This is a genomic window from Bartonella elizabethae F9251 = ATCC 49927 (genome assembly GCF_000518165.1).
Taxonomy (GTDB): Bacteria; Pseudomonadota; Alphaproteobacteria; order Rhizobiales; family Rhizobiaceae; genus Bartonella; species Bartonella elizabethae.
In genome coordinates this window covers 115,344-173,014 of record NZ_JADB01000002.1, presented here as the reverse complement: position 1 = coordinate 173,014, position 57,671 = coordinate 115,344, and the positions used below count along the sequence as shown (strand labels likewise).

Below are 57,671 nucleotides of genomic sequence, written 5' to 3'. Positions count from 1 at the left end.
TTCTTTATATTTTGTTGAATGCTATTGATTTTTAATCATGCAATGAAAACAAAAATCTTCTTCTCTTTTTAAGAAAATGATGAAAAATTCTTAAATTTTACCAATCCTAAAAAGAGGATACCATCAGAAAAAATTTCCACGAAGGATAAACAATCTAGGTTGATGCCATCTTTATCCATATTTATCTCTACGCTAACAATTTTTTCCTCTTCACACCTTAAAAAGACGAAGATTCCTCCTCAATCTAATTTATAGACAATACAGATTCTTATTGAATTCATTCCACCCGATAATGACTTATGTGATTCACGTATACAAGGCTCAACGAATAAGAGACCACCCCTAACTATACATCCACATACTTTCAAAATACTTGGTCAAAGGCTACACACCTTACTATCACTATCCCTAAAATGACTGTCTTCTATAGCGCAACAAATAAGCTATCAATTACAAAAAAATGTGCTGCAAATTATAGATACACTCAGCGTAAAAGAAAAAGATTTAAAAAATAAGAAAGGATTTATTCTAAGACTTTTGACTATTGTAGATTGCTTTAACTGCGTTTGAACATAAAATCGATATTTTATAAATTCTATGCTTGCCTCATGCTTTTGTCTATCGCGTTCTTTAATGAGCGCACGTCCTTCATGTAAAACAGAATAGCATTCTGTTGCAAATTCACCGGCTTGTTTTAAAGAGACGTCTCTCAAATATTCTCCCAAACTCATTTCGCGACAACATCCCTGAAATTGTATAACGATAAATCCATTTGGGCACCTCCATCTTTACGCTCATGGGATAACAAGCCAGCACCCTTCACACATTTTATCAGCTCGTGGGTATTGCGACAGCCCTTAGTTCTCGAGATGCTTGATAAGAAGCATTTTGAAGCATTTCTTAACCGTTTTTACCACGCAGACTTCTCCACTTGTAATATACAAAAAATGGTTTTGATTGCTTTAATATCAGAGAGATTTGCAATGAGAATAGCTTACGGCATTCAAAGTTTTAATTCAAGATGAATAAAGATAAATTAACTTTATAAATCAATATGTTGCATACAATACACTCTTTAGTCAACTGCATGGAATGGGCTTGAGAATGAGGTTTAAGTATTTTTCTAAAATCACTATAAATCAGCAAAATAATATGCTCTCTTTCATGAAGATTTTGTCTCTTTAGAGACTGTCATAAACAAAAAATAAATTATTTTAGATCGTTCTCTTAACACCGCAATAAAATACTTCTCCTTTGAGTATATTTCTACTCTAAGCTCCCTTCCCAACCTTATAAATGAGAGAGAAAAAATAAAGAACTTTTTTTTAAAACATTAATCTTTAGTAGTCTTTTTCATAAAAGAGACCAATACTCGAATTTTGTTCATTTCCTATAGCACCTTTAGCTTTGAGATGACGCGAAATATCCAAATTAATTGTCCCTTTCGTCATTCCATCAGATCCTGCTTCAAAGCCTAAATAAATGTTATTGTGTATGTAGCGTCCAACACGTAAGCCTGTATTTCCCTTTTCATTAACGATAACATCAAGATCATCAAGCCCAATTTTAGTTCGTAAAGTGTTCAACAAAGATGTATTAGAACCCCCTGCAAGATCAGCTGCTGCTGCCGCAAGTTGAGCAATCTGAAATGGTGATAATTCATTAAGAGAGCGATTAAAAATCAAACGCGCCAAAATCTCATCCTGTGGCAAATTCGGTTGTGAAGAAAAATTAATATCAAGATTATCAATCGTTCCACTTACAGTTACAGTGACGCGAATGTCACCACTGGTATTGTTGGTTACAAAATAAACTGTAGGATTAAGATTACCGCTAAAACTCGCTTGTCCTTGATCAAAATTAAGACGTTGTGAAAGAATATCAAAACGTCCACGAATCATTCTAAACTCACCCACTGGATGCACATCATTTAATGAACCTGCTAAATTAATGCGCCCTCCCAGTTCGGCATCTAACCCTTTTCCCCGTACAAAAAATTGATTGCGTGCTGTAATACGCATATTTGATAACACAACAGATGATGATTCTTCTGTGGTACTAGGACTTTTATTCGTGCTCTTAACATCAGCACGTTCAAGTGTTGTTTGAATTGGCTTTGTTAAATTCTTGTTTTTGACATCAAGAAACTTAGCATTTTGAAAATGATCAGGAACAATAATTTCAGCCTTTTCAACAATGATATCTCCACCAATAACAAGATCACTGAGAAAATGACCTGTCATTGTCATCTCACCTGACAATGTTGCAAGAATCATAGAACCATCATTATAATTGGCATTATCAAGATGAAAGATCAAATCTGTCTCTAGATCATTAGAAATACGACCTGAAGCAGAAATCCCCCCTCCTTCAGATGAAGAAGCTGAAGCTTTCTCTATAAGAATATGATCGCCATTTAATTTGCCTTCAAGCGTTATATTATTCAATCCTACATGGGTTTTTGAATCTAAAAAGCTACCATCGGCTATAGAAATATTTCCAACAAATTGTGGCTTTGATAACGCACCATTAAGAACTGTATCAACTCTTGCTGTACCCGTTATATATGCACCACGCTTAGCTAATAAGAGATTAACAAAATCAAGAGGCATTATTCCTTTAACCTTTAATTTTGCCTCTGAACCATTAAGAGAAACAGGCCCATGAATGGAAAGATCTAATCCTTTATCTCCAGTTGCTATCATATTTTCAATATGCAATGTCGATTTTTTATAAGAACCACGAGTATTTATATTGATTAACATCGGTCCTTTATGCGTCATAGTGGTTAAACTTTGACTAGAAAGCTCAAAATGAGCCGATGGATCCTTCATTGTCCCACCAATATCAATTTTTCCTATCACCGTCCCATCAAGCGCTTGTCCTGCAATAAAGCTATTCGCCAAACGTGCAGATAAATTTTGCAAATTAATATGGAGATCAAGTTTGTCTTTCTCTAAAGATACCAGCCCTTGAGCTTGTGCTTGTACTCCTTCTCCTGTTAAACTTGCATTCAAAGTAAGGTTTTGATCTAAGGTTTTTCCCGTAGCAGAAAGCGAAAAAGGCATAATTTTTTTATCTTGAAGAGCAACGGTTGTCAGTCCTTCACCTTTTATATCGTAGGTTATATCAGGTTTTTTAAAATGACCACGAATCATAACCTTTCCTGTTACACTGCCTGATGCTCCAAGATCGGATTTCCACAGATTGGCTAAAGTAGCAGGAAGAGAATCCACGGTAAGTTGCAAATTCAGGGTATCTTGAATATTCCCCGCAAGGGTCATTTTACCGCCATTTATTGCAATTCCTAATTCATTGATTGTTATCCCATCTTGATCAAAAACAATGATTGACGGTTTCGGCAATGTTGCATGAAAATGGTGTTGTTTTAAATCTACGGTTTCAATTTGTACTTCTCGTTTTATGCCTTTTGGAAGTTCTACACCCATTACTCGACCTGAAAGCTGAGCATTAAGAGCATCATGAAACATAGCTTGGACAGTAAAAACCGTTTGTTCATTATTTCTATTGGCCTGAGCTTTTAAACGATTAACCATTATCAAAGGAGTTTGGATATGTTCTGCATTGATAACACCTTCAAACTGAGTTGTGCCAAAAGGATCAAATATGTCGGCATCTATTGCCAGTTTTTTTATTTTATTCTTGGCAAAATTCAAATGGTTAACATGCGCCTTCACATGGGCTTTTTGTCTGCCATGTTGTTCATCAAAAATAAAATCTCCTTTTACTTCTCCACTACCATCCTGCAAAAATAACGCTGAAAGCACTGAAATATCATCGGCATCAATATGCAGCGCTCCTTTCAAAAAACCTCCAAATTGTTGAGAAAGATCACCCGTTATTTTTGCACTTCCCCCTTTAATATCAATATTCTCAAGTTTTCGAATCTTATGAGAATCCTTAAAAGAAGCAGATAAATGCAGAGGTTTATGAGCAAAAACTCCTTCACCTTTTACAACCCCTGTTAAAGAAGTAACCGGTGCTGTATTATCTACAAGTGCCTTTATGTTAAGTGTTGTGTTTTGAAGCTTCTTCCCCATAACGAACGCTTCAGCAACATGAGCATTTGTATTGAGCTTTATATGACTATTACGCCCTCTTGCTGTCCCTTGAATTGTAAGTGCACCGCTTATCTTCGGATCTAATTTGGCGAGATCAGATATTTGAGCAGATAAGTCCATTTTAGCGTCTTCATCCGAAAAATAACCATTAGCTTTTATGTTTGTATATTGATTTTTCAAATTCAAATGACGTAAAATGAAGCCCATCGTATTGTGAGCAATACCACCTGAAAGAGTGATATTTCCTTTGAATAAACGATTAAAAGGCTGCACACCTATTTTCATATTGTCAGCCATTCCTGATAATTTTAAATCAAAAATGCCACTCAATAAGCCAATCGTTCCTTTGGCTTTAATATCTGCACTGCCAGAGAGGGGGTGTTTACTGAATACTTCTAAAGGACCTAGTGTTTGGGCTTTTAACCCAAGATCACCTTTAAAAATAAAATTCTCCATTGTCCCTTTTAACCAAGAAGAAAAACCCTGAGACGTAACACTAAGATCATGAATCAAAATTGGTTTATTCGCAACAATATCCGTATCTAAATACATATGAACTGCTTGGCTTAAGTCTTCTATGCCCCCTCCCTTAATCTTTTTAACCCCTTGAAGCGTTCCATTAACCTGAACACCAACATGACGAGAAGCCGCATTATCAAGATTTTCGCTTACTCCCCCCATATCAAAAACCGCATCGCGAATATAAATATTTTTATTGCTAAAATGATGGACAACCAGCCGCCCATTCCAAGATGGTTGTCCTTCGCGACCATAGTCAATGTTCAAAGCAAGAGTATTCGCAGGTTTTGGCCTCTCTGATATGGGCAAATGAACAAACTCCTTTTCGTTATCAAGAGCCATTTTGCCATCAATAAAAAGCTGCCGCAAAAATCCATCGGCGGTTATTTCACCATTGGCGACAACATTCATTGCGTTGCTCTGAAGAACCATCTGATCAAGGTGGGTCACCCCCTCTCTTGTCCTTCTTGCCTCTGCTTTTAATATCATATCAGATGCGAAGAGATGACGATATTGAGAAGGTATTAAAGGATCCAATCTACCCTCTATTTTCGTAGAAAAACTGTGTCCTTCTGAAACACTTGCAAAAATAATATGACCATCTAAAATAGAGTGATGATCGGATTCTAAAGAAAGTTTGATAACCAAATCATCAAAAGTACCCTCACCTTTAATCGCGAGATTCAATGCTGGGCGTTTTTCCATGTTAAAAACATTCGCCAAAATACCATTTTGCGGTTCATCAGCAGAGATATCAATGTGAGCTGTACGATTGTTCTCTGATATCTTGGTAACAACAGAAAAAGACCCCAGTGCATCTAAACGATGCGCCACCATATCAATATTAAAATGACCATTCGCCAAAGTGAAATTGCCTGCCAAGGACATATCAGCAGAAAAACCAAAAAGATTCTGCTCAAACGTCACATGTTGAGCTGTAAGTCTATTGATCGAAAGAGCAAGCGGCAATTTTGGTAAAGAAAACTTACCTGTCTCAAGGGAAGAAATAAGAGAAGAATTGCCTTGTGGTTTGCGTAAAAACGTAATCTGTTCTGCCGAAAGCTGATTAATATCCATCCGCCCTCTTAGCAAGGCTAGACGATTCCAATCCATTTTGGCATTGGTAATTTTAAGCCAAATCCCCTTTTTATCACTGACAGTAATCGCATCAATTGATGTTTGAGAAGATAGCGCTCCTTGCATATTGTGTAAGCGAACTTGACGATTAGGCGCTGAAAGCTTGCTTTCAATTAAAGAAACAAACCATGAACGATCATCTGCTGTCTCTTCGCTAGAAGGAAGACGGTCTTCTCTTTGTGCAAGAACAAAACCACCGACCAAAAAAAACACAAATCCAAAGAAGAAAGCTGATAAACGTACACTTTTTTTCATTAAAATGCTTGTCCTATACCCACATAAAAACCAATGCGAGGATCACCCTGTTCTCTTTTTAAAGGAAAGGCTAAATCAACACGTAAAGGACCAAGACCTGTCATATAGCGACCTCCAATACCAGCTCCCCATTTAATTTTTTGAGAAAAATCAAATTTCGCCTTTTCCCCTACGAGACCTCCATCAAGAAAACTGACAAATCCTATTTTATCATTTAAAGAAACACGCAATTCTGCCGATCCCTCAATAAGCGCCCGTCCGCCAACAATCGCATCATTTTCTGTTTTAATACCAATATTACGATAAGCATAACCACGAACAGAGCCACCACCACCGGCAAAAAAGAGCGTATCCGCAGGGACTTGTGCTGTATTATTGCCAAGAATTGTACCAAGCTTTGCCCGCGCAGCAAAAACAAAACGATCCCCTTCATCCAACGCCCAATAAGAACGGCCTTCTGCCGTTACTTTTGCAACAAAATTGCTAAAACGCATCTCATAAAAAGGCTCAATGAGAACTTCACCATATAAACCTTTTGTTGCATTAAACTTATTATTACGACTATCATAAATCAAACCGCTCGGGAAACCAATTGTTGTAAAATTACGGCTTCCAAAATAGATATCACGTGAGTAACCATTTGAAACTTCTATAGCAGCCTGTCCCGATAGGTTACTATTGAAAATATGCGTAATCCCTAATTTCCCTTTGATGGCTTTTGTTGTGTAATTTTCCAGAACATCTTGCTGTATTTTTAATTCTGACCTGAGATCTGTATCAGGTGTGAGTACACCGGGTTTTATAAACGTACCACCGAAAAGATAATCAAAATTTTTAAAATTATATGATTGCTTTTTGTTGCTGCCAACACCACTTATTTTTGTTTCAATTTTAAGGACTTCTGCATGACCAAAAAGATTGTTATGCATCCAATAAGCTTCAAAACCAGCACCATCTAATGTTGAATAACTACCCCCTACACCAAAACGACGCGGTTTACGTTCTTGTACAATAAGCATAAGCGGTAAACTGCCATCTGGGTTAATGGTATCAGCCTCACGGATATTGATAGCACGAAAAACACCAAGGCGTGCAAGACGTTCATTTGCCTTAGCTAACGCATCGGAATCGTATTTTTGGCCTGGTTTCAATCCGGTCATCCATGCAATATAAGCTGAATCGACACGTGGTTTCTTACTTATATTACGGACACTTAAAGGACCATAATGAGCCTTTTGTCCAGGATCAACAACAATCCTTCCTTCAATACGCAACGCAGCATGATCAGCCACAATCTCACTTTTTATAATTTTAGCTTTTGCATAACCTTGTTGACGCCATCCTTCTACCGCCCATTTTTCTGCTTTCAAAATGGTTTCAGATTTGGCAATAGCTCCAACTTTATAGCCCAATTCTTCAATTGTAGGCATTTTATGCGCTTTACGCTTTTCAGGAGGCGCTACTTTATCAATACTCGCAATACTGAAAACATATTGTGGACCAGCATTAATCGTAATGACGATATTGGATTGTGTTGGAAGTTGCGTTACCGGACTTAAATCAGCGGCTTCTAAACCATTAATTTTAATACTAATAACACCACCATAGCGCCCATCAGCATAAAGAGCAGAAAGAATAGCACGATAATCTGAACGCGCTTTGGCTAACAAACCAGAAGAACTCGCAGATGCTTTCTCTTTATCTGCAAAAAGAGAAGAGACAGATTTAACTATTTTTATGCCCTCCGATGGTGCCCCTGGTGGTGTAACAATATCAACTTTGTAAAATCTCTCTGTACTTTTAACAGAGTGTGAAGAAGAATTCGTTTTCTTTTGACCAAAAAGAGGGAGGCCGAAAAAATCAAACGCAGCAAGGGGCTGTGGAAAAGCAAAAGCGAAACACAAGCCTATAAATACACAGCGCACAGTTCCTGATTTTAACAAAATTCTTGCTTGGTATACCATAAATCAGATACCTTTAATACACTTTGCATCTACTACACTTTAAATAATATAAAATAAAAAAGGTAAATATGACTACTTTGCATGCTTTATACGTTTTATCACATCAAATAACACTCTGCGATACATAACGTCACCCTCCCCTCATATCTTAACAACATTCTGCTCTGTTGTATCACACAAACAGCCTTATTCCTTTTCCTTAACATATTCATTTAGCTTATTATAAGTGTTTTATTGCGCTCCATACTATCATGGTTAAATTTGTACAAATAACTTACCATGAGAACGCTATAAAAACCCTCGTATCCATATAGATCTCTCCATTCAAAAAACCATAGAGATGCTTCTTGATTTTTATGCGTAGATATGATTGTCTCTCCCAAGTCTGAAGGGGGAAGATAAATGATCGCACGTATTACAACTGTTGCTTTTCGCGGTCTAGAAGCGGTCCCTGTCGATGTACAGGTTATGATTTCATCCGGTAAAATGGGTATGGCTATTGTTGGATTAGCCGATAAAGCCGTTGCAGAAAGCCGTGAACGCGTACAAGCAGCCCTCCATGCTTGTGGGCTTTCTATGCCAACCAAACGAATTACGATTAATCTTGCACCAGCTGATTTGCCTAAAGAGGGATCACATTATGATTTGCCAATTGCCGTAGGCTTAATGCTTGCTATGGGAATCCTTCCTCCCGAAGTAGCGCAAGACTATGTCATTTTAGGTGAATTGTCACTGGATGGTTCGCTGACCGCTGTCAATGGTGTTTTACCAGCAGCCATGACAGCGGTATCACTCGATAAAGGACTGATTTGTCCCTTTCAATGTGGACCTGAAGCAGCATGGGCAAATGCAGAAATAAATATTCTTGCCCCAGAAACTCTTCTCACAATAGTCAATCATTTTAAAGGGACCCAAATTCAAAAACGTCCACAACCGCGCCAATATACAATCGAAACTGAACTTCCAGACCTTTGCGAAATCAAAGGACAGAAAACAGCCAAACGTGCCTTAGAAGTTTGTGCGGCTGGACGCCATAATCTTTTGTTTGTTGGTCCTCCTGGTGCTGGAAAATCTATGTTGGCGCAACGCTTACCTTCTATTTTACCCCCTCTTGATAGTCGTGAGCTTTTAGATGTCTGTCTGATTGCATCTATTACAGGAGAAACGATTCATAATACCATTTCACTTCATTGCCCCTTTCGTTCCCCTCATCATTCTGCTTCCATGGCTGCAATGATTGGTGGAGGGCTTAAAGGACGTCCAGGAGAAATCTCTCTTGCCCATAATGGCGTTCTTTTTCTTGATGAATTGCCTGAATTTTCTCCGCAAGTTCTTGATTCCCTTCGTCAACCTTTAGAAAGTGGAGAAGCAGTTATTGCTAGAGCTAATCACCATATCAGCTATCCTGCTCGCTTCCAACTCATTGCCGCAATGAATCCTTGCCGATGTGGTATGGCAGGTGAAAAAGGCCATGTTTGTGCTAAAGGAATACGCTGTCAAATCGATTATCAATCCCGTATTTCTGGTCCGCTTCTCGATCGAATTGATTTACGAATTGATGTTCCTGCTTTGACAGCAATGGATCTTATGCAACCAGAGCAATCAGAAAAAAGCTGCGATGTTGCCAAACGCGTTGCACGGTGTCGTGCCATTCAAGCCAAACGTTTTGCAACGCTAGGGCTTGACCATATCCGAACCAATGGCGATTGCCCTGCCAAAATTATAGAACATATTGCCATTCCTGATAAAAATGCCGCCACACTCTTACGAGATGTGAGTGAAAAAATGCATCTTTCTGCACGTGCTTATCATCGCATTCTCAAAGTTGCGCGGACGATTGCTGATCTTGATGGATCCGATAATCTTTCACGCCATCATCTCGCAGAAGCCATCTCCTATCGACTCGGCACGGAAAGATTAACAGCTCTTAACTAAAAAACTGTTCATCAGTAAAAACTTATTGGAAAGTAACGCAAATAAAGCTCTGCAAGTTTACCATCATCTTCTAAAGATTTTAGGGCATAATTGAGGATATCAATCAATTTTTCGTTCTTTTTTGCAACAGCAAGCTGCATTCCTTGACCCAATAACTGTGGTGCCATATATGCCCCCCCAACAAAATGACAACAATCAATAGATTTTTGATGTTTGAACCATAACGATAAAGAAAGTCCATCATCAAAAATAAGGTCAATTTTATGGTCTTGTAAGGCTTTATAGAGCTCTTCCCTCTCTTTAAATCCTTGCCATTTTGCTTTAGGAAAATAATCATGAAAAAGCTTTTCGTGAATACTTTTAGACAAAACACCACTGGTTAAATGAATCAATTGATCGCTTATTGGTTCATCAAGATTTAACTGTCGAGAAGCAACAAATCGCGCTGGAAAGCGCAAATATGACTTTGTAAAAACAAGATCTTGTTGGGTTTGACTTGTTTCTTTTAAACCCGCAATAATAACTTCTGCACCACCATTTTTGACATGCTCGACCAGCTCTTGCCAAGGAACCACTTCTATTTCACAAAATTTCTCTAATTTTAATTTTGAGCAAATAGCACGCAATAAATCGATATTATAACCTGCAAGATGCCCCGTTTGATCAAGAAAATTAAAAGGAGGAAAATCAAAAGTTGTTACAAAACGCAAACGAGTGATATCCTTGGTATCAGGTTGTACAAAATGTTCATGCGAATCAAAAAAAGAAGGCAACTTTCCAGCTATTTCAGCTTCTGCGTAAGAGAAAAATAGAAATCCCACTGCTACAAATAAAATACGAATAAAAAGAGTATATAAATTATGAAGTAAAAAGTAGCGTAAATACCATTGAAGCTGTTTTACATGTATAGGTTTTCTTATTTTCAAAATCTCTTCCCCATTTTTCAAAGATAAGGTGCCACTCTGCTTCATTATTATCTAACGCGCTTCACCAAAATATCTTCCATTTCATCAATAAAATTCTTGCTCTTTTTTAAACTGTTAAAAATTTCAATAATTTTTATATATTTTTTGAAATACATTGAAAATGCTTAAACTTTTAATCTCAAATAAAGCTATAAAAAGAAATTAACCTTGTAGCATTCTCAAGGTATTTGACGTTATACTCTTCAAACTCAGCTTCTCTCGATAAATTCTTACGCTTTTAAATTCTTTTGTCTTCCTATTCATGCGATTCACTTAACGAAAGGCTAGACTGATAAATCCTGTGCTGAATATTCACTACGCACTGTAAAAATACTTAAATATATCAAAGAAGCGCTTACTTATTTTATATTATTCCCCTAAATGACAGTGTTTTATTGTATAATAGTGTCATATTATTTCATCATTCTCTCCATTATATAGCGACAGATATTGAATCTAGCGCTGATATACGGTAAATGTTTAATGTGGTTATTCCATAAATAACTGATCAGAACATTGGGCTTTAAAAAAGCGAATAAAATATTGTAAATTGAACACAGAAATGGACTAACTTATGAGTGATGAAATAACCTCACCGACACAAGGCGATGACTATGGTGCCGCCTCTATCAAAGTTCTCAAAGGTCTTGATGCTGTACGCAAACGTCCAGGTATGTATATCGGTGATACTGATGATGGATCAGGGTTACATCATATGGTCTATGAAGTTGTAGACAATGCTATCGACGAAGCTTTAGCCGGTCATGCAACTCTTGTAAACGTCACACTCCATGCGGATGGTTCTTGTTCGGTTCGTGATAATGGACGTGGAATTCCAACAGATATCCATCCAACAGAAGGTATTTCTGCTGCTGAAGTTATCATGACACAACTTCATGCCGGTGGAAAATTTGATCAAAACTCTTATAAAGTTTCAGGTGGATTACACGGTGTTGGTGTTTCTGTGGTGAATGCACTCTCTGTTTGGCTTAAATTGAAAATCAGACGGAATGGTAAAATTCATGAAATATCATTTACCCATGGGGTGGCTGATGCTCCCTTAAAAGTTGTTGGCGATTGTGATCAAGAAAGTGGAACAGAAATTAGATTTTTACCAAGCTCTGAAACCTTTACTATGGTTGAGTTTGATTTTGAAACTTTAGAGCGTCGTTTACGGGAATTGGCCTTTCTTAATTCTGGAGTTCATATTCTTCTTGTTGATGAGCGTCATGCTGACATTCAATCCGTTGAATTGCATTATGAAGGCGGATTAACCGAATTTGTCAAATATATTGATCAATCAAAAAAAGCACTCCTAGACACTCCTATTTACATTGCCAGTGAAAAAGATGGTATGGGCGTTGATGTTGCCCTATGGTGGAATGATTCCTATCATGAAAAGGTCTTGTGTTTTACTAATAATATTCCTCAGCGGGATGGTGGAACGCATTTAATCGGTTTTAGAAGTGCTCTTACACGCCAAATTAATGGTTATGCTGAATCTTCAGGGATTGCCAAAAAAGAAAAAGTGAATTTAACCGGTGATGATTGCCGTGAAGGATTAACAGCTATTCTTTCTGTCAAAGTTCCTGATCCTAAATTTTCTTCACAAACAAAGGACAAATTGGTTTCTTCTGAAGTGCGCCCCGTTGTTGAAAATTTGGTCAATGAAGGTCTTTCAATATGGCTAGAAGAACACCCTAATGAAGCAAAGCTTCTCATTAGTAAAGTGGTGGAAGCTGCAACAGCACGTGAAGCAGCACGTAAAGCACGTGAACTCACAAGGCGAAAAGGAGCGCTTGATATCACTTCTCTGCCAGGAAAACTTGCCGATTGCCAAGAGCGTGATCCTGCAAAATCAGAAATCTTTATTGTTGAGGGAGATTCCGCAGGCGGTTCAGCAAAAAGTGGACGCTCACGTCAAAATCAGGCAATTTTACCTCTCCGTGGTAAAATCCTCAATGTTGAACGAGCCCGCTTCGACCGTATGCTCTCATCTGATATGATCGGAACCCTTATTACAGCTCTTGGAACATCTATTGGTAAAGATGAATTTTCACCCGATAAATTACGGTATCATAAGATTATTATCATGACAGATGCGGATGTTGATGGAGCCCATATCCGCACTCTACTGCTCACTTTCTTTTTTAGACAAATGCCCGAGTTAATTGAACGGGGACATCTTTATATTGCGCAACCACCACTTTATAAAGTATCGCGGGGAAAATCTTCTCAATATATTAAAAATGAAGCAGCCTTTGAAGAATTCTTAATCGATACGGGACTAGAAGAAACAACTCTCGAGCTTGCAACAGGAGAAGTTCGTGCAGGGGCTGATTTATATCAACTCGCTAAAGATGCCCGTATATTCCGTCAACTTTTAAATGGCCTTCATACCCGTTATGACCGCAATGTTGTTGAGCAAGCAGCCATTGTTGGGGCTTTTAACTCTGAAGCCTTTGCGACAGAAGAAAAAGCACAAAAAATAGCAGATGCCGTCGCGCAGCGCCTTAATCTAATTGCTGATGATATGGAAAAAGGTTGGAGTGGACAATATACAGAAAATGGAAGTTTATGTTTTGAGCGTGTTTTGCGTGGTGTTAAAGATGTTATCACGCTTGATGCAGGGCTTATAAACTCAACAGATGCACGTCAAATTGATCGCATTTCCCAAAATTTTAGCGACCTATATCATCCGCCTCTTCTTTTACGCCGCAAAGATAAAACAGAGCGTATTTTTGGACCTATGAGCCTCTTAGAGAGCATTTTTACAAACGGTAAAAAGGGTATTACTCTTCAACGCTATAAAGGTCTTGGGGAAATGAATGCTGAACAGCTTTGGGAAACAACCCTTGATCCCAATGCGCGTTCTCTTTTACAAGTAAAAATTAATGATGCAACTGATGCAGATTCACTCTTTTCTCGTCTCATGGGTGATGAAGTTGAACCGAGACGTATTTTTATTCAAGACAATGCCTTAAGCGTTGCTAATCTTGATATCTAAAGGTACTCTTCTGTTTTTGGCTGTATAAACGTCGCAGTTTTGTACGTTGTTTTTTCGTATTTGAACATTATCTCTCTCTTTCATTTACGATAAAAGAAAAATAAGGAAGGTCATAGATATGGCAACTGAAACAGAACGTGTAGGCGCCAAAGGAGGTATGGAGCACTCCTTTGGGTTTACAAGAGTTGATGAAACACAAAAACAATCCATGGTGGATGGTGTGTTTCATTCTGTTGCTGAAAATTATGACAAGATGAATGATATCTTATCCTTAGGGCTACACCGTGTGTGGAAAAATTCTATGGTTGCATGGCTTTCTCCACCAGCACTTTCTCATTGGAGAGTTCTTGATGTTGCTGGTGGTACAGGCGATATTGCTTTTCGCATCCTTAATGCTTCGCGCCAAAAAGCCCATGCTACGGTTCTTGATATTAATGGCTCTATGCTCAACGTTGGCAAACAACGTGCACAAAAAAATGGTCTTGCCCCTCTGATTGATTTTGTTGAAGCTAATGCAGAACATCTCCCTTTTGAAGATCAAAGCTTTGACGCTTACACAATTGCTTTTGGAATTCGCAATGTTCCTCATATTGATCAAGCTCTTAGAGAAGCTTTTCGTGTTTTAAAACCCGGTGGACGTTTTTTATGTCTAGAATTTTCAAATGTCGAGATGCCTTGGCTCGATAAAATTTATGATCTTTGGTCTTTCCATGCTATCCCTAAGCTGGGGCAATGTATTGCAAATGATGGCGATGCTTATCGTTATTTGGTTGAATCTATTCGAAAATTTCCTAAACAAGATGATTTTGCCCATATGATCAAGCAAGCGGGATTTTCACGCGTATCATACCGCAATCTCACAGGTGCGATTGCAGCACTGCATTCAGGTTGGAAACTTTAAAAATGGTGCAAATTTCTCCTTACTTTCAATTGATGCGTGCAGGATGGGTTTTAGCGCGTGAAGGTGTTTTAAGTGCTCTTCCTCATGATGATCTTCAAGGATTTCCAGCATTATGTCATCGTATAGCGCGTGCATTAGCACGACGCAAAACGAAAAAGAAACAGCGATCTGAAAATATTTCGTATGCTATCAATAAGCTTGGACCCTCTTACATAAAACTTGGTCAATTTCTTGCCACAAGACCCGATATTGTCGGACGAAATGTTGCAGACGATTTGTCACAACTCCAAGATCGTGTTGAAACATTTTCTTGCACCGCCGCTATTTCTCAAATCGAAAGTTCGCTTGGTCGTTCTATTGATGATTTATTCGTCAATTTTTATCCCCCCATTGCCGCTGCTTCTATCGCTCAGGTTCATCCTGCTGAATATTGTGATGAAACCGGTCATAAGAAAAAATGTGCCGTAAAAGTTATTCGTCCTAATATCCGAGCACGTTTTTCTAAAGATCTTAGAGGTTTTTACCTCATTGCACATTTACAAGAGCGTTATATCCCTGCCTCTCGAAGGCTGCGTCCTGTTCGTGTGGTGGATACTTTAGCACAAACAACACGCCTTGAAATGGATCTGCGCTTAGAAGCAGCCGCCATATCTGAAATGGCTGAAAATATTCAACAGGATACGGGGTTCCGAGTACCAAAAATTGATTGGGAACGGACAGGGCGTAATGTTCTTACCATGGAATGGATTGATGGTATAAGAATATCCGAAATTTCCAAGCTCAAAGAAGCAGGTTTTGATCTACAGGCGCTTGCCATTACGCTTATTCAATCTTTTCTACGCCATACATTGCGTGATGGTTTTTTTCATGCCGATATGCATCCTGGTAATTTATTTGTAGACTCAGATGGGTGTATTGTTGCTGTTGATCTAGGGATTACAGGAAGGCTTGGCAAAAAAGAAAAATATTTCCTTGCTGAAATTCTTTATGGCTTTATTACCCGCGATTACCATCGGGTAGCTCGTGCTCACTTTGAAGCAGGCTATGTCCCTTCACACCATAATATTGAAAGCTTTGCGCAAGCCAATCGCGCGATTGGTGAACCAATTCACGGGCAATCAGCACAAAGCATTTCCATGGCTAAGTTGCTCACACTGTTGTTTGAAGTCACTGAATTGTTTGACATGCAAACGCGACCCGAACTTCTCTTACTGCAAAAAACAATGGTTGTCGTAGAAGGTGTTGCCCGCACTTTAGACCCCAGTTTTAACATGTGGAAAGCTTCTGAACCCGTTGTTAGAGAATGGATTAGTAAAAATTTAGGACCCATAGGCGTTGCAAAAGACTTTAGTGAAGGAGCACAAGCTCTCCTTTCGCTGGCACGCAAAACACCACAATTGATACAAAATTTCCAACGTATGGAAGAAGATTTCAATCAAATGAGGAAAACAGGTTTTAGTCTTTCTCCTACTACCCTCAAAAAACTTGCTGCTGAACAAAGTCGTAGAAACCGTTATGCTCGTTATAGCTTATTTATTATTGCGCTTTGTTGTATTTTTTTCACTTTTTACTTTTTTCATCTTTTCTAATCTCCTTAATATGCTAAAAATATCAACAATGAAATCACTGCAATCATTTTTGTTTCTTGGAGATATTTTATGGCCAGTATTACTATTCGTAACCTCTCTCCTGAAATTAAAGAAGCTTTGCGCATACGCGCCGCGCAAAATGGCATTTCTATGGAAGAAGAAGCACGCCGTCTTCTAAGTAATCCTACCGCTCTCACCACGCCACTCTCTCATGCAAGTGCCGTTGAAGTGCAATCATTGCAATCAAAATCACTCCTTCTTATTATTGGTGGAAGTATTGCAGCCTATAAAGCGCTTGATCTCATTCGTCGTTTAAAAGAACGTGGAGCACACTTAAATGTCATAATGACAAAAGCAGCGCAAAAATTTATTACGCCTTTAGCCGCTGAAGCTTTAAACGGTGGTAGGGCATATACTGATTTATTTTCACGCGAAGAAGAACATGATATCGGACACATCCAACTAGCACGTGATGCTGACCTTATTATTTTAGCCCCTGCTACAGCCAATCGCATTGCAAAAATAGCCCATGGTATAGGAGATGATCTTGCCGATTGCGTCTTGTTAGCAGCACGCTGTCCACTCTTAATTGCCCCCGCTATGAATCCAGCCATGTGGGCACATCCAGCCACTGTTCGCAATGTTGCACAATTGCGCGCAGACGGCGTCCATATTATCGGACCAGAAATGGGAAAAATGGCTGAACGTGACGAGACAGGCCATGGGCGCATGAGTGAACCCTTAACCATCGTTGCTGCCATAGAGGCTCTTTTGAATGTGCGTGAAAAACCTCTCTCTGGCCGCCATTTTATCGTTACCTCTGGTCCTACCCATGAACCCATTGATCCAGTGCGTTATCTTGCTAATCGGTCTTCGGGTAAACAAGGCCATGCCATTGCAACCGCTCTTGCGCATTTGGGGGCAAAAGTAACTCTTATTTGTGGACCTGTTAATCTTGCAGATCCGCAAGAAGTAAAAACTATTCATGTTGAAACAGCACAACAAATGTTACAAGCTGTTCAAGAATCATTGCCTGCGGATGGTGCCATCTTTGTTGCCGCAGTTTGTGACTGGCGCAGTCAAACGCAATCTTTACACAAAATTAAAAAGAATGCTCATAAAACACCACCATCCCTCCATATGGTTGAAAATCCCGATATTTTAGCAACAATTGGACACGCTCCAAACCGCCCCTCCTTGGTTATTGGTTTTGCTGCTGAAACTTGTGATATCATTGCCAATGCGCAAAAAAAATGTGTTGAAAAAGGCGCTGATTTCATCCTTGCTAATGATATTTCTCTTCAACCGGATGGTACAAGTGTCATGGGCGCTGATACAAATAAAGTTTATCTCGTAAGTAAAGAAAAAGTTGAACAATGGCTCCCTATGCGTAAACAACACGTAGCGCAAAAATTAGCAAACATGATCGTATCATTTTTTGCCCTCCAAATGCCTACACCTCATGAGAAAAAAGCACCTGATTTTAATAATATATAAAGGTGAAAATCCTCTTTTTTACAAAGCAATATCAATGTATTTCTTTAGTGTTATTGAAAATAGAGCTTGTAATTCAAGAAAGAAAAAATTACACGACACCTTCTTTAAATATATTTCTTGTTTTTTTTGCATCTTTCCTTAGTTTATTAATCTATGATTTTTACTGCTGCCTATCGTGCTTTACAACGTTTGCTGACTTCGCAATATAGCATTATGATCCTAAAAGCGTTGGGGATTACTTTTTTTGTGCTCGCCATTTTATGGTTATGTGTGCACCAATTTTTTGTGTCTTACTTTTGGCCTTGGGTTTCTCAGTTTCTTCCTGGACTTCCGAGTTGGGCAGGATGGTTGGGGTTCAGCATGCTTATCATCTTCAATCTTGGTTTAGCTCTTTTGTTGGCTTTTTTGATTGCCCCCATCACCGCTATGATTGGTAGTTTTTTCATTGACTCTGCTGCCGAAATTATTGAAAAGGAAGATTATCCAAATGAGCCTCTTGGACAAGCGATGCCATTTGGACGTTCTCTTATCCTCTCCTTTAAATTTGTTATTTTAAGCCTTCTTGGTAATGGAATTGCTTTTATTTTATTCTTCATACCAGGTGTTAATTTCATTGCTTTTTATATTATTAATGGTTACTTGCTTGGGCACGAATATTTCTTGTTTGCTGCTTACCGTTTTCGAACAGAGCAAGATGCGCGTGCTTTTTTACATACTCATTATACAATGGTTTTTGGCGCTGGATTGTTGATCGCAGTTTTTGTTTCAATTCCCATTCTTAATTTAGCTACACCACTTTTTGCAGCTGCCTTTATGACACATTTACACAAAATGCTTTCCCAAAAAACCATGGCATGCATCACTCAAAAATAATATTTTTTAAACTTCACAAAACTTATTAGCCAAAGAAAACATATTATAAAATTCTATGCTTGACCTTTTTTTCAGTCAATATATTGATTTATACTGATAATTTATCGTTCTATGACATGAATAGAAAACCTAAATATCATAAAACTCTCTCATTTTAACCCTATCCATCTTGAATCCAATTGCAATGGTTTGTTGAGATGTCATAAATGGAAACGGTGTGTGGATAAAAGCACTTTAAAAAAGCATAAAATACCTCTCATACTCCCTCTCAATGCAAAAATTATTGTCACATTGGAAACGAGCAAAGAATATGAAGTGGTTTGTACCTTCTATTTCAGTAAAAATGGGAAGCATCATGAATTTATACCTTTCATGGAAGGAGAGTATACGCTTCATAGGCACTCTCATGAAAGAATTTTTAAAATATGTGAAATGCGTGCGCTTTAAGAAAACCGTTTGAAAAAAATCTTGCTCTGGTATTAGCGTTTCGCTAACATAACGTTATCACATCCACTCTTTTTAATGGATGCGTATCGCCTTGTTAAGGTTTTTTATATTATGAGGTTTCTTTGCTTTAGGACCGTTGGTGTTCGTGATTAGTTGGAGAGTGATTTTTATTAAAAGAAAATAAGCGGTTTGTTAACCAGCGCAAGAGATGAGTTTTAACACCAAAGTCAAAGAATAAAAACATATAAGTTCTTAAAAATTCTTAGAGATTTGTGATCGGGAACACTCTTCGTGCATATGATTTTTATGACATTGGAAATGGTAAAAATAAAAAACAATGAGGTTAGAGCTATACGTGCATGAATAAAAGTATTAAATGGATTCATTATTGTTCAGCCGGAAAAGCAAATGTAACTGCTTAAGTTCTATATTCTTTCAAATCATGCAAAAGATGTGTAATATTTAAAGGAAGGCTATAAAGATGAACTGGATTACAAATTATGTTCGTCCTAAAATTAACTCTATATTGGGACGCCGTGAAATTCCAGAAAATCTATGGATTAAAGATCCTACCAGTGGTGAAATGATTTTCCATAAAGATCTGGAAGCCAATCAGTTTGTGGCTCCCAATTCTGGCTATCATATGCGTATCAGCGCCAAGAATCGTCTCATGCATTTTTTTGATGATGGTGTCTATACAGCTCTTGAAAATCCAAAAGTTGTAACAGATCCTTTAAAGTTTCGTGATGAAAAACGCTATATTGACCGGTTAAAAGATTATCGTTCTAAACTTGGTGTTGATGACAATATTTTAAGTGCACGTGGTACGATTGAAGGCTTACCCATTATTGCAACCGTTCAAGATTTCGCTTTTATGGGTGGATCTCTTGGTATGGCTTCAGGAGAAGCTATTATCAAAGCTTTTGAGACGGCTATTGCTGAAAGGCGCCCGTTGGTTCTTTTTGCTGCTTCTGGTGGTGCACGCATGCAAGAAGGAACACTCTCATTGATGCAAATGCCCCGTACAACAGTAGCAATTGAAATGCTAAAAGAAGCAAAACTTCCCTATATTGTTGTTCTGACCAACCCAACCACTGGTGGTGTTACCGCTTCTTACGCCATGCTCGGCGATATTCACATTGCTGAACCCGGCGCTATGATTGGATTTGCTGGTCCACGTGTGATTCAACAAACTATACGCGAAACTCTACCAGAAGGTTTTCAAAGTAGTGAATATCTGCTTGAACATGGTATGATTGATATGGTTGTATCGCGTTTAGAAATGAAAACAACCATTGCACGTCTTTTACGCTTAATGATGAAACATCCTGCTATTGTTAACCCTTCCAACCCATCCCCTACAAATCCTGACATGTCGCTTTCTACAACAAAAGCAGCTTAAATTTATGCAAAAAAGTCAAGTACAAAGGGTGGTAGATGATTTACTCCAGAATTATCCGAAAAAATTTGATCTTTCTTTAGGGCGTATTGTCCGCCTTTTAGAACGTCTTGGCAGTCCACATTTAAAACTTGGCCCTGTTATTCACATTGCTGGAACAAATGGTAAAGGATCTGCCTCAGCAATTTGTCGTGCTCTTTTAGAAAGTGCAGGCTATTGCGTTCATATGTACAGCTCACCTCATCTCGTCAACTGGAATGAACGCTGCCGGTTAGGACAAAAAGGAGGTGGTCAATTTGTTCCAGAGACCCTATTGGCTGAAACAATCCGTGAAATCATAAAAGTAAATCGTCAAGAGCCAATTACTATTTTTGAAATTTTTACAGCCGCTGCCTTTATGCTGTTTCATATCCATCCAGCTGATGTTGTCATTTTAGAAGTTGGGTTGGGAGGACGTTTTGATGCTACCAATGTCATTAACAAACCAGCCGTATCGCTTATTATGCCCATTGATTATGATCATGAGAACTTTCTTGGAAACACAATTGCTCAAATCGCTTTCCAAAAAGGGGGAATTATCAAGCCAAACGTTCCTGTAGTAATCGGTAAGCAAAATTATGAAGAAACTCTCGCTACTTTAATATCCCTTGCCGATAAAAATAAAGCACCTTATTCTCTATTTGATCAAGATTATCAAAGCTATAAAGAACATGGCCGTATGGTTTTTCAAAACAATCAAGGTCTCATGGATCTTTCCCTTCCTAACCTTATTGGAGACTACCAAGTTGCCAATGCTGGTGCTTCTCTTGAAGCCGTCTATCAAGCGGGTTTTCAACTTTCAGAACAAGTCATAAACAACGCTTTGAAAAATATTTATTGGCCCGCACGTATGCAACATCTCACCCAAGGATATTTGGTTGATCAACTGTCTCCTAAGTTTGATTTATGGTTAGATGGTGGTCACAATCCTGCTGCTGGAAAAGTTATTGCCGCTGAACTTACACAATGGAGAAAAAAAACAAATCGCCCCATTATTATGATTGCTGGCATGATCAATACAAAAGATGCTGTCGGTTATTTTCGTCCTTTAGCGAACCTTATCGAGAAAGTATATACGATACCGCTTATTAATAATAACGCCAGTATCTGTCCAATAAATTTAGCTGAATCAGCCCAAAAAGCTGGAATCTTTGCGTCCGCCCAAGCGCACCTACAAGATGCTTTGCGTAAAATTAAGGAAGAATATCAAGAGGCTATTGTTCTTATTGGAGGTTCCCTTTATCTTGCTGGCGATATTTTGCGTGACAATAAAACACCACCGTGTTAGAGATTGGCTATTTTTAAAGCTTTGAAAGATAGACTTTTTAATCATGCAACTTGATTGTGCACTTTATCAACACCCTAAACTTATTACTGTTTTTGGCGGGTCTGGTTTTGTAGGACGCCATGTCGTCGAAACTTTGACGAAACGAGGATATCGCGTTCGTATCGCTGTTCGTTGTCCACAAAAGGCTTATTACATGCTCCAAATAGGAGAAGTAGGACAAACCCAAATGCTTAAAACGGATATCAAGCATCGTGCCTCTGTTGCACGCGCATTACTTGGAGCTGATGCTGCAGTGTTTTTGCCTGGTAGTTTAAAACAAGCCAATCAATCTAATTTTAAAAGTACACAAATTGATGGTACCTACAATGTTGCTGAACTAACAGCAGAAGCTGGTATTCCACTCATCTATATGTCAACACTTGTAGCCAAAGAGAATGCTTCATGTCTTTATGCGCGTGTTAAATTTATGGGCGAGCAAATCATTCATAACAAGCATTCTCAAGCAATTATTATCCGCCCATCTGTTATCTTTGGGCCAGAGGATTGTTTCTTTAATACCTTGGCAGATTTGTCACGTTTTTTACCCATTATGCCTCTTTTTGGAGGTGGGCAAAGTAAATTGCAACCCGTGTATGTTGGTGACGTTGCTGAGTTTATTGCGCGCGCTTTAGATGGGCAGGTTTCTTGGGGAAAAAATTATGATCTTGGTGGCCCCCAGATTATTACCTTCCAAAATGCTCTTGAAAATATTCTCAAAATTATTCACCGTAAAAAAATGCTTCTGTCCATGCCTCTTTCTGCGGGGTTATTGATTGGAGGGATTTTGGGAACAATCGGTAAATTGCCCTTTGTACCAACACTTGTAACGGCTAATCAAATACGCTTTTTGCAAATGGATAACATTGTTTCTCAAGAAGCTCTTGAAAATGGCTATACTTTAGAAGGTGTGGGAATTACTCCTAAAGCAATCGCTGCGTCCTTGCCAAGTTATCTCTGGAGATTTCGTCCACATGGTCAATTTTCCCAAAACTTAACCGTCTAAAATAAATTCTCCCAAAATTGAATTAGTTATTTGATTTATAATTCACGGTTTGTTGTTCGCTATTTAAAAAACAGCGTGTTCAATAGATTCGTGTTTTTGCATCTTAAATGATCTATTCAAGATTACACAAAGTGTTTCTTCACACATTTACAGTCTTTTGATAAAAATTATTGAAAATAGAAAAAAGTATCTCTTATAAACTGTCTTTATGCAAAAGCAGAAGCACCACCCCATAGGAATCTAGAAGAACTGGATCTGGATTGTCTATTCATAAATATAAAGACAACAACGTGTAGCTTTGCATTATATTATTTTGCTTAAAAGCTTAATCATGAAATGAAACAAGGTAATGTACATTTTCTAAACAACCGCACGAGCGAGGAAAATAAGAGTATACTCCCTTTGATTACCCCGTAAAAAAGTCGATATAAAAACTGTGACGCAATGCATCATTTTATTCTTTAAAAGGTATCCCTCTGGAGATTTTTAAAAGCTTTAACGTGACGTAAATCAGAGCCATAAATAGCATGTTTGTTGCACAAATTTATAGAGATTTTAAAAGAGCTTTTTCACATAAAGAAGTCTTCTTCTTATCTTGCATTTTTTTTTAATTTCTCCTACCGTCTTTAAAAAACTGATTTTAAAGGAATGAAGAATGACAGCTCAAGATTTTGTTGTCAAAGATATTGCCCTTGCTGATTATGGTCGTAAAGAACTTGATATTGCTGAAACTGAAATGCCTGGCTTGATGGCTTGTCGCAAGGAATTTTCCTTCAGTCAACCTTTGCGGGGTGCGCGCATTTCTGGCTCATTGCACATGACAATTCAAACAGCTGTTTTAATTGAAACATTAAAAGCGATTGGTGCCGATATACGGTGGAGCTCTAGCAATATTTTTTCTACGCAAGATCATGCAGCAGCAGCTATCGCCGCAACGGGTGTTCCTGTATTCGCTGTTAAGGGTGAAACATTGGAAGAATATTGGACTTATATAGATGCAATTTTCCAATGGCCTGATGGTAATCCTTCTAATATGATTTTAGATGATGGAGCAGATGCTACAAACTATATTTTAATGGGAAGTCGTGCAGAACAAAATAAAGATATCCTCTCGCATCCCAAAACAGAAGAAGAAGAAATTTTTTTCAAACAAATCCAAAAGCGTATGGATACAACGCCAGGATTTTTTACACGACAACGCGTAGCAATTAAAGGTGTAAGCGAAGAAACCACAACAGGTGTCAATCGTCTTTATCAATTACAAAAAGAAGGGCTTCTGCCTTTTCCTGCTATTAATGTCAATGATAGCGTCACAAAATCAAAGTTTGATAATAAATACGGATGTAAAGAATCATTGGTTGATGGTATTCGCCGTGGAACAGATGTGATGATTGCGGGGAAAACAGCCATTGTCTGTGGTTATGGTGATGTAGGAAAAGGTTCAGCGGCTTCTCTTTCAGGTGCTGGAGCTCGTGTGAAAATAACAGAAATTGATCCTATTTGCGCGCTTCAAGCGGCTATGGATGGTTATGAAGTTGTTAATTTGGATGATGCTGCCTCCAGTGCTGATATTATCATCACAACAACAGGCAATAAAGATGTTGTGCGTTTAGATCATATGCGCCAAGTAAAAGATATGTGTATTCTTGGCAATATTGGTCATTTTGATAATGAAATCCAAGTTGCAGCCCTTAGAAATTTGCCATGGACCAATATTAAACCTCAAGTTGACATGATCACCTTTCCCGATGGAAAACGCATTATTTTGCTTTCTGAAGGGCGTTTGTTAAACCTCGGTAATGCGACGGGACATCCTTCTTTTGTCATGTCAGCCTCGTTTACCAATCAAGTTTTAGCGCAAATTGAACTTTTTACTCGCGCTGAACACTATAAAAATGAAGTTACTGTTTTGCCTAAACATCTTGATGAAAAAGTTGCACGTCTCCATCTTGATCGATTAGGAATAAAATTAACTGTTTTATCAGAAGAACAAGCTGCTTATATTGGAGTCACACCGCAAGGACCTTATAAACCAAACCATTACCGTTACTAAAATGCTTCCTTGGGTTTAAAAAGAGGGAAAAATGTCGTGCTCAGCTTTGGTGACCATACCCCCAAAGAAAAAGCTCAAAACATGATTCGAATTTGCACGCATATATTTTGCCTTTTTTTCTTTTTTTCTCCAACACGCACTGTTGCTCAGTCGTTGGAGGGTTATTTACCATTTTCTTTCACTTTGCCAAATGGTCCATGGCTGCTTTTAGCACTGTGTGGAGGAATTTCTTGTGCTTCATTTCTCACATGCATGGCTGTTATTATGCATGCAAAAAAAGCAGCCCAGAAGCCTTTGAAGATAACTCAAACAGATTTTTCTGAAAAACTTAAATATTATGAATGGCTTCTGGAAGAAACCGGACAAGTCCTTCTTATTTGGGAAAATCCAACATCCTTGCCTCGTGTCGTTGGTGGCCTTTCCACATTGCAAAAAATAAGCATTGATCAGCAAGATTTTCAGCGCTTTGAACTCTGGATTGAAGAAAACTCTCTGCGAGAACTTGATTATGCGTTGACTCAACTGCGTTGTAAATGTCATCCTTTTGAGCTTTCTATCACAACCACAAATAATGTGCTGTTACAAGTTACAGGGGTTATTGCAGGGACAGTCGCTATCGCTCGTTTTCAAGATATCTCAAAACAGCAGAGCGAAAATGCTCGTTTACAAAAAGATATTGCTCGCCTTCTTACTGAACTTAGAATGCAACGTAATCTTCTTGATCTTATTCAAGAGCCTGTATGGATAAAAGATTGTAAAGGAAAAGTTTGTTTTATCAATCGCGCCTTTAGAGAAATGACAGACTTTCGTGAAGGTAGTGATGAAGTGGGGGATCTTTTCAATGAAAACACACAACGCAAAACAGATGAAACAGAAACAATTTTTCAAGAACATGTTCATACCGTCATTGATGGAGAACGGCGCTATTTTCATCTCACACGTCTCACAACAGCCGAAGGGATGGCTGCTTTTGCACGAGATGACAGCGCCTATGAAAATCTTGCTCATGAATTAAGATATGTGCTTCAAAGCCATTGTGAAACCCTTGACCAAATCTCAACAGCTGTCGCCATTTTTGATACAAACCAAAAATTAAAATTCTGCAATCATGCTTTTAAAGTTTTATGGCCGTTAGAAAGTTCCTTTTTAGAAAGTGAACCAAGCCATACATTATTTCTTGAACGTTTACGTGAAAAAGGGCTCATTGCTGAACATCCTGATTGGCGTGTGTGGAAAGAAGAACTTTTTAAAGCCTATCGGCAAACAGAATCAAACCAACAAATTTGGAATCTTCCAGATGGTCGTACAGTGCGTGTTGTCTCGAATCCTCATCCACAAGGAGGGGTTACATGGCTTTATGAAAACCTTACAGAAAAAATTGATCTTGAACGCCGTTATAATACACTTATTAAAATACAAGGTGAAACACTTGATAAACTTTCTGAAGGCGTGGTCGTTTTTGGTGCTGATGGACGCCTTCGTTTATCAAATCCTTCCCTGTCGAAATTGTGGTCGCTTCCTTATAATTTAATGGTAGAAGGAACCCACATTACACAGTTAAAAAGCCATTGTTCAGCCTTAACCTTAGGAAAAGAATGGGATCAATTTACTAAATTCATTACCGGTTTTGCTGAAAAACGTGAAACATATTCGGGTCGTATAGATCTTAAAAATGATATGATTATTGACTATACTTTGGTCCCTCTTCCCGATGGACAGACGATGCTTACTTTTGTGAATGTTACAGATACTGTCCATGTTGCACGTGCTCTTCAAGAAAAAAATGAAGCCTTAGAAAGTGCAGATCGTTTGCGTAATGAATTTGTCCAACATGTTTCCTATGAATTGCGTACACCTCTCACCAATATTATTGGTTTTTCCGATATTTTACGGGATCAAATTTTTGGTTCTATCAATGAACGTCAACAAGAATATCTTGGGCACATTCATTCAGAATCAGGAACTCTTTTAAATATTGTTAACGATATTCTTGATCTTGCCACTCTTGATGCAGGCATTATGGAGTTAGACATAAAACCAGTGAACATTGCCGATGCGATGATACAAGCAGTAGCCCGTGTAGAAGATCGCCTTAATGGGCGCCACATTACGCTTTTACAACAAATTTCTCCTTCCTTAAACACTATTTCTGCTGACGAAAAACGCTTACATCAAATTTTTGTGAATGTCTTAAGTAATGCACTTAATTTTGCAACGGAAGCGAGCACAATTGAATTTTGTGTCGATGAACAAGATGATAACATTGTCTTTAGCGTTCACAATGAGGGCTCTGACATCCCTGAAGACATTCTTGATCGTATTTTTAAACGTTTTTCTTCCCATTCACACCATGGTGGGCGTGCAGGAGCTGGGCTTGGTCTTTCGCTTGTGAAAAGTTTCGTTGAACTACACGGTGGGCATGTTGAAATTCTTACCGGTACAGGACAAGGAACAACAGTTAAGTGCTTTTTCCCCCTCCCAAAAGGAGATAAGATTTTTTAATGAAAGCCTTAATGAATTTTGATTTTTTCCTTGAAAATGAAGAAGCAACAAAGCTTTTTGCAAAAAATTTAGCCCTTTCTTTAAAGCCAGGGGATCTTGTAACACTGCAAGGAGATCTTGGAACTGGAAAATCAACCATTGCACGCACAATCATCCAAACGCTTGCAAACGATAACACTATGGATGTTCCAAGCCCTACTTTTACTCTTGTGCAAAGCTATCAACTTTCACAGTTTGAAATTATTCATGCTGATCTTTATCGCCTTTCTATGGCAGAAGAAATTGACGAATTAGGGCTTCATGAAACACGTGAGAAAACCATTTTACTCGTTGAATGGCCAGAAAGAAGTGCAGATCTTTTAGAGATTGCAACTTTTGCACTCACCTTACACTATAAAGCACAGGGACGTCATGTGACATTGAGATCGTCACAACATTCCATTGAACGTTTGCAACAATCTTTTGCAATTCGCACATAAAAAAACATCGACATAAGCATGCTTAACAGTATGGACTCTTAAAAGCATCTAGCTTTTTGCTTTAATTGAACTTCTTTTACAATATATCGTAGAATATTTAAAAAACCTCAAAAGGAGAGATAAAATGTCTCTCCTTTATCGTTGCCTATGTACAGCATTAACTAAGCCCATCTTTTATCCATTCAGAAAGACGTCCTTTAGAGGTAGCGCCAACCATATTTGATGAAACATTTCCATTTTTAAACATCAATAATGTAGGGATAGAGCGCACTCCATATTGGGTAGCCAATTCCGGATTTTCATCAATATTTACTTTGGCAATTTTAACTTGATTTTGCATTTCCGTTGAAATTTCATCTAAAATTGGCGCAATCATTTTGCAGGGACCGCACCATTCTGCCCAAAAATCAACCACAACAGGGGTGGAAGAAGTTAAAACTTCACTTTCGAAATTGTTCTTATCAACTTTTATACACGTCATTGATTTATCCTTTATACTACTCACTTTTTATAGATTGGTATGATAACAATTCATATCAAGTTATTGCAAAGATAAATTATTAAAGGACTTTTCTGTACCAAAAATTGTGGAGCGTGTTTATTTGAGCAATTTTATAAAAGTAAAAAGCGTAAAGATACTTTGAAGAAAAGAAATAACTTATAAGGCAATTTCATCAAGAAATGACTCAAGCTTTTCTGGAAGAAGTTTAAAAATTTTGGCTTCTTTACTGTAGACAAGTAGAGCTTGGACATCTTTACTGGGATGAATAGCTTGTAACAATTTTCGATAAAGAGCCATTTGCAACCAATGATGAGGAGGGATAGCGGCTTCATTTTCTGGTGGGTATCCCGTTTTAAAATCAGCGAAGATAATGCTGTTTTTCGTGATGTGGAGACGATCAATTTGACCAGAAATTGCTTGTTCTTTTCCTCGAATTTTTACAATACCCATTAAAGAAACCTCAGCACGTGAATGCTGAGAAAAAAGAGGTTTGAGGTAAATGTGATCTAACATTTTCCAAACATGGCGAAGAGCCTCTTCTCTTTGGTTTTCATCCCAATGAGAGGCTTTGATATTGAGATAGTTGCGAGCATAATCTTGACGTTTTTGTGGGGGGCAGTCGGGTAGATATTGTAATAATCGGTGAATGAGATTTCCATATTCAATGGAAAAAGCTCTGTTGGTGTTTACTTCTCCTAAAACAGGCGAGGTGAAAAGTTGTTTTGGGCTTGAAGCAAGCTCTGTATCAGCTTCAATGGAAAGGCTTGCGACAGAGGGTTTTAACGGTTTTGGAAGCACTGGTTCTGTTGGTACTTTATGAGAGAAAAAAGCAGGCAAAGGTGGTAAGGCTTGACTCTCAGCGAAAGCGACTTCTTGGTTTATAGGAACAGTAGAAGAAGATGTAATGCAATAACGCCAAGCTGCAATATCTTCTGTGGGGCCTTTTATAGCAACCGCATGGGGTTCAAGGGCTTTTTTTACCAGTTGTAGCCATGTATCAGAGGGCGTTTTTTCACCTTTATATCCACAAACAAATAAACGATCTTCAGCACGTGTCATTCCTACATAAAGAAGGCGCCTATATTCTTCTTCTGCACGCTCTTTTAAATGTGAAATTGCTTGTCTAGAAAGTTTTGTATCAAACTTTTTATTGGGGCACCAAATAAAAGCTTGTTGTCCATTCCCTTGTGTACTGTCTAAAGACACTTTAAGCAAATGAGGCGCATGCTGAGGATGCCAAATCGCACTACCAGGATCAACCAAAAATACAACAGCAGCCTCTAGTCCTTTTGCGGCATGAACAGTCATGATGCGAATTTCTTCATTGTTTTGTTCAAATTCACGCTTAATTTCTGGTTCGCTTGCACTTAATGTTTCTAAAAAAGCTTGTAATCCTGGTAATCCTGTTTTTTGAATGTTAAGCGTATAATCCATAAAAGCATCGAGCACATCATTGGCTTCAGATCCTAAACGAGACAGAATTTTTTGCCTTCCCTTATCATTATTCAAAATATGGCTATAAAACTCGAAAACCGGTATTTTATCCACTAAAGCGCGATAATGGTTCAATTTTTCAAAAGCATCTTTAAAAGACGCTTTTAATGATGCGTTTGTCCATAAGCTTTGCCAAAGAGAGCCGGTGCGGTGTGCGGCAAGCTGATAGAGTTCCTCTTCACAAAAAGCAAAAAGGGGGCTTTTTAATACGCAAGCAAGAGAAAGATCATCTTGTGGCTGCAAAACAAAACGCCCAAGTGCCATTAAATCACGGATACTAATATGTTTGGTGAGTTGTAAACGATCAGCCCCCGCTACGGGAATATTACGGTGTTTAAGAGCCCGAGAAAGCGCTGAGACAAATTTATCACGTTTACGGACCAAGATCATAATATCACTTGCCCGTATTAAGCGTCCCTTTGCTGGAAGCATTTCGCCTTTTTGTAACCAGCCAGCAATCGTTTCAGCAATTTTTTCTGCTAAACGCACTTCAGGGGTATCTAAATGATCAACGCTTAAATGCCAGTCATGCGGAAATTCGCTTATTTCTTTAGAAATAGCATCCCATATAACAACCTCTCCTAGACTATGAACACGAATAGCTTCATGCACCGTTTTTGTATTTTCTGCCGAAAGTCCTTTATAGTTTTCTGGTGTTTCAAAAACAAGATCAACGCTTTTAAGAATATCTGCTGTAGAGCGAAAAGAATAATGCAATTGTATTTTCTCAAATTGCTGATTTGTTTGCTGCACTTTTTTTTGAATGATTCGTCCATTTGCAGCAAAATTTTCTGGGGCAGCGCCTTGAAAAGAATAAATAGACTGCTTTTCATCTCCAACAGCAAAAAGAGTCCGTATATTCGTTCGTTGGCTATACCCTGAGAAAAATTCTTGAGCCAACAGTTGAATAATTTGCCATTGCTCAGGATTGGTATCTTGTGCTTCATCAAGTAGAATATGATCAAGCCCCTGATCAAGTTTATAGTGCACCCATTGGCTTGCACCTTTGCGTTGTAATAAATGAAGCGTGCGCTCAATAAGATCGTCAAAATCTAACAAACCATTGGCCTTTTTTAGATTGTTATAAATTTCGAGATAAATGGCACAGAGCTGAAAAGCAGCCATATTGAGGGTGGCAACTTTTGCGCATTGATATTTTTCTAAAAGAACAAAAATTTTGCTTTGTTTATCTTCAAGAATTTGTTGAATAAAAGGCCAAATTTCATCTGATTTTTTACGAAATAAATGTGGAAAATTACGTGGTTTACCCTCTGTAGTCAAATAAATATCAGAGACAATATTGAGAATATTGGTCTCATCACGCGCTTCTTCTAATTGGGAAAACTTTTCCACTATCTCTTTCAAACGTTGACTGCCATTGGTTTCACAATGCTTAAGAGCATAAAGAGGAAGACGCGCAGTTTGTTGAATTTGTTCTAATAGGGATTGGTTTGTTTCATCAGGCGCTAAGTTAAAAAGCGCGCGCAATTTTTCTTCTCCATTTTCAGATAAAAGAGAAGAGAAAAAATCAGAGAGTTTATGTTGCTTTTCAACAGCTTCATAGAGCAATTGGTTAAAAGTATGTTCGCTAATAACTTGAAGTAACTGTTGTAAAGCAGGCTGTATATCACGACGTATTAAAAGTTGGCAACGGGATTCTTGTCGTAATTTTTTACGACTGATATCATCGGGGAGTTCAAAATGTCCTGCGATATTGGCTTCTAACATAAATTGATGCAAGAGAGATTCACAAAAAGCATGAATCGTTTGAATTTTTAAGCCACCAGGTGTTTCAAGAGCACGCGCGAAGAGTTGTCGTGCATACGTTAATTTTTGCGCATTGACAGGTTTATTTTCAAAGCGTGTTAAGGTTTCTTGCAGCTGTGCGTCATCAAGTTCATTCCAACTGGATAACGTGCGAAAAATTCGTGATTGCATAACAGCAGCAGCAGCTCTTGTATAAGTAAGGCATAAAATACGTGCTGGAGGCGTACCGTTTAAAAGCAAACGAATAACACGTTCACTTAAAACGTGGGTTTTTCCAGATCCAGCATTTGCAGAAACCCACACGTTTTTTTGGGGATGTGTTGCCGTTGCTTGTGCATCAAGAGCAGCTTCAGGAATAGAAAAAAACGTCATGATTACTCTTCTTCATGAAAACCAATTGACCATTCCCACAACCTTGCCAAATGATCGTAGTCACCTTCATATCGTTTTTCTAAGGGAACAGCATGTGAGAGATAGCCTTGTTGTGGATTTTGATAATACGTTATAAGGGCAATAAGATTTTTCCATGCGATTTCACCAAGATTAACGGCACTAAGATAAGTTTTTTTGTCTTTTTCCGTTAAAAGAATGGATTGAGATTTAATTTCACCTTTTCCGTTCAGAGGAACATAAAACAAATTTGAGGGAGTAAGATCTTGAAAATCTGGAAATGCCCCTTCCATCAGCAAAGCTGTTTCTAAAGCCAATTGTGGAAATAATAACTCACGAACTTGTTTTGATGAAGGAGGAGTTCCAGTTTTGAAATCTAGAATTTCAACCGTTTTGTCTGGTAAAACATCAAGGCGATCAGCCCGTCCTGAAAGGGTTACTCCTGTTTTGCCTATAGGAATTTTTTGTGAGACTACTTCAGAATATCGCTCTCGCGGTCCTAAATTTTGTTCCCATTGAATGAGACGTGGAGCAAGATTTTCAAAACTGTTCCACCAAACTGTTTCAATATCGGGTGGAAAATTGAATTTATCAAACTCTTTACGTCCAATAGCAAGCAGAACATTGAGTGCATTTTCAGCATTTGGATTTTTTATTTGTGTGCAAAAAGCGGCAAGAATAGCGTGATAAAGTATTCCGCGCTCAAGTGTGCTGGGGTCATGAATAAGTGTTTGAAGTGGTTTGAGTCGTAAGATTCTTTTGGCATAAATAGCATAAGGATCATACCGCAATGTTTCTATTTCAGTGACTGAAAAATGACGCGGACGCATAGCAAGAGGTGGTACAGGACAAGGACGCTTCACTTCAGAATTTACGCTTGTATGATCAAGCATCTTGCTCCAATAGAGGAGTATTTCACCGCGTGCACGAATTTGTTTCCAAACCTGTTTTCCTACAACTGTTTCTATACGTTGTAGCCAACGTGAAGGAATAGAAGGGGTATGATTAACCCGCAATGCGCGACTCATCACCACTTGATCCATTCCCATAGCCCATTGAAAATCATGCGCAGAAACACCTATACGCTGCTCTGGTGGTTCCAGAGTTAACATCATTTTCATTGGTCGCGATAAAAAAGCATCATTTCGGGTTGATATCGGCCATGAACCTTCATTAAGACCGCCGATGACCACTGTATCAACCGTTTGCAAACGCGATTCCAAAGTTCCCCAGATGAATAAACGTGGATGTCCTCCAGGTGAAGGCGTGACGGAACGTGTTGCGATCAATGCAGAAAACATAGCAGGCCATTCGCTCAGATGAAATGTTAATCCTGATTGATCACTGACCAATTCACGCAAAAAATTTGATAGAGCTTGTCCTGCTTCGTGTTGATAAAGATGGGCAAGAGAATTATCATCATCGCGACCAAAATTCTCAAAAACTTCAACAGTTGCTATCGCAGCTTCGGTGATAGTGCATTCTTTCTCTTGTTTCATGAGAGAGGTTAAAGGTTCAACAGCTTTCTTCAAAAGATGACACAGAAAACGTGCTTCTTCAAACTTCTGTTGATCAAGGGCATTCACTTCAGAACGATCATGGGAATATGTTTCAATCCATTTTTCAAGGAATTGATCACATTCAAAAAGATTGATGCGCCCTGTATTCCCTCGAAGTACAAAAAGTTCAAAATTTTCTGCCAGTTCGCGTAAGCGATGACGGTTTTGATGGAGTGTTGTCAGTGGATGTTTCAGAAGAGAAAGAAAAGCAATGGGATCATCAGGTTGCAAAATATTTTCTAAGATCAGTCGCAAAAGCGTTACAGGCAATGTTTGGGCAAGTGGTATTCCTCCTGAATCATTTGCTTCAATACCAAACCGCTGTAATTCCGCAGCAACACGGCGGGCTAAATTACGGTCATTTGTAATAAGGGCTGCAGTTTTTTGGGGTTCTTCAATAGCTCTTCGTAAAGCAACAGCGATCGCCAGAGCTTCCTCACGTTCATTTATAGCTTCAATAAATGACCAATCTGCACAAAATTCTTCATAATCATCACGGACAATTTGTACCCATTTATCGGTTGTAGAAGCTGGTCGAAATACTTCTGATAAAAGCGCCATTCGCCTTTTCTTTGTTGTGCTCTGTTGGCCAATTTCACAAACATGGTTGCGTTGACACTCCATGAGAGAAAGAAGTTTTTTTAAATGATATTGAGGATGGCTAAAAATATTTTCTGCATGATCAAAAGAAGCACACGCTTCTTTTTCTTTATTGCTTGTGCCAAGTGCATTCCATTGTTCTTCATCCATATGAAAATCAAGGCCCGCAAGAACAACAGCTCCTTTTGGCAGAGAGGCTATAACCTTTAAAAGATGAGAAACTGCGGGCATAGAACCTGATACACCAGCCGTAATGATAGGTTTATCAGATTGTGCACGTCGTAAAGTCTCTGCGTGCATTGTAAGTGCTTGATTACGCCATTCAGCAGGATTACTGCGTTGCCTTTCTGTTAAGATTTGTGGCCAATTTTGTGTCACAATCGTTAAAAAATCGAGCGTTATTTGCCACCATTCAGCAACCATATCAGGAGCAATATCTTTAAGTTTCGACCAGTCTGCTCCTTCTGTTTCAATTTCATCCATCAAATGTGCTAAATCTTGAGCAAGCCAAATTGCATCGGCACTATGAGCCGGTATAAGCACATCTTCTGTACCAAACATGGCACGCAGATGTGCAGGCAAATTTTCACGCCATGGACGAATAAGGCGCGCTAAAAGCAGCAAGCGTTCGCTTTCGCCAATGGGTGGATTGAGAGTGCTGATATAATTTTCAACAAAAAGAAAACTATCTTCATCGACATCTCCTAGAGCACGAATGGTTGGCAAGAAGGTTGATCGTGTATCGCTTCTTTCAACAAAGGCTAAACGCAAAGCGCGAGCCGCACGACGTGTCGGAACATAAATAAGGCTATCGGCAAGAGCCGTTTGAATATCTCCATTGGGAGCAAAATTATCAATAAGAGCACCAGAGAGAAGCGCATCAACAAAGTGAGGCAAAAAAGCTGTTCCAGAAGAAATAGAAAAGACACGTGGTTTATAAGTCATATGATATTGTATTTGGAATAACAAATTCCATCTTATTGATTATTTGTATTATTTTGACTGTATACAATTTTCATACAATGAAAAGCTCTATTTATACAGGAGATTCTTAATTTAGATTTTAAAAAGATTGAAAGACATTCCATGTCTTACGCTATCGTGAAAAAACATATTAAAAATTTTTTGATATGTTTCAACGAAGAATAGGCGATAGCTTGTTTTCTAACTCACATAAATACTCTAAAAACAAATATTAAATTTTTAAAAGGCTCCAAAAGTACAAATATATTGTAACTTATTGATTGTAATAGTTAAATTCACAGCTCTTTTTCTATCGTGCACTCTGAAAATGTTCTTTACATACTCCTTACGTTTTCAGAAAAAAACACTCCAACTCAACGTGAAAAATCATTATATACTAATTGTTGTGTAAAATATTTTTCTTTACGTTAAGAGCGTACTTGATAATCTTTAAAAGCAGAAAATTTTATTTTAGGAGCTCTTTCTGCCTCATAATTTAATGAAAAATGGTTCTCTGCTAAAAATACTGGATCACCCTCTAAATCATACGCAATAGCAGAACGGTGATTGCTGAGGAACTTTTGCAACTCATCTTTGCTCTGCGCTGAAACCCAACGGCATAAATTAAAACGCGCAGACTCAAAATTCACCGGTAAAGAATATTCTATTTTCAATCGCTCTTTTAAAACATCAATTTGCAAAGCACCAATAACACCAATGAGAGAAGGTGACCCATCATCTGGAATAAATAATTGCACAACCCCTTCTTCCGCCATCTGTTGCAAAGCTTCTTTAAGCTTTTTTGCTTTCATTGGATCGCCTAAACAAACACGACGCAAAATTTCTGGTGCAAAATTGGGAACTCCCTTAAAGAGGATATCTTCTCCTTCAGTCAAAGTATCGCCAATCCGTAACGTTCCATGATTAGGGATTCCTACGATATCACCAGCATAGGCTTGATCAGCAATTTGGCGTGAACGCGCAAAGAAAAATTGTGGAGCCGAAAGTGTCATCGGTTTTCCTGTTCGCACCAACTTTGTTTTCATGCCACGTTCAAGTGTTCCAGAACAAACCCGAAAGAAAGCAATACGATCACGGTGATTAGGGTCCATATTTGCTTGAATTTTAAAAACAAACCCTGTCATTTTAGATTCCGTTGCAACAATGCTGCGACGATCTGCGTCCTGATCACGAGGACTTTGACCAAAATCAATGAGTGCATTGATCAAATCACGAACACCAAAATTGCGTAAAGCCGAACCAAAATAAACTGGAGTCATATGACCTTCACGAAAAGCTTGAAGATCAAAATTTTTGCAAGCATTTCGAGCAAGTTCCACCCCTTCAATAAAAGTTGAACGTTGATACTCAGGAAGCAGATTTGCAACCTCATGGGAGCCAGAAACTATCTGTTGTGTTATCTCATCGTCTTTTTGACGAAAACGATTATGATGAAAATCAAAGGTCCCAACAAAATCTTTACCCGTCCCAATGGGCCATGTTATGGGCGCGGTATCAAGCGCTAGCTTTTCCTCAATTTCATCTAAAAGCTCTAGAGGATCACGCGCCTCACGATCCATTTTATTGATAAAAGTAACAATAGGAATATCCCGCATCCGGCACACTTCAAATAATTTCAGTGTTCTAGGCTCAATCCCGCGGGCACCATCTAGCACCATGATAGCACTATCAACAGCTGTCAGCGTGCGATAGGTATCGTCTGCGAAATCTTCATGACCGGGCGTATCTAAGAGATTAAAAATATGATTTTCATATTCAAACGTCATCACTGAAGTCACAACGGAAATACCACGATCACGCTCAATATTCATCCAGTCAGAACGGGTTTGAATACGATCCTTTTTAGCTTTTACTTCTCCTGCAAGTTGAATAGCACCACCAAACAATAAAAGCTTTTCTGTCAATGTCGTTTTTCCAGCATCTGGGTGAGCAATAATTGCAAATGTACGGCGTCGCTTTACTTCTTGCACTCTTCTCTCCATTATTCCTCCACAGATCGCGCAAGTGCTTCAGAAATTAGTGCACGCATTTCATTAATCCCATAAAGCGCAATAAATGATCCCAATCGTGGTCCTCGTTCCTGCCCTAAAAGGACTTCATAGATCATTTGAAAAAAGACATTTGAAACACCCGGTCCCCCTTCAGGGCTTTTTTTGTTATGATCTTGATAGCGTTCTATTAAACGTGCAACATCAAGAAGTGCATTTTGAATCATATTGCTATCAGCAGTTTCAGGCAGACTGGCTAATTTTGCATCAATTTGCGTTAATGTTGCCCGTTCACTATCATCTGCTGCTCGAAATTTTTTGTTAGGTTTTACAAAAACATCAAAATATTTAAGAGCAAATTGCACTAACTGATCAAGTTCTGGATAAGTTTGTGCATTGGCTCCTTGAGCATAGCGAGAAATAAACCCCCAGAGAACCTCTTTATTCTCTGCATTTGAAGCACTTACCAAATTCAACAGAAGAGCAAAGGGCACCGGTAAATCAACCTGTGGAGGACAACCATTATGGATATGCCATACTGGATTATTAAGCCGTTCTTGCCAACTTTGACGACCATAGGCTGAAAGATGTGCATAATATTCATCCACGACTTTGGGAATAACATCAAAATAAAGCCTTTTAGCTGTTTTGGGCTTTGAAAACATATAAAGCCCTAAACTCTCCGTTGGAGCGTAAGTAAGCCATTCATCAATGGTTAAACCATTTCCCTTGGATTTGGAAATTTTCTGACCCTTTTCATCCAAAAAGAGCTCATAGTTAAACCCTTCTGGAGGTTTTCCACCCAAGACTTTACAAATTTTAGAAGAAAGATTTGTGGAATCGATAAGATCTTTTCCTGCCATTTCATAATCAATGCCAAGCGCTGTCCAACGCATCGCCCAATCAACCTTCCACTGACACTTGACCTTGCCCCCTGTAATCTCCGTTTCTATAGTTTCTCCTGTTTCAGGCTCGATATAAGTAACCGTTCCTTTTTCAACATTACGCGCAATCATCGGTACTTGTAATACTTTTCCAGAAAAGGGAGAAATCGGTAAAAAGAGAGAATAGGTCGCCTGGCGTTCTTCACCCAATGTTGGTAAAATAATTGCCATCACCTTGTCATAACAGGCGAGAATTTTTAAAAGTGTTTCATCAAAACGACCGGAACTGTAATAATCTGTAGCACTTGCAAATTCATAATCAAAACCAAAACGATCAAGAAAAGCCCGTAAACGTGCATTATTCGCCGCTCCAAAAGAAGGATAATCATCTCCAAAAGGATCAGGAACGCGGCTCAACGGTTGACCAAGATAATGTTCCATCTTCTCGCGATCAGGGACATTCTCAGGGACCTTGCGCAAACCATCCATATCATCAGAAAAACAAAGCAGCTTTGTTTTTACTTTATTCTCCGTAAGAATATGAAATGCATGACGCACCATAGTTGTACGTGCCACTTCACCAAAAGTTCCAATATGCGGTAAACCAGAAGGTCCATAACCTGTTTCAAATATTACACTGTCTGGATAACCCGTCTTTTCGTATCGTTTGATAATCTTACGTGCTTCTTCAAATGGCCAAGTTCTCGATTGAGCAGCCGCATCCTTTAATTCAGACGTAAGGCTAAGGGCATCACACTGATTACGCATCATTATTTATCCTAAAAATTATACTCTTTCAAAATAGGGTGTATGGTTCTTGAATTTATTCGTCAATAATAGCAAGCAAAAAGATGTAAATTTCTTGATATTCTTAACTCACAATAAAAAACCCGCCCTCGCTGTAAACATATTTTGTTCTGAGAAAAATAAAAAACATTGAACATGATAAAGAAAAACTGCCTCATTTTGATTGTCAAAGCTTTCATTGCTCTTATCATGAGGCTTGCTTATCATATTTATCAGCACAAAAGTGAGCCCTCTAACAGTGAACGAGAAAACTTTAAAAACCAATAAAAAAATATTTAAATGATGTGTTTCATATAAAAACAATGCCCCAACATGAGACTTGTCAAAGTGATTTTTTATTTCTTTTCTTTACACCCTTTATGACATACGGCTTAATATACGCAAACGTAGAAAATTGAATTTAATAAAACCTGTTTGCATCTCTTTGATCATAAGCACCTTGATTATCCTCGATAAGTTACCAACGCACTTAAAATAAAGTTATTTTTGATTTTGACACCCTTTAACAATCACATTTCCTTTATAGAGCTTTAGTGTAATTTCATCTTCAATATGTTCTTGAGATAAATCAATCGCTGCCTGCAACATCTTGCATTCGGAAGAAAACTAAAAGCTATAATAAATGAGTTCTGCTTAACGGAGCATCAATTCATCTTTCAAATGCGTTGCACCATAATTTAGTGTTAAGATTCTATTGCTCTTTGATCCGTTAAAAGGATGATCCCCTCCCCTAGTGTTTCATAAATACTCCACGACTTCATACCTACAAAGCAATTATGTGCCAAATCTAACCAACCAATAGCAATTATGTGCTCGTAATGATTAATTCTGCAAATCAAGTTGCAGGCAATAAATTTTTTCCATTGATTAAAATAGCATTGCCTTTTTTAAAACCAAGAATGATTCTGGTTTCTTGATCGTGTGCATCTTTCAGCGAAAAAATACACAAGTGGACATCTTCAGGAGCAAGAGAAGTGCTGGATTTTCTAAAATCTTTCCTCCTGATGAAAAAGGACATAAATTTTTCCCACTTAAAAAGGTGCTTCGCCTTGCTTATTCTTTTCTATAGGTATTTTATGTATACGGACAAATTCAAACAGATCTGCTCGACTTCTTAAAATCCCAATCACACCTTGGGGCAATACCCTTTATATCAGAACTTAAAAGCATAAGTGAAAAGCGTACCTGATCATTGCCTTTACCTGTTTCCCCATGAGCAATTCATCTACCCCTGTTTCCCTTAATAATTTCAATAAGGCGTTTTGAAATAAGTGGACGTGAGATTAATGTCCCTAAAAGATAAATTCCTTCATCAACGGTATTTACTCGAAACAATCGGAAAGACAAAATCAAGCATAAATTCTTCGTGCAAATCTTCATTATAGATTTTTTTAATACCCTAGCATTTCAGCTTTACAACAAGAAAGTTCTAGCTCTTCCCCCTGCCTCAAATCCGCCGTAAAATTTACAACTTCAACGCCTAGCGTACTTTGCAACTATTTAAGAATAATTGATGTATCCACCCACTCCCTTGAATAAACAAAAACAATATTTCTAATATTTTGTTACTTTTTCACTCTAAAGTTCTATACGCGTTACTCTTTTTTTCCCAAAAATCACAACAGCGCAAGAAATGTGAAAATAAATTCTCTTTAAACAACATTAAAAAGACTCAAAAAGCGTAAATAAAGGCGAATCGGATTGTAAATAGTAAACACGGTTTAAAAATAAGAGGAGATTTTCGTGTCATTTCTACCGGAGTGGTCTATTATTGTGCAATTTGCTTTAGCATCTTTGATTTTAGCACTTATTCCAGGACCTGATATGATGCTTTCTGTAGGGCGAACAATTACACAAAGCAAAAAAGCTGGAATTATGTGCGCCTTGGGAAGTGCAACAGGATTTGCTATTCAGGTTACCGCTGTAGCTCTTGGCTTATCAGCGCTTATTTTTGCTGCGCCACACACTTTTGTTCTTCTGAAAATTGTCGGGGCCTTTTATCTTTTATGGTTTTCTTTCCAAGCTTTACGGAGAAAACCAACATTTTCTTTTGAACAAACATCTTCTAAATCTCAAAGCTCCAAACGTAACTATCTTGCTGGTATTGGAATTAATCTTCTCAATCCTAAAGTTATACTCTTTAATGCAACATTCTTACCACAATTCATCAATGAGAATGATCCTATGGCAACACAAAAGCTGCTCTTTTTAGGACTCTCTTATATTCCTATTTCTTTCCCCATTACAATTTCTGTTGTTTTTACAGCGCATAAACTGACCAAAACTCTTAAACAAAACCCTCTTTATATTCGCTTTCTCGACTGGCTTATTGCAGGGACCTTTACTAGCTTTGCTCTCCATCTTCTTATCGTTACAAAAAATTGATTTATAAGGTGTAATCTATCGTTTTTAATTTAAATTGGAACTCTAGATATTGTGAAACGCTTTCTTTTTAAATGTTATGTTTATATTCAATTAAACAAGAGCTCTCCCTTATACAGCACAAGAAAAGTGAGTGTTGTCGTGTAAATAATAACGACTTCAGAAAAGAATATTTCTTATGAATCACCTTAAACTCTGAAAGATTCTACAACATTGAAACCTAAAAGTATGAATAGTATCATATATTTCATAGAAGCTTTTATGTTATGCTTTTCACAGGCATTGTCGTGATATGGGAAGTGCATTAAGAAATGTTTTTCTTTAAACATGTTAATGGATAATAACAATGGTCTTTATTATATTTTAGACATGCCGTTTCGTGTGAAGCGTAATCTTTCTAAAGAACGCAATAAAAAAAGCATAAAGAAATGTATATCTCCACTCTTTAAAAGTTATTATCATAGAGATGTTTTTAAAAGTCATAGAGCCTGAGTAAAGAGTGTGAGATGGAAATGAACGACTCTTGAGACTTTCCTCTAAATTAGGCTGCCTCCTCATTTTAGAGATTACACAAACAGACTTTATGTAATCTCTTTCCTCTTATTAAACCTATAAAAGTAAGAACTTTTCGTCTCGCACGGATCCATTTTAATCTCTTGTCTTACACATACTACTCCATGAGGTTTATACGCGTCGATTTACGGAAAAAATACAGGCTTTATAGACTAAAATTGTGTTAACTAATGACCAATAGCACTTTCAAGTTTCAAACGTTCAGATTTTCGTAAGCGCTCTGAGGCCGATTTAAGCTGTCCACACGCCGCTAAAATATCGCGTCCACGTGGTATCCGAATAGGAGAAGCATAGCCTGCTTGATTAACAACATCAGCAAAACGCTCGATTTGCTCCCAATCAGAACATTGATAATTACTCCCTGGCCACGGATTAAAAGGAATTAAATTGATCTTCGCTGGAATACCTTTTAGCAACTGTATTAATCGCTTAGCATCATCTAAACTATCATTGATATCTTTCAGCATAACATATTCAAATGTGATTCGTTTTGCATTAGACAGACCAGGATAATTACGGCAAGCATCCATAAGCAAAGCAAGCGGATATTTTTTATTGATGGGAACAAGCATATCCCTTAATGTATCGTGTACGGCGTGGAGTGAAATTGCTAACATCACACCAATTTCTTCGCCAGTTCGGATAATTCCAGGAATAACCCCACTGGTTGAAAGCGTAATCCGGCGTTTTGATAAAGAAAGCCCATCGCCATCAGAAGCAATCAATAAAGCTTTTTTTACAGCTTCAAAATTATAAAGAGGTTCTCCCATTCCCATCATAACAATATTGGTAATTTTGCGCCCTTCAACAGGAACAATTGCCCCATCAGGCGTATCCTTATCAGGAAAATCCCCCAAACAATCACGTGCAACCAACAATTGTGCCAAAATTTCTTCCGCCGTCAGATTGCGAACAAGCATCTGCGTTCCCGTATGACAAAAAGAGCAGGTTAATGTACACCCTACTTGCGATGAAAGACATAAGGTCCCACGTCCTTCTTCAGGGATATAAACCGTTTCAATTTCAACAGGCCTTCCAGCCCCACGCGCTGGAAAACGTAAGAGCCATTTACGTGTACCATCCTTTGATATTTGTTCTCCAACAATTTCCGGACGTGCAATGGAAAAATGACGTTTGAAAGTTTCCTGCATTGCTTTAGAAATGTTCAGCATTTCATCAAAATTTGAAACGCCACGGACATAAAGCCAATGCCAAAGTTGACGTGCACGCATACGCGTTTGACGCTCTGGTACACCAAGTGTCTTTAAAGCTTGCACTATTTCATCTTGCGATAATCCAATTAAAGAGAGCTTAGAACTCTCCTGTACCACCACATCATCTGTTTTTTGTGCTAAACATGAACCAACAGGTCTAAGATCATAGGAAACAGCCATTGCTTTCCAATTTACATTACTATTTTAGAAGTTATCAAAACCTTAATGGCACTTTTGAGCCGCATTTAATGCAGCAGTGACCCCTTTTAAGGAATAAGTATAGGTGGTGTGCGTTCCCCGTTTTGATATTGCTTTCACGGTCATATTGTTTCCAGCACGCATAGCAGAAACAAGCTGCTTTTCTAGCTCTGATGACGCCAACCAAGCTGAAGAATCCTTCGTGAAGAAATCAAAATCCTTATCTCCAATGGTCACTGTCACTCTCGACCCTTCTTGAAGCGTATAACCAGCCATAAACTGCGGTTCAAACGAAACAGGCGATTGAGAACGCTTGGTAACTAAGAAAAAATTATCACCATGATTAACCGTCGTTGGAAGAGCCTTTAAAGGAATAGATAATACATAGCAAATCGTATTTTGGGACGATTTATAAGAATAGACTCCCCACGCTTCAAATTGATTTAAACGGCTTGGCGTTTGTGCACATGCTGCCCCAGCTGTAATAAGAACCATTACAGATGCAGCAATAACAGTCTTTTCAAACATCTTCATTTAGCTCACTTCTTTAATCTTTAACAAGATTCTCTTCATTGGAAAAGTTCAAAAAAAACTCCTCGACACTCATGTATAATTATCTTAATTCCTTTAATAAGCGAAATATTTCCACAATAATCAGAACATATTTTTACGTTCCATTGTGACCTTTTAGTCATTACCAAAATATGAACTTTTTATTCAATAATCACATTAAAAAACAATATTTTTAATTTCACACCACCCTTTTCGTTTTTTATGAAAAAACGGTACCTTTAAGCAATATGACTTTAAAACAAGATGAAAATATACCACCACTCTGCTAAGAAATAAACCACACTCTTTATATCACAGGCAATCTGCTGAAAAACTCTGAAAATAAACCCTACACTCCCCAAAAAAATTCATAGAACCTCATACCTTGTGAATACCACTTCTCAATTTTACACATTCAATATATGTATGTCTTTAAGATACTCCACCTTTCAATTATTATAGTGTATTCATACCTCGTATTCAATATCGTCCTGATATCGTCTTTTCATAATCTTAATATTATCAATATATTAAATCATAAAATGTAGAAACCTTAGATTCTGTCTCAATGGCGAATCGCATAACGTTATCTTTTACCATCAGCCCTTTAAGATACAAATTATATTATTTTAAAACTCTATGGTGTATACATCACAATTTATACACTTATAATCTTTTTTAAGCCGCATTTGATTCTGAAGTTTGAATCAATAAAGCATAAAGCGCATTAGCATTATGCGTATTGCGTAATTTTTGCACAACATCAGCATGACGCAAAACACGTGCAATCTGTGATAAAGCTTTTAAGTGATCTGCGCCAGCATTTTCAGGTGCCAAAAGAAGAAAAACAAGGTCTATAGGCTCATCATCGAGAGCTTCAAAATCAATAGGACTTTCAAGACGTGCAAATATACCAATAATCCGATTAATATCAGGTAATTTTCCATGCGGAATCGCAATACCACTACCCAGCCCCGTCGAACCAAGTTTCTCACGTTGCAAAACAATATCAAAAATTACATGCTCACTAAGACCTGTCAGCTGAGACGCTTTTTCGGCTAAAATTTGCAGAACTTGTTTTTTCGAATTCGCCTTAAGAGCCGGAATAATTGCTTCCGGTGCTATTAACTCACTCAAATTCATCCTTTAATTTTCCTCTTACACGCTCAAATGCTCATCAATAAACCTATAAACGGTATTGATATTTAAAGTTCTTTCACTTTTCGCAACATCGCATGTGTTTTTATTTTTTAATTGATAACAGGTGAAGGCTTAATACGTCTCATATCACTTTTAACAGAACAATAAATAGTGTTTAGCTCCTCATTAACAGCATGAGAAAAGAAAAAAAGAAATGAAGTTGTTCATAAAATTAATTTCCTTAAGACACTAGAAAAGGACATTATTCGTAAATTTATTAAACTTGTCACAAGAGTTAACGCATAATCCCCATTAGATTTTTTCTTTCTTTAAAAATGAGCTCTTAAATAGAATGAGAACCACATTGAGCAAAATAGACCTTTAATTTTAAAATCACTGTATAGCTTAAACAAAGCCTTATAACAAGAACCTAAAGCTTTTCTCCTATTTAAATACGCCATACAAACTAGTAAAACAGGACAATCCTATTAAATAAACGCAATATATAACGGATGGATTCTCCAATCAAAATATCCAAAACAGCATCATCGATATGTTCTTTGATGGAACAGAGAAAGTATGATGAATATCTCTCACCTTTTCTATGCTACAATCATGAGTAAGCTCAACCAATAAAATAATAAACTCATCTTAAGTGAGGAAGCCTCTTTCACCACTCAATGAAAATTTATTAAGTTATACTCATAAAAGAAGTTTGGCATAAATAAGGAGATTTTCAATAATATCAGAGAAAAACTTATTGCACAGCTCAATTAAAAAACTTTATCCTAAAGTCACATTCTTTTATTGATTTACAGCTTTTAATAACATTATCATCGTATTCTACAATAAAGAAAAATTTGCCTTTGTTTCTGTAATAGAAATATATCGATGACATGATTTATTAATAATCACAGTGAAGCCTTATCTACCTCCTTTGAAATGTGTTTGATTACTTAGAATAGTGTTTGTGGCGACCATGTTATTTTTTGTTAAACTTAAATGGAAACGTATGAAAGCTGTAAAATCATAGAGAAAACTGATTGCCCAAATAAATTCTGCGAACATCAACATTGTTGATAATATCGTGAGGACGACCGTGAACCAACACTTTGCCGGTATGAATAATATAAGCGCGGTCGACAAGCCCTAATGTTTCGCGTACATTATGATCTGTTATTAAAACACCAATGCCACGCTTCGTTAAATGACGAATAAGCTGTTGAATATCAAAAATAGCGATAGGATCAATTCCTGCAAATGGTTCATCAAGTAACATAAAATGAGGTCGAGAAGCTAAAGCGCGCGCAATTTCAAGTCGTCGACGTTCACCCCCAGATAACGAAAGAGCAGGCATTTTACGTAAATGATCAATTTTAAACTCATGTAAAAGACTATCGAGCTCTTCACGTTGTTTAAGGCGATCTTTTTCAACGACTTCTAAAACAGCTTTGATGTTATTTTCTACGGAAAGTCCACGAAAAATAGAAGCTTCTTGGGGAAGATATCCAATACCTAAACGCGCCCGTCGATACATCGGAAGATGTGTGATATCAAATCCATCAATCTTAATGGATCCTCCATCAGATTTTATGAGCCCTGTAACCATATAAAAACAAGTTGTTTTACCTGCCCCATTGGGACCTAAAATACCAACGGCTTCTCCCGTACGAATGCCAAAAGAAACACCATTAACCGTTGGTCTTCCTCGATAAACTTTAATCAAATGGCTGGCAATCAAGGTTCCTTTTAAGCGCTTTTTTGAAGCTTCACTTGTAAAATCATACTGATCAGTTTGTTTTTTTCTTTTGATTCCAAACATGAAATCTTAATGGCCATTTTGTTGATTTTGTTTAAAAATAATAGAAACGCGACCTTTTTTCTTAGTTGTCTCACAACCCTCTAAAAAAGCTTTTCCGCTTTCCATATTTGCCGTTAGTTTGCATCCCGTTGCTACATTGTCACCATCTGTTAACACAACATGATTCCCTGTCAAGCTCATCATTTTTGATTTTCCATCAAAAACACCTCTATCTCCCGTAGCAACTTGCGTCGCTATTTTTATATAAACCGTTCCTAAGGCTTCCATTTTTTGTATACCCGACGAACCAAACAAAGAAACAGACGATACCGTCGCATTTTCCTTGTTTCTATCCGCTCCTTTATGAGTTTTATCGTAATAAACAATTAATTTTTCCGCCCGTAAAAGACGTTCACCTTGCACCACTGAAACATCACCCTTAAAAAGGGCTATCCCTTCTTTATCACGTATTTCTAAAGAATCTGCATGAAGTTCTACCGGTTCTTTGTCATTTGATAGGCTTATTCCCAAATGGGTCCCTTCAGTATATCCTGAAACCGTTCCTCCTCCTAACATTCCCATGCTAAAAGCCAACGTCATACCTATCCATCTTTTGTATGATTTCATTCTTCCAATTCTTCTGCAATTCTTCTGTTTGTATAGACACATGAATTCTCTTTTAAATATTCCTTAAAGATTCGTCTTGATATTGCGTCATTGCTTTTCAAGCACTAAATGTACACCACCATGGAAATACATGTTTTTTCCTTTTTCTCGAATTTTTAAGGCATTGGCGACAAGATGAAAACCGGCTCGCTGAATATTAACACGTTGATTTGTTTTTAACTGTCTTTCAGATAAATTAATATTAGCTGACATAAATTGTGCTATCACTCCATCATTCGTTGTAATGGTGAATGGTTTATCCAACTGTAAAAAACCATGAATATTATCGTAAATACCCCCTTGTGCTGAAAGAAAAACCTGTCTTTGTTGACCCATAGATGCTTTCGCTGTAATGTTTTGTAATCCAATTATTCCAGAGCGCGTATGATCTTGAAATGCCTTTTCTGCTTTAAGCCAATAAGGTTCATGAGCACGCGTATACCCTTCTAATTTTGGATTGAGCATCGTCAAGTTCGTCACTCCATTCTCTTCATTATTCAAAGGCATAGGATCAGACGTAACGGGAACCAAGAAGAACGTAAACCAGCAGAAAACCACCCCTGAAACTAGTGCTAAGAGGGGTAAAAAAATTTTTAAGTGGCTAATGCGACGCGAATGCCGAGATGCTTTTTTAAAAACATCTCCAACAGATGATTGCATTGAAAAGACTTCATTACGATTGTGTACGAACATACTCTCCTAATCTCTTATAAATATTCCGCATTTTTAATCTGTATAACCTTTATAAGAGGTATTTTCAAATTTTGTTTCTTGAAATTTGTTTTTTCTTGGTTTTATTTTGCTTTTATCCGTTTATATGTTGTAATATGCATGAAATGCACAATTATAAGAAAGTTTTTTTGTGTGAAAGTGAGGCTATTGTGGTTAAATCAGAGCTTGTGCAAATTATTGCTCGTCATAACCCGCATCTTTTTCAACGGGATGTGGAGAATATTGTAAACGCTATTTTTGAAGAAATTTCAACAGCACTTGCCAATGGCGATCGTGTTGAACTTCGTGGATTTGGAGCTTTTTCTGTAAAAAGCCGTTCAGCCCGTAATGGACGTAACCCACGAACTGGAGAAGCCGTTGCTGTTGAAGAAAAATGGATTCCTTTTTTTAAAACGGGCAAGGATTTACGCGACCGTCTTAATCAGTGAGAAACTTATGATCATTAAACGTATTCTTCTAACAAGTATCGGTGTGATTATCACAGCGTTTTTGATTGTTTTTATCGTAGCTAATCGTCAAGTTGTTCCGTTAACCCTTGATCCTTTTCGAGCAAATTCTGAAAGTTTTACTTATCATGCTCCCCTCTTTATATGGCTCTTTATTTTCTTTGGTTTTGGTATTTTATTAGGAAATATGATCCGTTGGTTTTCCCATCACAAATGCAAAAAGGCCCTCAAAAAAAGTAAAGCAGAGATCGAGAAATTGAAAACGTCTATCACAAATCTAGTGTAATGGTCTTTTAATGAAGTCTTTTTCTCTTTTGTATTTTATATTCAATACAGAATTTGTTTCTATATGTGTTTTAATTGATTTTAGTTCTTTTGCACTTTTACGAAACATTTAAGAGCTTTATAATGTAATTTTTTATACTTCATATATCGTGATACAAAACATGCCTGCACAATGCTTTCAATCCTCCCACAAGAATAGATATCCGCAGGAAAAATTGCCTCTTATTTTAGAAACAGGTATGAGTGAAAATTATGCTCTCATTGATTCTGGAAATGGACAAAAATTAGAGCGTTATGGAAACTATCGAATTATTCGACCAGAGGGTCAAGCACTATGGAAACCTGCTTTATCACAAAAACAATGGGATGATGTTGATGCTATTTTCACAGGAAACCGTGATGAAGAAGGGGTTGGTCGTTGGCATTTTCCTAAAAAGCCACTTGGTGAAACATGGCCTCTTTCTTGGAATGGACTGTCTTTTCTAGGTCGCTTTACTTCCTTTCGTCATGTAGGCGTTTTTCCTGAACAAGATGCCCATTGGCGCTCTATGGAAGAACAAATTGTTAAAGCCGCACGTCCTGTAAAACTATTGAATCTTTTTGGCTATACAGGTGTTGCCTCTTTGATTGGAGCACGAGCAGGTGCAAATGTTACCCATGTTGATGCTTCTAAAAAAGCCATTGCGTGGGCAAAAGCTAATCAGGAAAGAGCAGGATTACCAGATCATTCTATTCGCTGGATTTGCGATGATGCTGTAAAATTTGTCGAGCGAGAACTACGTCGCAAAAAAAACTATGATATGATTCTTCTTGATCCCCCCGCTTATGGACGTGGACCTCATGGTGAAGTTTGGCAACTATTTGATCATTTACCAGCGATGATCACAAATTGTCGTAAACTTCTCTCTGATAAACCGCTCTCTGTTGTCCTTACAGCTTATTCCATTCGTGCTTCCTTCTTTGCACTTCATGCTTTAATGCGCGATGCATTTGTAAATCTTGGGGGTACAGTTGAATCAGGAGAGCTCATTTTGCGTGAAGAAATTGCAGGGCGCGCCCTTTCTACTTCTCTTTTTAGCCGTTGGATTGCTTGAATATGTGTGGACCAAAAACTGGTAGAGTGAAAGAAATTACCTCTCTTAGCAACCCCATCATAAAAGATCTTAAAGCACTTAGCCAAAAGAAAAACCGTAATCGTGAAGGTCTTTTTATGGCAGAGGGATTGAAATTGGTCATTGATGCTCTCAATCTCGGTTGGACTATACAGACACTTATTTTTTCTAAAAGCGAAATTGGTAATGCCACTATCGAAAATACTGCTGCACGCGCTGTAGCCAATGGTGGTTTTGTTATCAAAGCCTCACAAAAGGTTATGGAATCACTTACCCGACGCGATAATCCACAAACAGTTATTGGTATTTTTAGACAAAAATGGCAACCCCTTGAAATGATAAAAGGACAGGCGAAAGATGTTTACATCGCACTTGATCGTGTGCGTGATCCTGGAAATCTTGGAACCATTATTCGCACGGCTGATGCTGTAGGTGCTAAAGGTGTTCTTTTAATTGGCGAAACAACAGACCCTTTCTCACCTGAAGCAGTTCGTGCAACCATGGGATCTATTTTCTCTATACCTCTTTATCGTTTTGATGAAAGCGCCTTTTTAAACTGGTTAGCTCACTTTAAAGGCATAATCGTTGGCACGCATCTCAAAGGATCTCAGGATTATCGCACACTTGATTTGAAAAATGGTCCGATAATCCTTTTAATGGGAAATGAAAAACAGGGGTTATCAGATATTCTGACAAGTCGGTGTGATAAACTTGCACGTATTCCACAAAGTGGACGCGCTGACTCGCTTAATCTGGCAGTAGCAACAGCTGTTATGCTTTATGAAATCCGTCGCCCTTATTTAACACTGGAACCATGCGAGGAAAAAATATGATCCGCAAATCACTCTCTTTTTTTCTTCTTGGTTTGGCCCTTACAGTGGGACTTGACCAAGCTGTTAAGTATTGGATTATGCACAATATGCCTCTCGGGACAGAAATCCCCCTTATTCCTTTCCTTTCCCTTTATCACGTGCGTAATTCTGGTATTGCATTTTCGTTTTTTTCTTCCTTTTCTCACTGGGGAATCATTGCCATCACGATCATTGTGATTATCTTTCTTTTATGGTTATGGAAGAATACTGAAGACAACAAATTTTTAATGCGCTTCGGTCTTGTCCTTATTATTGGGGGAGCAATCGGCAACCTTATTGATCGTATTCGCTTTCATCATGTCACTGATTATATACTTTTTCACATTGATGATATTTTTTATTTTGCTATTTTTAATCTTGCAGATAGTTTTATCACTTTGGGTGTTATTGCCATCCTTATTGAGGAACTGCGTACTTGGATGAAAGCAAGAGGTCATTCAAACCATACATCTCCTCATTGATGTTCTCATCGCCTTAAAAACAGAGATTTTTTAACACCATAAGCTTGATTACAAATCCTCTTGGATAATTCTTGCAGCTAATCATTTCACGTATTTTTTTATGAGATTTTATTTTCTCTTCAACTTTATATTTCCATTCTTCATCAATACAAAAGAACTGATTTCAAATAGAAATCAATATCTTTTTATCTATATGTCCCTATCACACCCTAAGAAAAAATATTTTACAGCTTTTTATTAGCACGCCAATCCTGCTCGTGTGTTGTGCAAGAAAATGATCTTGATGGATTGAATATAAACAGATTTGTCATCAGACAATCTTACGATATTTTTGTGAGAGATATTTAGAGTAAAAAATAATATATCTTTATATATCAATGTGTTATATAAAAACTCAATTCAATTATGAATTATGGTAAGGCAGAGCATACGCAGTCTTGAAGGTTGAAAAATAGCGTGATACTATGCAACACTTCTCTTATCATCTTAAATATGGGTATTTTGTAACTGGGAATTATAGGGTTCCCGTGAATAATAAAAAAACATTAGTATTGTCCTTTTATCTTGCAAAAATATGGCAAAAAATGGAAATATTTTTCATGAAAATGAACTATTTCCTTACCAATTTGTAAGGTTCCTTTCTTCGATAAATCTCTTGTAATTTTTAAATAAATCTCCATAATAAAGGGGAAGATATGCTGGAATTCCGCCAGTGATTCTGAAGGTTTTTGTATTCGCCAAATTAAGGCTTATACAAAGTTTGTCTCTGGAATGAGAGAAAATGAAAAACCCAATGCCTGACGGGACATATGCTAAAGGATTTTATATTATGGCTAATTTTAAAAATTTACGTTCAGCGCCTGCTTCTCATGCTGATGCATCGATTGATCAGGGATTGCGCGACTATATGTTGGGTGTTTACAATACAATGGCCATTGGTTTGCTTATTACAGCTGCTGCTGCCTATGCAATTGTATCATTAGCAACGACAACAGATATGAGCCAAGCAGCAGCTCAGATCAGTAACAGTGTTTATTTAACATCATTTGGAGTAACATTTTATACATCGCCATTCTCTTATATTGTGATGTTTGCACCCCTCGTTGCAGTTTTATTTCTCAGTTTTAAAATTAATACATTAAGCACCAATGCTGCTCGTAGTCTCTTTTTTGGTTATGCTGCTTTAATTGGGCTTTCATTGTCTTCAATCGTTTTACGTTATACGACAGAGAGTATTGTACAAACCTTTGTCATTTCCGCTGCAACTTTTGGAGCTCTTTCACTTTATGGATACACTACAAAGCGTGATCTTACAGCAATTGGTTCATTTTTATTCATCGGATTGATTGGCTTGTTTCTTTCTATGATTGTGAATATTTTTCTTGGGTCAAGTGCTTTGCAATTTGCTATCTCCGTTATTGGTGTTTTTATCTTTGCTGGCTTAACAGCTTACGATACTCAAAACATTAAGTTGATGTATTATGAAGGAGATCAAGGCGATACCAGAGGTCGTAAAGTTATTATGGGTGCGTTGAGTCTCTATCTTGATTTCATCAATATGTTTGTCTTCTTGCTACAATTTCTCGGCTCAAACCGTGATTGATTGCAAAAACAGCGTTTAATGAAGGAACCTTGTTTCTAAAAGAGACAAGGTTCTTTTGTTTTTAGTGTAAGTTTTTACCTTTTGCCTTTTAGGAGTTATTCTTTTCGTAAAATGACAAAAATACCTTACAAGCAAAAACTCCCTTGGTTTAGCGGTTTTATTCAACAAAAGCTCCATAACACCCTTTTAAAGGCAATCCATAGCCGTTCTCATCCTCCATCAAATATTCTCAACCCAAATAATCATTATGATCTGACCGTTGCTTCCTATAATGTACATAAATGCGTAGGTATTGATAAAATTTTTGATCCTACACGGATTGTCCGTGTTATTACTGAATTACAAGTTGATATCCTTGCTCTTCAAGAAGCAGATAAACGTTTTGGTGAACGCATTGGTTTAATTAATCTTAAACTGTTAAAAGCTGAAACCGGTTTGATTCCTGTTCCTCTCAATACTATGTCACCTCATGGTCACGGTTGGCATGGGAACGCTCTCTTTTTGCGAAAGGGATATGTACGTGATACTTTACAAGTCTCTCTTCCTGGTATTGAACCACGTGGGGCTATCATTGTAGAATTGGAAATGGCAGCAGGTCCTATTCGTATTATTGCGGCTCATTTTGGCTTATTACGTTATTCTCGCAAACAACAAACAAAAATGCTCCTTGCAATTTTGCAAAAACGCTCCCTCATGCCTACACTCCTCATTGGAGATTTTAATGAATGGCGGATGGGAAAAGGCTCATCTTTAAATCATTTTTATCCCTATTTTGATAGCTCACTTGAAGTTGTACCAAGCTTTCCCTCTCGCTTTCCTTTTTTAGCCCTTGATCGCGTTTTTGCCTTTCCTCACCAATTGGTAACAAATCTTGAAAATCACCATTCACCACTTGCGCGTATTGCCTCAGATCATTTGCCAATCAAAGCTTATCTTAATCTTGCTCATGCAATAAACATCCTGAAAAATAAATGAAAAAAGTTAATGAGCCTCATCCCAATTTTGAGCCGTCATAACTTTCACTTCAAGGGGTACAGATAAAGATAAAATCGGCATTGTAGCATTTTCCATGACATTTTTAACAATAGCTATGGTTTTTTTACTTTCTTCTTCTGGTACTTCAAAAATCAGTTCATCATGCACTTGCAGCAACATTTTTGCTGATAGACTTTCTTCTTTTAAAGCATCTTCCATCTGTATCATAGCACGGCGAATAATATCGGCCGCAGAACCTTGAATGGGAGCATTGATCGCCGCTCTCTCATTAAGAGAACGAATTTTTACATTCTCTGCTTTTATTTCTGGATAATGGATGCGACGTCCAAAAATTGTTTCTACATAACCATTCTCACGCGCAAAGCTTTTAGTCTTTTCCATATAATTCTTAATTCCTGGAAATCTTTCAAAATAAAGTTGAATATACCGCCCTGCTTCTTGGCGTGAAATCCCTAATTGATTGGCTAATCCAAAAGCTGAAATACCATAAATAATACCAAAATTAATCGCTTTTGCACGCCGTCGTGTATCTGAAGGCATTCCCTCTATCGCAACGCCAAACATTTCTGACGCCGTTATAGCGTGAATATCATGTCCTTTAGCAAAAGCTTCTTTTAACGCTTTTATATCCGCAATATGTGCGAGAATGCGTAATTCAATTTGACTATAATCAGCAGAAAGCAAAACATGTCCTTTGGAAGCAATAAAAGCTGTTCGAATTTTACGTCCTTCAACAGTTCGTACTGGAATATTTTGCAAATTTGGTTCTGATGATGATAACCGCCCTGTTGACGTTATTGCCAAAGAATAATTCGTATGAACACGGCCTGTTTTTGGTAAAATATAAGAAGGTAAAGCATCGGCATAGGTCGATTTTAACTTTGCAAGTTGACGCCACTCAATAATTTTACGCGGTAAAATATGACCTTCAGCAGATAACTCTTCTAAGGTTTGTGCAGAAGTTGACCATTGGCCACCCTTTGTCTTAGCGCCTCCAGGCAATCCCATTTTGCCAAAAAGAATATCCCCTAATTGCTTTGGCGAAGCAAGATTAAATTTTTCATCCGCTTGTTTATAAATTTCTTCTTCTAAAATTAAAGCAGCCTGCGCCAATTCTCCTGAAAGGCGCAATAAAATTTGCCGATCAATAAGAATTCCGCGTTCTTCCATTCTTGCAAGAACTTCTACAAGAGGTCGATCAAGACGTTCATAAATTTTTGTCATACCCCGAGAGACAAGTTGCGGTTTCAAAACTTGCCAAAGACGTAGCGTTATATCCGCATCTTCCGCCGCATAAAGGGTTGCTTGCCTTAAATCTACTTGTGCAAAAGAAGTAATTTTTTTTCCGTTATGTGTTAAATCCTTATAGGCAATTGGTTTATGTCCAAGCCAACGTTCCGATAAATCATCCATATTATGGGTTAAAGTTCCAGCATCCAAAGCATAAGACAAAAGCATGGTATCATCAAAAGAACGTATCACAATGTCATATTGCTTCATCACCAACCAATCATATTTTATATTCTGTCCAATTTTTAATACTGCAGAATCTTCTAATATCGGTTTTAAAAATGCTAAAGCTTTTCGGGTCTCAATCTGGGAGGCAATGCGTCCACCCCTCAAAAGGTCTTCCTCTCCTTCATCAAAATGTTCAAGAGGTATATAGGCTGCTTTTCCCGGCTGTAATGCGAGTGAAAAACCAACAAGCTTTGCTTGCATTGGATCAAGAGAAGTTGTTTCAGTATCAAAAGCAAAAAAACCCTGCTCTTGTGCTTGTGATAACCATTCTTTTAAAATTTTCTCATCAAGAATTGTTGTATAAGTCTCTCTTGTAATTTTTTGAGTCAGTGCTTGATCTTTACGTTTTTGTGCAAAAGCTTGTGGAGAATTTTCGGAAAACTCATGACGAGATTTTTGCTCTATGTTCTTAGTACTAAAATCATGCTTGTCGTTAGGTTTTTCCCATTCAACATCTATATCCAGTGCATCAATAACAGCTGCATCGCATGCTGTCGCCTCTGCCACGCGACGCGTTAATGTTGAAAATTCCATCGCTTTCAAAAAAGCAATTAAGCGTGGTCCATCTTGTGGCTCCAAAATAAAATCATCTAAATCACTGTCTATAGGAACATCTGTTTTAAGCTTAACAAGTTCACGAGAAATTTTAACCTGTTCACTATAAGCTTGTATGTTTTCACGTCGTTTTGTTTGTTTAATTTCAGTCACACGTTGCAACAAAAGATCAAGAGAACCAAACTGATTTAACAACTGAGCGGCAGTTTTTGGTCCAATGCCTGGAATCCCTGGTACATTATCCGTCGAATCTCCAATTAATGCTTGTAAATCGATCATCTTTTTAGGATGAACACCCCATTTTTCTATAACTTCTGAGACACCTATATGCTTGTCTTTCATTCCATCATACAAGGATACATGCTTATTGACGAGTTGCATAAGATCCTTATCAGAAGAGATAATGGTTGTTTTTGCACCAACCTTTGTTGCCAATTGTGCGTAGGTCGCTATCAAATCATCCGCTTCAAAGCCTTCCTTTTCAATACAAGGCAAATTAAAAGCTTTAGTTGCTTGGCGTATTAACGCAAATTGAGGAATTAAATCTTCGGGAGGTTCAGAGCGATTCGCTTTATATTGAGGATAAATTTGTTTTCGAAAAGTATCAGATGAATAATCAAAAATAACAGCAATGTGTGTTGGAACAATACCTGTCGCTGTGTTACGAGCATCACAAAGTAATTTCCATAACATATTACAAAAACCAGCTACGGCTCCTATAGGAAGTCCATCCTTTTTACGTTTTAAAGGCGGTAAAGCATAGTAAGCACGAAAAACATAGCCTGACCCGTCAACCAACAAAAGATGATCTGTTGCTTTCATGACAATTTTATTTCTCCATTTCAGCTAAAAAACACATTCCCCTTATATATTTTTTTCACTTTTATTTTAATTTTTTCCATTTTGCCTCTAAAAAGCCATTTTTTCTTTTCATAAGACATGAAGTCGTTACACTTTATATTACGTACCTAGAGCTTTTCTTTGCTGTTACAGGATTAATAGCTTTCATTTTGCTCCTCCTATGATAGCTGAGGTACGATGTAGCGACAGGGTCGTTGTGGTGTTCCCCTCCCCACAACGACCATTTTTTTTACATCCGTATTTTTCATTTTTAATCTTAAGTAACTTTTTTAGAGATAAGGTAAGGGATGTTATTCATGAATTTTGAAGTTATTCCACAGAGCTTTTTCACCCATTTTTCTGATAAAATCGGCGTGCAACTTTTTTTCCTGTGCAGTCAATCTTGAAGGTAAAGCCTGTGGACGAGATCTAACTGCATAAGATATGCCTTTATCATTTTGGATATGTTCATCAACATTCCTTCTGTTATCAAAACCCAATACGCCCTGCTTTCCACCAATCAGTTCAATATAAACATCAGCCAAAATCTCTGCATCAAGCAAAGCGCCGTGAAGAACACGATGGCTGTTATCAATTCCAAAACGTTTGCATAAAATATCAAGAGAATTAGGACCCATAGGAAATTTACGCCGTGCCATAGCCAATGTATCAAGAATATTATCAACACTGATAAGGGGCTTATTGACACGTTTTAATTCTGCATTAATAAAACCTATATCAAAACTCGCATTATGCGCAATCATGGTCGCACCATTG

The 57,671-nt window shown here is 37.8% G+C and carries 36 protein-coding genes and 1 pseudogene (1 of these 37 only partly in view); 20 read left to right on the top strand and 17 right to left on the bottom strand.

Annotated features, from left to right (window positions below; all coding sequences use genetic code 11):
• Positions 1 to 1,340 precede the first annotated feature (1,340 nt).
• Both T429_RS0103150 and T429_RS0103145 read right to left on the bottom strand, forming a co-directional pair.
• On the bottom strand, positions 1,341 to 5,993 hold the full coding sequence (locus T429_RS0103150) for a translocation/assembly module TamB domain-containing protein (protein WP_005774966.1): 4,653 nt from the start codon (positions 5,991 to 5,993) through the stop codon (positions 1,341 to 1,343).
• Positions 5,993 to 7,957 carry an autotransporter assembly complex protein TamA gene (locus tag T429_RS0103145; RefSeq protein WP_005774965.1) on the bottom strand — a complete coding sequence of 655 codons (1,965 nt, stop codon included), beginning with the start codon at positions 7,955 to 7,957 and terminating at the stop codon, positions 5,993 to 5,995. The genes T429_RS0103150 and T429_RS0103145 overlap by 1 nt, the downstream gene beginning before the upstream one ends.
• 402 nt (positions 7,958 to 8,359) lie before the next feature.
• On the opposite strand from T429_RS0103145, the gene T429_RS0103140 reads away from it, so the two are divergent.
• Positions 8,360 to 9,892: a YifB family Mg chelatase-like AAA ATPase gene (locus tag T429_RS0103140; protein WP_005774368.1), complete on the top strand. Its 1,533-nt coding sequence runs from the start codon at positions 8,360 to 8,362 to the stop codon at positions 9,890 to 9,892.
• 11 nt (positions 9,893 to 9,903) lie between these two features.
• Here T429_RS0103140 and T429_RS0103135 read toward each other — a convergent pair whose 3' ends face one another.
• A complete protein-coding gene (locus T429_RS0103135; RefSeq protein WP_005774367.1) occupies positions 9,904 to 10,863 on the bottom strand; it encodes a transporter substrate-binding domain-containing protein in 960 nt (319 codons plus the stop codon).
• A 568-nt stretch (positions 10,864 to 11,431) separates the two neighbouring features.
• Here T429_RS0103135 and gyrB point away from each other — a divergent pair.
• The 11 genes from gyrB (at position 11,432) to tsaE (ending at position 27,973) form a co-directional block, all read left to right on the top strand.
• The gene (gyrB, locus tag T429_RS0103130) at positions 11,432 to 13,864 is read left to right on the top strand and encodes a DNA topoisomerase (ATP-hydrolyzing) subunit B (protein WP_005774964.1); all 2,433 of its coding nucleotides are present in this window, start codon (positions 11,432 to 11,434) and stop codon (positions 13,862 to 13,864) included.
• 118 nt (positions 13,865 to 13,982) lie between these two features.
• Complete coding sequence (gene ubiE, locus T429_RS0103125; protein WP_005774365.1) at positions 13,983 to 14,765, top strand: bifunctional demethylmenaquinone methyltransferase/2-methoxy-6-polyprenyl-1,4-benzoquinol methylase UbiE; 783 nt, start codon at positions 13,983 to 13,985, stop codon at positions 14,763 to 14,765.
• A 2-nt stretch (positions 14,766 to 14,767) separates the two neighbouring features.
• Positions 14,768 to 16,354 carry a 2-polyprenylphenol 6-hydroxylase gene (ubiB, locus tag T429_RS0103120; protein ID WP_005774364.1) on the top strand — a complete coding sequence of 529 codons (1,587 nt, stop codon included), beginning with the start codon at positions 14,768 to 14,770 and terminating at the stop codon, positions 16,352 to 16,354.
• Positions 16,355 to 16,423: 69 nt separating this feature from the next.
• Positions 16,424 to 17,851, top strand: coding sequence for a bifunctional phosphopantothenoylcysteine decarboxylase/phosphopantothenate--cysteine ligase CoaBC (gene coaBC / locus T429_RS0103115; RefSeq protein WP_005774363.1), 1,428 nt, complete (start codon positions 16,424 to 16,426; stop codon positions 17,849 to 17,851).
• A 153-nt stretch (positions 17,852 to 18,004) separates the two neighbouring features.
• Positions 18,005 to 18,724 carry a sulfate transporter family protein gene (locus T429_RS0103110; RefSeq protein ID WP_005774362.1) on the top strand — a complete coding sequence of 240 codons (720 nt, stop codon included), beginning with the start codon at positions 18,005 to 18,007 and terminating at the stop codon, positions 18,722 to 18,724.
• 928 nt (positions 18,725 to 19,652) lie between these two features.
• Positions 19,653 to 20,573, top strand: a complete 921-nt coding sequence (gene accD, locus T429_RS0103100) for an acetyl-CoA carboxylase, carboxyltransferase subunit beta (RefSeq protein WP_005774360.1) — start codon at positions 19,653 to 19,655, stop codon at positions 20,571 to 20,573.
• Positions 20,574 to 20,577: 4 nt separating this feature from the next.
• Entirely contained in the window at positions 20,578 to 21,897 is a 1,320-nt protein-coding gene (locus T429_RS0103095) for a bifunctional folylpolyglutamate synthase/dihydrofolate synthase (RefSeq protein ID WP_005774358.1), read from the top strand.
• A gap of 43 nt (positions 21,898 to 21,940) precedes the next feature.
• Entirely contained in the window at positions 21,941 to 22,939 is a 999-nt protein-coding gene (locus T429_RS0103090; protein WP_005774357.1) for a complex I NDUFA9 subunit family protein, read from the top strand.
• Positions 22,940 to 23,594: 655 nt separating this feature from the next.
• On the top strand, positions 23,595 to 24,992 hold the full coding sequence (gene ahcY / locus T429_RS0103085; RefSeq protein ID WP_005774356.1) for an adenosylhomocysteinase: 1,398 nt from the start codon (positions 23,595 to 23,597) through the stop codon (positions 24,990 to 24,992).
• Between the two features lie 36 nt (positions 24,993 to 25,028).
• Positions 25,029 to 27,494 (top strand): PAS domain-containing sensor histidine kinase, encoded by a 2,466-nt coding sequence (locus T429_RS0103080; RefSeq protein WP_005774355.1) that lies wholly within the window; start codon positions 25,029 to 25,031, stop codon positions 27,492 to 27,494.
• Between the two features lie 11 nt (positions 27,495 to 27,505).
• Positions 27,506 to 27,973 (top strand): tRNA (adenosine(37)-N6)-threonylcarbamoyltransferase complex ATPase subunit type 1 TsaE, encoded by a 468-nt coding sequence (gene tsaE / locus T429_RS0103075; protein ID WP_026500859.1) that lies wholly within the window; start codon positions 27,506 to 27,508, stop codon positions 27,971 to 27,973.
• A 157-nt stretch (positions 27,974 to 28,130) separates the two neighbouring features.
• On the opposite strand, the gene trxA is transcribed toward tsaE, so the two are convergent.
• The 6 genes and pseudogenes from trxA to T429_RS10280 all read right to left on the bottom strand — a co-directional run bounded on the left by trxA (position 28,131) and on the right by T429_RS10280 (position 40,507).
• On the bottom strand, positions 28,131 to 28,454 hold the full coding sequence (gene trxA / locus T429_RS0103070) for a thioredoxin (protein ID WP_005774353.1): 324 nt from the start codon (positions 28,452 to 28,454) through the stop codon (positions 28,131 to 28,133).
• Between the two features lie 177 nt (positions 28,455 to 28,631).
• A complete protein-coding gene (gene addA, locus T429_RS0103065; protein WP_005774352.1) occupies positions 28,632 to 32,108 on the bottom strand; it encodes a double-strand break repair helicase AddA in 3,477 nt (1,158 codons plus the stop codon).
• Between the two features lie 2 nt (positions 32,109 to 32,110).
• On the bottom strand, positions 32,111 to 35,230 hold the full coding sequence (gene addB, locus T429_RS0103060) for a double-strand break repair protein AddB (protein ID WP_005774351.1): 3,120 nt from the start codon (positions 35,228 to 35,230) through the stop codon (positions 32,111 to 32,113).
• 446 nt (positions 35,231 to 35,676) lie between these two features.
• Positions 35,677 to 37,251, bottom strand: a complete 1,575-nt coding sequence (locus T429_RS0103055; protein ID WP_005774350.1) for a peptide chain release factor 3 — start codon at positions 37,249 to 37,251, stop codon at positions 35,677 to 35,679.
• Positions 37,251 to 38,912, bottom strand: a complete 1,662-nt coding sequence (locus tag T429_RS0103050; protein ID WP_005774349.1) for a lysine--tRNA ligase — start codon at positions 38,910 to 38,912, stop codon at positions 37,251 to 37,253. The genes T429_RS0103055 and T429_RS0103050 overlap by 1 nt, the downstream gene beginning before the upstream one ends.
• A 393-nt stretch (positions 38,913 to 39,305) precedes the next feature.
• A pseudogene (locus T429_RS10280) lies at positions 39,306 to 40,507 on the bottom strand (argininosuccinate synthase).
• Positions 40,508 to 40,691: 184 nt separating this feature from the next.
• Here T429_RS10280 and T429_RS0103030 point away from each other — a divergent pair.
• Positions 40,692 to 41,333 (top strand): LysE family translocator, encoded by a 642-nt coding sequence (locus T429_RS0103030; RefSeq protein ID WP_005774346.1) that lies wholly within the window; start codon positions 40,692 to 40,694, stop codon positions 41,331 to 41,333.
• A 737-nt stretch (positions 41,334 to 42,070) separates the two neighbouring features.
• On the opposite strand, the gene rlmN is transcribed toward T429_RS0103030, so the two are convergent.
• The 6 genes from rlmN to lptC form a co-directional block, all read right to left on the bottom strand.
• The gene (gene rlmN, locus T429_RS0103025) at positions 42,071 to 43,297 is read right to left on the bottom strand and encodes a 23S rRNA (adenine(2503)-C(2))-methyltransferase RlmN (protein WP_005774345.1); all 1,227 of its coding nucleotides are present in this window, start codon (positions 43,295 to 43,297) and stop codon (positions 42,071 to 42,073) included.
• Positions 43,298 to 43,339: 42 nt separating this feature from the next.
• Positions 43,340 to 43,843 carry an invasion associated locus B family protein gene (locus T429_RS0103020; RefSeq protein ID WP_005774344.1) on the bottom strand — a complete coding sequence of 168 codons (504 nt, stop codon included), beginning with the start codon at positions 43,841 to 43,843 and terminating at the stop codon, positions 43,340 to 43,342.
• A gap of 702 nt (positions 43,844 to 44,545) precedes the next feature.
• Positions 44,546 to 45,010 (bottom strand): PTS IIA-like nitrogen regulatory protein PtsN, encoded by a 465-nt coding sequence (ptsN, locus tag T429_RS0103015; protein ID WP_005774343.1) that lies wholly within the window; start codon positions 45,008 to 45,010, stop codon positions 44,546 to 44,548.
• Between the two features lie 1,024 nt (positions 45,011 to 46,034).
• On the bottom strand, positions 46,035 to 46,829 hold the full coding sequence (gene lptB, locus T429_RS0103010; protein ID WP_005774342.1) for an LPS export ABC transporter ATP-binding protein: 795 nt from the start codon (positions 46,827 to 46,829) through the stop codon (positions 46,035 to 46,037).
• A 6-nt stretch (positions 46,830 to 46,835) separates the two neighbouring features.
• Complete coding sequence (locus T429_RS0103005; RefSeq protein ID WP_026500857.1) at positions 46,836 to 47,435, bottom strand: LptA/OstA family protein; 600 nt, start codon at positions 47,433 to 47,435, stop codon at positions 46,836 to 46,838.
• 87 nt (positions 47,436 to 47,522) lie between these two features.
• Entirely contained in the window at positions 47,523 to 48,167 is a 645-nt protein-coding gene (gene lptC, locus T429_RS0103000; RefSeq protein WP_005774339.1) for an LPS export ABC transporter periplasmic protein LptC, read from the bottom strand.
• Between the two features lie 188 nt (positions 48,168 to 48,355).
• Between lptC and ihfB the strand changes: the two genes are divergently transcribed.
• The 7 genes from ihfB to T429_RS0102960 all read left to right on the top strand — a co-directional run bounded on the left by ihfB (position 48,356) and on the right by T429_RS0102960 (position 53,960).
• Positions 48,356 to 48,634, top strand: coding sequence for an integration host factor subunit beta (gene ihfB / locus T429_RS0102995; RefSeq protein ID WP_026500856.1), 279 nt, complete (start codon positions 48,356 to 48,358; stop codon positions 48,632 to 48,634).
• A gap of 7 nt (positions 48,635 to 48,641) precedes the next feature.
• Entirely contained in the window at positions 48,642 to 48,938 is a 297-nt protein-coding gene (locus T429_RS0102990) for a lipopolysaccharide assembly protein LapA domain-containing protein (RefSeq protein WP_005774337.1), read from the top strand.
• 160 nt (positions 48,939 to 49,098) lie between these two features.
• Positions 49,099 to 50,031 carry a class I SAM-dependent methyltransferase gene (locus tag T429_RS0102980; protein ID WP_005774336.1) on the top strand — a complete coding sequence of 311 codons (933 nt, stop codon included), beginning with the start codon at positions 49,099 to 49,101 and terminating at the stop codon, positions 50,029 to 50,031.
• A 2-nt stretch (positions 50,032 to 50,033) separates the two neighbouring features.
• Positions 50,034 to 50,882 (top strand): TrmH family RNA methyltransferase, encoded by an 849-nt coding sequence (locus T429_RS0102975; protein ID WP_005774335.1) that lies wholly within the window; start codon positions 50,034 to 50,036, stop codon positions 50,880 to 50,882.
• Positions 50,879 to 51,382 carry a signal peptidase II gene (gene lspA, locus T429_RS0102970; RefSeq protein ID WP_005774334.1) on the top strand — a complete coding sequence of 168 codons (504 nt, stop codon included), beginning with the start codon at positions 50,879 to 50,881 and terminating at the stop codon, positions 51,380 to 51,382. Before T429_RS0102975 ends, lspA begins: the two co-directional genes overlap by 4 nt.
• Positions 51,383 to 52,211: 829 nt before the next feature.
• On the top strand, positions 52,212 to 52,985 hold the full coding sequence (locus T429_RS0102965; protein ID WP_026500855.1) for a Bax inhibitor-1/YccA family protein: 774 nt from the start codon (positions 52,212 to 52,214) through the stop codon (positions 52,983 to 52,985).
• Between the two features lie 111 nt (positions 52,986 to 53,096).
• The gene (locus T429_RS0102960; RefSeq protein ID WP_005774331.1) at positions 53,097 to 53,960 is read left to right on the top strand and encodes an endonuclease/exonuclease/phosphatase family protein; all 864 of its coding nucleotides are present in this window, start codon (positions 53,097 to 53,099) and stop codon (positions 53,958 to 53,960) included.
• A 6-nt stretch (positions 53,961 to 53,966) separates the two neighbouring features.
• Here the strand turns inward: T429_RS0102960 and polA are convergent, their stop codons facing one another.
• Together polA and dnaQ are read right to left on the bottom strand one after the other, a co-directional pair.
• Positions 53,967 to 56,876, bottom strand: coding sequence for a DNA polymerase I (gene polA, locus T429_RS09745; RefSeq protein WP_005774961.1), 2,910 nt, complete (start codon positions 56,874 to 56,876; stop codon positions 53,967 to 53,969).
• Between the two features lie 329 nt (positions 56,877 to 57,205).
• Positions 57,206 to 57,671, bottom strand: partial view of a DNA polymerase III subunit epsilon gene (gene dnaQ, locus T429_RS0102940; RefSeq protein WP_005774960.1) — the 3' portion only. The gene runs 242 nt beyond the window's last position; only the last 466 of its 708 coding nucleotides appear in the window; its start codon lies beyond the right edge, outside the window — the gene reads right to left on this strand; the stop codon is at positions 57,206 to 57,208.

Bases quoted from the DNA above. Each gene is read 5' to 3' on its own strand.
- lptC (WP_005774339.1), bottom strand. From the start codon at position 48,167: ATGTTCGTACACAATCGTAATGAAGTCTTTTCAATGCAATCATCTGTT.
- lptB (WP_005774342.1), bottom strand. From the start codon at position 46,829: ATGTTTGGAATCAAAAGAAAAAAACAAACTGATCAGTATGATTTTACA.
- T429_RS0103150 (WP_005774966.1), bottom strand. From the start codon at position 5,993: ATGAAAAAAAGTGTACGTTTATCAGCTTTCTTCTTTGGATTTGTGTTT.
- T429_RS0102975 (WP_005774335.1), top strand. From the start codon at position 50,034: ATGTGTGGACCAAAAACTGGTAGAGTGAAAGAAATTACCTCTCTTAGC.
- T429_RS0102965 (WP_026500855.1), top strand. From the start codon at position 52,212: ATGGCTAATTTTAAAAATTTACGTTCAGCGCCTGCTTCTCATGCTGAT.
- polA (WP_005774961.1), bottom strand. From the start codon at position 56,876: ATGAAAGCAACAGATCATCTTTTGTTGGTTGACGGGTCAGGCTATGTT.
- T429_RS0103095 (WP_005774358.1), top strand. From the start codon at position 20,578: ATGCAAAAAAGTCAAGTACAAAGGGTGGTAGATGATTTACTCCAGAAT.
- accD (WP_005774360.1), top strand. From the start codon at position 19,653: ATGAACTGGATTACAAATTATGTTCGTCCTAAAATTAACTCTATATTG.
- T429_RS0102980 (WP_005774336.1), top strand. From the start codon at position 49,099: ATGCCTGCACAATGCTTTCAATCCTCCCACAAGAATAGATATCCGCAG.
- ahcY (WP_005774356.1), top strand. From the start codon at position 23,595: ATGACAGCTCAAGATTTTGTTGTCAAAGATATTGCCCTTGCTGATTAT.
- rlmN (WP_005774345.1), bottom strand. From the start codon at position 43,297: ATGGCTGTTTCCTATGATCTTAGACCTGTTGGTTCATGTTTAGCACAA.
- lspA (WP_005774334.1), top strand. From the start codon at position 50,879: ATGATCCGCAAATCACTCTCTTTTTTTCTTCTTGGTTTGGCCCTTACA.
- coaBC (WP_005774363.1), top strand. From the start codon at position 16,424: ATGGCCAGTATTACTATTCGTAACCTCTCTCCTGAAATTAAAGAAGCT.
- tsaE (WP_026500859.1), top strand. From the start codon at position 27,506: ATGAATTTTGATTTTTTCCTTGAAAATGAAGAAGCAACAAAGCTTTTT.
- T429_RS0103020 (WP_005774344.1), bottom strand. From the start codon at position 43,843: ATGTTTGAAAAGACTGTTATTGCTGCATCTGTAATGGTTCTTATTACA.
- T429_RS0102960 (WP_005774331.1), top strand. From the start codon at position 53,097: ATGACAAAAATACCTTACAAGCAAAAACTCCCTTGGTTTAGCGGTTTT.
- T429_RS0103005 (WP_026500857.1), bottom strand. From the start codon at position 47,435: ATGAAATCATACAAAAGATGGATAGGTATGACGTTGGCTTTTAGCATG.
- T429_RS0103090 (WP_005774357.1), top strand. From the start codon at position 21,941: ATGCAACTTGATTGTGCACTTTATCAACACCCTAAACTTATTACTGTT.
- T429_RS0103145 (WP_005774965.1), bottom strand. From the start codon at position 7,957: ATGGTATACCAAGCAAGAATTTTGTTAAAATCAGGAACTGTGCGCTGT.
- ubiE (WP_005774365.1), top strand. From the start codon at position 13,983: ATGGCAACTGAAACAGAACGTGTAGGCGCCAAAGGAGGTATGGAGCAC.
- ptsN (WP_005774343.1), bottom strand. From the start codon at position 45,010: ATGAATTTGAGTGAGTTAATAGCACCGGAAGCAATTATTCCGGCTCTT.
- T429_RS0102990 (WP_005774337.1), top strand. From the start codon at position 48,642: ATGATCATTAAACGTATTCTTCTAACAAGTATCGGTGTGATTATCACA.
- addB (WP_005774351.1), bottom strand. From the start codon at position 35,230: ATGACTTATAAACCACGTGTCTTTTCTATTTCTTCTGGAACAGCTTTT.
- T429_RS0103110 (WP_005774362.1), top strand. From the start codon at position 18,005: ATGATTTTTACTGCTGCCTATCGTGCTTTACAACGTTTGCTGACTTCG.
- T429_RS0103050 (WP_005774349.1), bottom strand. From the start codon at position 38,912: ATGATGCGTAATCAGTGTGATGCCCTTAGCCTTACGTCTGAATTAAAG.
- ubiB (WP_005774364.1), top strand. From the start codon at position 14,768: ATGGTGCAAATTTCTCCTTACTTTCAATTGATGCGTGCAGGATGGGTT.
- trxA (WP_005774353.1), bottom strand. From the start codon at position 28,454: ATGACGTGTATAAAAGTTGATAAGAACAATTTCGAAAGTGAAGTTTTA.
- T429_RS0103055 (WP_005774350.1), bottom strand. From the start codon at position 37,251: ATGGAGAGAAGAGTGCAAGAAGTAAAGCGACGCCGTACATTTGCAATT.
- addA (WP_005774352.1), bottom strand. From the start codon at position 32,108: ATGACGTTTTTTTCTATTCCTGAAGCTGCTCTTGATGCACAAGCAACG.
- T429_RS0103140 (WP_005774368.1), top strand. From the start codon at position 8,360: ATGATCGCACGTATTACAACTGTTGCTTTTCGCGGTCTAGAAGCGGTC.
- gyrB (WP_005774964.1), top strand. From the start codon at position 11,432: ATGAGTGATGAAATAACCTCACCGACACAAGGCGATGACTATGGTGCC.
- T429_RS0103135 (WP_005774367.1), bottom strand. From the start codon at position 10,863: ATGAAGCAGAGTGGCACCTTATCTTTGAAAAATGGGGAAGAGATTTTG.